This window comes from Reichenbachiella sp., assembly GCF_039941815.1.
Taxonomy (GTDB): domain Bacteria; phylum Bacteroidota; class Bacteroidia; order Cytophagales; family Cyclobacteriaceae; genus Reichenbachiella.
Window position 1 is genome coordinate 288,358 of the sequence record NZ_JBDVDW010000061.1, and the last position, 57,671, is coordinate 346,028.

Here is a 57,671-nt window from a genome sequence, read left to right on the forward strand (position 1 = left end):
ACTTCCATCTTCCGCGACTGTCATTGCGATTAAGTATGGTGATTTCTCAAGAAAATCTTTCCTATCAATTTTACTTCCTTCAGGATATTCATAACTATAATCTTCTATACAATCAAATGAGCTATTTACCTTAAGCCATGTGGCATTGTAATGGAAAGGGTTGATTACTCCAGAAACGAGGCATAATCCTATAAGTGCGAATATTAGTACAACGCTACTCAGTATTGTGGTGATTTTTAATCTGGATTGCTTAAAAAAAGACATCAGCTTCAGTTAGTACCGAAATATAATGAACTTTTCATCAACAGTTATTGAACAATTTAGCGACTACACTATACCATAACACAATATTTCTTACGACCTATTAGCGACCTGGAAAACACGTATGCACTCTAAATGATTGATTAACTGATACTTAATACAACTAAAATTCTGACTTGTAATCAGTAGGTCGTTGGTTCGAATCCGACTGGGCTCTTATTAAGGCTTCTAAATGCGCTTCACTGCAATCATAAATTTGGCTGCTTGACCAGTCGGAATCGTCTCCGGTACATTATAAGCTATTACTAAACTCTCTTGGTCATTTTCAATCTCGATTTTGCTTCTTCTACTATCCAACTTCTCTACCTTTATAAAATCTAGTAGGGAAGCAATTCTTCCCTCTTTCAAAAGATTATAGGAACAGGGAAATGACACTTTTGGTGATTTAGAGATATTTTTTCTTGTACTTTTTAAATATCGAATCAATCCTAGATCACTATTTTGAATTTTTTATTGTACATAATAAAGAATCTTCAGTAAAAAAACAGTTATTGAGATGAACCCAAATGCACTCAAATGAAGCCAAATGGGCTGTTTTAGAGACCATTTATCCGATTCAGTCCTTAACTAAATTTTTAATAAATAAGATGACTTTATGTATTTTAGCTGATTGTAGATTTCAATCCGGAGAATAATTTAACTTGAGTATAATCGATACGTTTAGCCGAATTACGTCACATCCCTTTCCTTCAAAGATAGTAGTTCTGCTTTCTTTGATCATTGGTTTTATTTCACTTTTGCCCAGTTCGATGTTTGCACAATCTGAATTCTACCATGCAGACTCTGCTGATGTTCATTTATACCCAACAGGCCATTTAGATGAAACTAAGTGTCTTGCTCTTTATGATACTTCTGTGATTGAAATGCATACTTGGTATTATTATGAACCTTATTGCATCATTACAGATTCCATTTATTACATAGAGGATAAGTCATTTCATGAGCAAAGGGTATTCAAAATTTTAGCTGATAAAAAGATAATAGCCAGTTTAAGGTACTATGAAGACACTGTTTATGTTAAAGAATATTATACGAATCACACTCATGAGTATCAAGCAAATAAGCTTACAGAGTTTCAAACTAAACCATATAAATCTTCAGACATGACGAAATTTGGTTGGAGTACAAGAGAACGAAAAGATGGCACTACTTTAGACTCCATTTACATCGAAAACGACCAAATAGCCATTTACAAGCAATATTATGAAAATGGTCAACTGAAAAGACATGAATTCATCAAAAGTGGAATCGCCAAACGAATCGATTACAAAGAAAATGGAAAGGTAAACAAAAGCAAAAAACTGAAAAGACAGCGACATAGAAACTTAATCTATATTCCAGACTCACTGGATGTTCAAATTTATACGCCAGGGAAAGGGACTTTATTTGATTGTATAGCTCTTTTTGACACGACCCATATAAAATATCATACATGGAGATATAGTAGCCCTTATCGCATGATCTCAGATTCTTCTTATTTCACTGGCGATGATTTAGTACAAGTACAAAAGGTTTATAAATTCTTTCCTAAAAAAGAGATAGTTGCCGAACTAATTTATTCAAATGATACAGTTCGGGTTGAACTTTATGGGACGAATTCCCTAATTAAATATAGTGCCACCAAAGTGAATTTTACTGGAAACAATTGGTATGAAGTTAATAGTTATAATCGAGATGGATGGTCAGTGACGACCGAAAATGGATATATTTCGGATTCCACTTTTTATGAAAATGACAACAGAAAAATCAGCAAACAGTTCTATGCCAATGGTCAGCTAAAACTATATTATAATAATGGCAAAACCCTAGAATATAAAAAGAACGGAAAAGTCAGAAATAAAATATCATTTTCCCTGTTGGATGTTTTTGCTCAATGATTAACTCGGAATAGAAAAGTGAAATTTTAGGTAAAAAGATGAAACATGAAACAACAAAACATAAACTAACAGTAATCCTACCCTAGGTTGAGAAATTTTTCTTACGACGTTGATCATTGCATCTGCACTTACTTACTTAAAAGAAAACTCCTTTAATCTAATTAACATTTCATTGGCAGGAATAGGAGTTACTCTTTTTGTAAGTGCATTCAAACCAATAGAAATCAACCCATCTGAGGACGAAGTTTTCGAAATGAATGAGTTGTTGGGATTAATGGTTGTTCCTCGGGTATTATGGTTGAGTTCAGCAATTTCAGTTTTAGCCGTTTTGTTCTACTACATGGATTTGAGAAATGATGGATATCTAAGAATAGCTTCTATAGGAATTATGGCTATTGGGACCGCATTCGTTGTTCTGATCATTTCTCTCCTTTCAGCAACGAAACACATGAGGTCAACAATTCCGGTAGTAACCAGGGCTATCATCGTTTTATCGTTGATTTTGATTTTCAACTCATGTAGTGATTCTGCACAGGAAGAACCTCAAGGATCAAGAGAAAAAACCGGTCTTGTTGGTTTTTGGAAGAGCTATTCTCATATGAATACTAGTTGTCATAATCCATTTAGAAACAGGGATGAGCATGGCTCTATTGATACGTGGTTTGATTTTAAAGAATCTGGTGAGGTAGAATACGGCTGGCGTGATGATGTTTATCAATGGAATGACTGGTCGGTAGATGACCAATATTTAAAAATAACTCTTACAGGTCCAAATACAACCGATCAGGTTTATTCATATTGGTTTATTGAAGAAGATGGAGTTCAATATTTAACACTACAGCATGATATTAATGGTGGATGTCGAATGATAAATAAGTACAGCATCGAGGGATGGAAAAATTGGGAATTTTGATAGATGATAATTGTATTTTAAGCAAAATAAAAAAACCTCCACAAGGCCCCTGCTGTTGCTTTCAGTGGGCACTAGCAACTAACGCTACAGCGCTTATTCCAATACCTACCATTCCAGTAAACCTAGATTTATCACCTTGGTTTTTTCCGCTCTTTTGTGCCACGTATTTCATTTCCTTGCCATTGAAGTTTCGGATGGTTCTTATCAGGAAATTAATCAAACAACTAATGAGTACAAAATTTTGAAAGTTTGTTTCCTCAAAGGAGTCAAGAACTTTCATTGCACACCTTCCTTGCACCCTCTAGTGAATGAAATCTTTATTGAAATGGAATAGAGACTAGTTCCTGCTCCTCTTATTTCCCGATACAAAGTTTCGAAAAGATATTGGCTGGTAGGCTATTCAACCTTTGCTAATTACCGTATGTCTATCTGATTATCTCCATTAAAATCTTATCATTACAAGATGAAAAAATTCTTGATTTATCTCTCATTAAATTTTGGTTTACTCTCCTGTAAAACAGATAAAAGCAATGAAATAGCCACTGCCAAACTAGTGTATGATACACAAATTGAAGAAGTGAAAAGAAGTTATCAATATATGCGTAAATCGATATCTGACGCAGGTAACAGAGAGAAAGATCTAGATTTACTTTACAGGGTTGATAGTTTACAACTCCTGCGACGGTTATCAGGTCTAAAATATACCAATTTGGAATACACGCTTGATTTGAAGTACGAAAGAGTAATCAATTTTATTAGGGAACTAGAAGATCATGTTGAGGCACCATATAATAAAAAGTCAATTTCAGAACTGTTGGATAGGAGTGAATATTTTTTGGCTGATTACCAAAAAACCAATTCGAAATTACAATTGCTCAATTTCCTAATAAACATCTCTCAAGCAGAAATTGTGGTTTTAAACGAGTATGAAAGACGCATGCCGTACAGCTGTGGGATTTTTTTCAGTTTAAATTTTAATTTGCATACAAATTCAGATTCAGTTGAAATCAATTCTCCAATCAAAATGATGATCGCTTTGAAACCTGATGTAACTGAGTGTTTATGGGATATCAAAATTGATTCTTTGGTTCTCAGTAGAAACGATACCGTAATTTATGATTCCTTTAAATTTGAAAGTATCGGAGGCGTTGGATATTTTGAGTACTTAGCTAAAGATCCAGGCACCTACACGATAAGTGGAAATTACAAAATGACTTATAGGACGGAAGAACATACCTTTCAAGAAAAATTTACAAAAACATTCACTGTATACACTGTTCAATAAAAAGTCTACTTCCCGATACAAAAAGTATCTAACACTGAATTTCAGATAGTTACAAATTAAAGGTACAATTAAGGTACAGAATAAGCGATTTTCGAAAGCAAATAGTTAGGCAAAATGAACCTCTGAATTTCCTATTTTCTTTGCCCTAATTAGTCCAAATAAGTTCTCATCATGTACGAGATACCCATTGGCAAAAAAGGAATTATTTCGCTCAGAGGAGATTGTAAACATTTCCATAGAACATCTTACCATTTTTATTTCATCAATTTGCGAATATGTAAATGAGCCTTTTTCATTAATTCTCAAACATTTATCACCTTCCTTCAAATTTTTAACAGCTATGCCATAATTCCGATAACTGGATTCATTGTCAAAAGAACACCAACCTTTATCCAACACCCAAATCGGATGATCACGTGTTGAGACTAAACCACTCTCTCGAAATTTAATTTTCATGTATTCTTCATGAATATCCGAAACCTTGCAGATTACCCTAGACGATTCAACCTTATTGCATTTTTCGTTAAATGAAAAAACATTATCTTTTGGTCCAATATCGCAAATTGATTTAGTCCTATAATCATCCAAATAGATTTGTGTATTAGGTGAAAAGCAAATTATTTTATTCATATCTAATTATCGTTGGGTTTAATCAAGAATACAGCCCTTCCATCTTTCTTATCCAAAGTAGATTTGAGCACTTCAAAATTGTACGATTTGAGATGCTTCCCAAATTCAAAATAATCATACCTTTTCGCGATCATGAGAACATTATTAATTTTTTTTCCATTCTCATTATAGATTAAACGGTACAACAATACCTGGGTGCCATTTACTCTAGAATATTTTTCAATTGTACGTTCATCTATAATAGGTACCGCCTTTACAAATTTGGCAATATTTGACTTTATCTCTTTAAAATCATCAATACTCAAACTATCTTGTCTATCTGCCTCTGAACATAGAAATTTTCGCCTAATTGAATTAATAAGTAAATCACCGTATATACCATCTTCATAGTCAACAAATAGGTTTTCAGGAGACCTTCTCGGTTCAATGTTTTCGATGCTCTCATCGCCCTTAATAAGTACATCTAACAAGAATAAATCCTTTGAATCCGTCCATTCTACTACCTTATTTAAAAAGTGACTCTCAATCGCTTGTAAATTAGAAAAAGTCAACCCCATCATAACCAAAAAATTCGCCTGGCCAAATTTCTTGGTTTTGCTTTTTAAAATTTTACCTATATGAGGGTGGTTTACTTCAAAATCGTCAATTATAGAAAATGGAGTTCTAACATTTTGATTGGCAGTTACAGTATTGATTGCCAAATAAGCCATTGAAGGGTTAATGTCAACAGGTATAAACGCAATGTTAGAATTTTTCATACTCAACATTTCTACTAATTTTTCATCCGTTTTACCGATCCCTGGCCCGAATGAAATCAAATTATCATAATCCTTTAACGATAAATTCTTATTGGTCTTTTCAGCTTTACTTACAAATTTCTCTAAGGCAGCTCTCCTAATATGATGAAGGCTTGTATTTTCTATCCTCTTCCATATTAGAGCACTCTCTGTCCCCAAATACAATGACTTTGTTGCCCATTCTTGAAACCTTCTTTCTAATCTAAGATTAACCAACTCATGTCCCATATAATACGTCACTTTATCATAAGCTCTATCCTTATCCAGATCATTATTCAGAAAGCTTCTTATTCTTTCATTAAGCTTTGAATTGTAGATATTTTCATGATTGAATCCGCTGAGATCAGAAGGTATTATTAGTTCAAGAATTTCCTCAGCCTTAAGTGACCCTTTTACATTTTCGTTTACTATATCCGTTAATATCAAAGTCCCTTTGATTCCTTTAGTCGCAAAAAACATACCAGCTTCTAATATTACGCTGGACCTAGTGATAGCTCTTAGTTTACCCTCTTCTGAATAGAATTTATCATCTGCTCCAAAAATAAAAACTCCTGCATCATTAGTTTTAGTTGCCTCAATTAGTGAGGTGAGATTATAATCACTTGGTTTAAAAGTTTCGCCAGACCACCAAGGGTTTGGAATATGGCCTGCCTGCTCTATGATATAGAGCAACTTTCTAATTATTGGTTGATTCTCTGTTGATTCTATGTCAACACTTCCATCTACTTTTTTTCTTATGTATCTAGATGAGGTACCAATAAAAACTCTTTTTTGCTTACCCATGAGCGCGCATCATTTTCATAATAGCTCCGATCAACAAGATGATAATAAAGTTAATCAAAGGATAGCTAACAGATCTATAGGGTATTGTAATTGTGTTTATTGCTTCTATAGAAATTAAGAGTATGATCGATATTACTGATCCGAAAAAAATCATATTGTCTTGCAAACCAAATTTTCGACATAGAGCTATTGGGGCTAGAACAGCAGCATAAATCAATATTGCAGATAAAATAATTACTAATATTTCATTAAAATATAACGCTGTCGAAATTGCAATTGAGAATACAATAAAACTTGAAACAAGAATCAGTTTTCTTTCATCATCTTGATCTCCTCTTCTCAAAAGATCTCTAGCAACAGAAGTAATCGCGTTTAACGAAAAGGAATCCAATGAAGATAATATTATAGACATAGCGGCAATTACAGCCAGTATTCCAATTCCCGGACTCAGTAGCTGAAAGAAACTAATATAGGCGGTTTCAGGGTCAGACAATGTTACACCCAAAGAGTTTAGAGTAATTCCTAAATAAATGGCAGACACTACAATAACACAATAAAAAAGAGCTCCAAAAAACACTCCCTTCCTAGCTTCCTTATTTGATTTTCCTGACTTTACACGAACATTTATATCCTGAGAGAATGGAATAAAAATAACGGTATAACCCAATAGAACTATGACATCAAAGGGCATTGCCGAAAAACCTAATTTACCTGCATACTCAGACTCGGTTTTTAAAGAAACGAAAATAAAAGGTGTGATGAAAAATACAAACACGACGATAAGCTGTATCACATCTGTTTTATTAACAGCCTTAAAACCTCCTATTACAACATATCCAAAAGTAATAGCAGCCAATATCAGAGTAAATAATTCAGAAGCTATCCAAGTAAAATAAGGATGAAGCAGCTTTGATATTGCAACAAATTGTGCTGCCACAACCAAAATAAAAACAAGAGAAGAAATTGCTCCAATCAGGTATCGTAATCTTGGTTCCGTTCCACTCAACAGGTCTGATATGGTAATGCCGTTGTCCTTCCTATAAAACTTTAAACAGGCGAAAACAATGAAAGTGCCGAAAAGAAAGGATATAGGATCAACAAGAGCCTGCCAACCAAAACTATACCCTAAAGAGGCCATATTCAGCAATGCCGCTCCTCCTGCAAAACTCATACTCAGTCCCGCGGAAATAACGAACCAGTTAAGTTTGTTTCGGCTCATTGAATAAGCTTCCAATGATAAAACACTACCAGATTTCGAAAAATATCCTACAACTATGAAAAGTAGAAATACTGCAATTATTAAATTTTGATCTACCATTTCAAAGCATTTTTAAAATAGAAAACGCTACTATAATAGACATATAAACTATTATCAATGTTCCACTGAACAAGGTTTTAACGTACAGTCTAGGTTCCATACTTACCTCTAATGAGAATGAAGTATCATTTCGCTTTGAGGCTATATCATTGAACAAATTCCTGTATCTCCTTTCGGTATACAAATAATAAGAATCCAACCCCCACATTATCAAAATCAAAAGCGCCCCAAAAACGGTATACTCAATAGTTATGTCGCTTCTTTTTAAGGTGATGTATGCAGTAACAAGAGTGATGGTCAAACTTTTAATAACAAATGAATTCTGATTCATTCGAGAGACAATATTCTGAACAAATTCAAGATATTTAAGCTTGGTCATTGAATTTTCAATCTCATGATCGATCATTTGCTCAACTTCTTTTTTATTCATTGGATTTGCATTTAAATATCCTAAATATAAATAATTCACATGCTATTATTTCATGCACAACTCAATATCGTTAAGGACTATTCTTTAATATCAGAAACAGCTTACTCTCCTAAACATATTGTAACCCTTTGAATAAAATAATGCTTTCTATTCGAATATTCATATAACAGAAAAGAACAGAATAAAATATCCAGCCCCATTTGATCATTCGTTTGGTACTTAAATATCGTTTTTGAACCTCACCTCGGGAAAAGCCAATAAGACAAATCACTTTTACTTTTTTTCCATAGTCTCCTGGCTTCCGGTGCAAGTCGTTGATTTATTGTAAGATGTAAATCCGTTAACAACTCCTTAGTATCAAAAGCATAAGAGTGATTCATAATCCCAGATTTTATCACAGATGTATCAACAGTATCAATACCAGGTTCCACAAACAAATCCTTACCAGCATCTCCTAACCGAGGAAGGCTTCTGAAAAATTCAGATGAACTAAGCGCCTTATCTCTCTTAGAAGCATACAATGTTCTCCTTAAACCCATATTTTTAAAGTATGGTAATATATTTGATTTAAACACTCTTTGATCAATATCTGGAGCAGCTAGAATTACCTGTTTGATTCTCGAAGCATACTGACTGAAGCTTGAATCCTGACTCAAATCTTTTAGCCCATAAGACAATAATCTATTTCCCATACTATGCGCTATTATGTGTAGCTGTTCAATACCAACATCTACCACAAGATGCTTTAGAAAACACTCAAAAGGCTTGATTGACGCGTCAGCTAACTCAATGTCCTTAAAGTAACCAGATGTCTTTCCTAAAGATGGCCAACTGAAAAAACCAGTAAGTCCCTCAAATGGCACATCAAAAGCAATTTGAGCAGTTCTTCTTGCCACATCTGAAAATGTATTCTTGTAACCATGTATAAAAAGTAGTGCTGATTTATCTTTTTGATTTGCTAACTCGTAACGTCTTTGATCTATAAAGTCCTTCAGTAGCAGTTCCTCTACCTCACGAACCACCACATGCTTTTCCGCATTTTCAGCCAAACTAAATATACCAAGTTTCCAAGGGCGCTCAATCTTTCCTTGCTCATGATCAGCGGGAATGCTAACAGTACAATTTCCAAAATGTAAATTTTCTGATAACTGGGTACCATACTCTATATTTGAGTATTTTTCAATTTTTTCACGCGACGTTGCATAGAAAAGATCTATGCTAAAATATGAGTTATCCTTCGAATCACGCGACCTATTGAGATTCGGCAATAGACTATCCGTGCCAAAATTAAAAAAAGGAGGATTTGTTGCTGTATCACTACTAACGCTACGTTTAAACATCGTCTTGGTGTACTTACCTAGACCAATCTGTAAATTTTCAATAAACGTACGTTCATCAAACTCCAAAGGATCTACGAGACGAACTAATGGTTTGATTTGATCTGAGTTTTCAATACCCGAAAGATCCTCTGGCTCCATTCTGGACAGTAATTGGCCATACATTAATGGAGAACTTGTTGCATCAAAAATCATTGGGTTATCAAAATCCCATTCAATATCAAGTTTGGCATTATTAGGAGCAAACAAGTTATCAGAAGCTTCTTCTTCAAAATGGTTGAAAAGTGTATTATCTTTTACAACACCTTTAATGGCTCGGTGCTTATGTGGATAGAATCCTATAAATACATCTCCAGGAATAACTTGTTTCAAATTATAAATGCTAGATGCAGTTACCTCACTAGCTTCTTCTGACACTAAACCAATCATTAATAATCCTGACCGCAAATCCTCTGGAGTGAATCTTAGTTTAAAGAATATTTTACTCCAATCAAAAACTGTTGAACTATAATCTTCATCCCATTCATGGAACATTGAATTTTCCATTGATATTGCCCAATGAGCTTTTTTATCTGTTTGGAGTGCCTCTCGCATACTCAGTTTTTTTAATTGATTAGGATTGTTTCGGGTCTAATAGAGATTTCAAACTATACTTTACGTATATTCCAAAGGATAACCTCTCGTACCAGTCTTTGTTTTCTGGCATTTTTTTTAACTCATCTTTATTGTTATCAACATCTGGTAATTCAAAGTATAGACCTCCAATGAAATTCCCACCTTTTTTGTAGAATGAAGTGGCCAGCCCAAAATCAGTCACATTAGCAACCTTGCTACTTTTGTCATTGGCTTTAACTCTAAGATATACATCCAGTAAAATTATTGTTTTGTTTTTGAGTGAGATATATTTAACCACGTCAAAATCGAATCTATTAAGCATTAGGGTCAAGTAACCATCTGCTTCAAAAGCTGTCTTCTTATCCTTCTCAGTGTATGTGGTATCTGCAAATGATTCAGTTACAGAAATTTCAAATTCTCGCTTAGTTAATGAAGATTTGTTATTCGATTTTTCTCGAATATATCTCGCTCCAATTGCCCAATTTTTCCAAAACCTGTAATTCAATCCGAAACCAAAATTACCAGCTCGAAATTCTTCCTTAGAAAAACTATCATCAGGATTAGCCTGGTTCCAACCATTGAATAAATTAAACTTCTGCTGACTCATACCAGCTGTAGCATAGAAAGTGAATCTCCTATAATTGTTCAAATTCAAAGCATTGGCCTTTTCTATTTTCTTTTTCTTCCTTTTGGCTATTAGTTTAATATTTGCTTCATATAATTTCAAATTATCATCACTCTCTAGTACCAATAGCATCTGATCCAGAAGTAGTTTAAAATTTGGGTTCTCCTCCGACTTCGACATTTTGAGAATCGTTGATTTGAGTGTAGGTATCCCCTTTCTATTTTTTTCATCAAAATGTGACTTTAGTAATTCATTCAGGGAAGCCTTCTCGGTGTCTGTAGTAGCAAGTGAATCAACGACACTTACAAGCTCCTTTTGAAGTGTATTAGTCAAATACTTAAAAAGTTCTCTTTGGTCTCCATTGATTTTTTGCCCATCAGCCTTAAAAAGCGTTGTTAGCTCATCATCAAGTTTATCTGAATTTGAAAAATATCCACCGACCAAAAGATTGAAACCTGAAGATGGTTGAAATTCTCCACCTGAAAGTAAAGGTGTCAGTCCATCATCATTCTTGCCTGATATATTTCCTCCAAAAAGAACACCTTTTGGTTCTATGATAGACTTAGCATAGTTGTTCGTGCTAAAAGATAATTCAGAGTCGCTCACATCAAAGCCAATATTGGTATTATCAAATAATACAGTACTTTGACTTTCACTTGTTTTCAATATTTGTGCGAGTATCGATTCCGTGCAAAACAGAATAAATACTAAAAGGATCAGGTTTTTCATAATTATCAAATTGAATGACTAAAAATATGCTTACCATCCTTCGCCACAGGCTTGACTGGTTTTTTGTTAATCTTATCGTTATCTTGAAATATATCCATGGACAATTCTAGGGCAGTAGGAGCTTTCACCAGCGCAAACACCACAATACCATCCGCCACAAAAATGTCATCATTTTCGAACTGAATAACTCCTTGCTCAGGGATACTCTTCACAACATCTTCGTCATCAATATCTGCGGATATCAATACTACCTCCTGTCCGAAATCTGCAGGGTATGAAATTTTACATGTTACTTTTGCCATAAAAGTTAAGTTAAGTTTATAATATTTTTTATACTGGCTAGATGCTATCAGAGGCTGGTCATCTTTATATCAAATGCCTCTTCAATTATCGCAGATATATACATCTTCATTAATGCGATAAGAAACACCATTTGTAATCAGTACAACATGGTCATTTGTAATAACCTGTCTGCTTTTAACATAGTCAGAAAGTGTCCAAGCTGGTTTTCCTTTATTTGTCTGATATACTCCCTTAACTCCAGAACTAAGTAGGCGTTCGAGATTATCTGGGTGAGGATGACCATACCCATTTTTCCCAACAGAAGCAATTGCGACTTCCGCTTTGATTAAGTTCAAAAAACCTAATTCAGATGTATTATTTGCGGCATGATGGTTCACTTGAAATGCATCAATATTAATCGATTTATCAGTCAAATATTTACCAACATAGTACTCTAGTCTGGCATCTTCTGGGCCCTGAGCTGTTCCACGCTTTCCAATCAAATCCCCACCTAATAAATAATCGAATGCTCCAAATTCAATCAAGAAAGAGATGCTACGCTCATTCTCAGATTCAGCCTTATCAACCTTCCCTTTGCCTAGTACAAACCCATTTGCACTAAGGCAAGTCATTTTTGCACCTCCTCCTAAATCAATTACAAAATCCTGTATATCATCCAAACTATCGAGTGATACTCTTTTTGTAGCTTCAGTAAAGATTTTGTACTTTTTGAATGTTTTCGAGTTAGATGGCTTCTTATCTCCACGATCGATAATTTTTTTGATTTTAATATCATCACCCAGCCCCCATTCAGGAAAATCAAATTTTTCATTATTAGAATCTAGCCAATCTTTTTTCCCATTTCCATCGTCATCTCCAAGATTACCAGGGACATTATTTGGTCCAAGAGCGAAACTAGTTCTATGAGAATTATTGGTACCGAACACGATACCTCCTAAATAATCAGCGTCATAATGTGATATTATCAAATAGTCCAGTTCGCTGATACCCTTATTTGAAAGCACATCATATATGATTTTCCCTCCATCCTTAGGGCTTCCCTTTGTTAAGGTTTGTCCACAATCGTAAAGTACTGAGATTCTCTGCCCACTGCTGTCTGGACCTTGAATCAGAGTGGAAGACCCTTGACCAATATTTATGTGAGTGATTTCTAATTCTTGGGCTTCCGAGAAAAATGTGCCTGTTAAAAAAAATATAGAAAGGATTAGACAGCTATTAAATTTCATATAGGTAGGTTAATAGTATGGTCACTCAATATGCTGCAATTACAATATACATAATTAAGTTTATAAACGAAATTATTCCTGCATACAACAATTACAATAGATCTACTATAGGGATATACATTAATCTATCTTAAAATGTGAATGATTTTATGTCAGCTAGACTGGTTCTTGGTTGAAATAGATTGAATTATGAACTGATTATCAATTAGTTAAGTTTTACCCTTCCATCGGCCAATCCTTATACTGACCCTCGGCCTGCTCGATGACTTCTTTCAATAATTCGTCGAGAGTAGAGAATGGGACTTTTCCTTTTAGTTCTTTTTTGACAGCCAGGCGAATGGCTGCTTTGGCGTCTTCTTTTTTGGTCCAGTCGAGCTGGAGGTTCTTCTTGACAGAAGCCACCACTTTATGTACTAGGTCTTGGACTGGACCTTCTTGGTTTAAGATCTTTTCGTTGGCGGCCAATAGGTCGTAGAAGGCCAACTCGTCCTCATCTAGTCCAAGCTCTTTGGTTCGCTTGTCTTCGTTTTTCATCTCCTCGGCTATGTCGAGCATGTGCTTGATGGCGGCGATGGAGTCGAGGCTGTTTTTGTGATAGTTGCTGAGGACTTTTTCTAGTTCGTCTTTGAGCTTCTTGGCTTTCCTTGTGTTCTTGACACTGCGTACCTTGACCTCATCGTTGATAATGCGACGGAGGATTTCGATCTTGATGTTTTCCTGCCCTTTCTCTTTAACGATGGCTTGAAATTTATCATCGACAATAGAGATATCAATCTTGTCCAACCCGTACATGTCTGCGAGGTCTACAATCTTGTTGGACTGAAGCGACTGACTGATCAGGTCTTTAATGCGGTCGTTTTTCTTGCGCTGTGCACCGGGTGGGTACTTGATCTTTCGGATGCCGTTTCGGATTTTCTGTATCAATACTACATCCTCTTGTATCTCCCAAATCCGCTTGTCAGAGTTGGTCATGGCGACTAGTTCTGTGAGCTTCTTTTCTTCTACGAGGAACTCGTCGGTCTTTTGATCTGATGATAGCAGCTCATTGACTGTATTGACATACCAAATAGATAATTCGCCCTCACTCATGGCCTTGATCGCTTCTTGATCTAGCCCGCCGATCAACTGACATACTTCTTGGTGCTGCAACAAACACAAGTTGACGGCAGCTTCCATGTCCAAGGTCGGCTGACCCGCTCCGCCACTGCCTGTGTACTTCTTGGTGGCGGTGGCTAGGAAACCTGAGATGCCAATGAAATCTACCACCAAGCCACTGGGTTTGTCTTCAAAGACTCGATTCACTCGGGCGATGGCTTGCATGAGGTTGTGCCCCTTCATGACTTTGTCAACATACATGGTATGCACGCATGGTGCGTCAAAGCCTGTCAGCCACATATCACGGACGATGACAATCTTGAGCGGGTCGTCCACTTTTCTAAATCGCTTTTTGACCGCTTCCATGGCATCCTTGGTGCGGACGTGGGGATTCCAAGACTCAGGGTCTTTGCCGATGTTGCTAGTCATGATGACGGCTACTTCCGGGCATCCGACCAATGCCGTCAAGGCATCATACATCTTGACGCAGTTTTTGCGACTCATACAGACTACCATGGCCTTGCCATCCAAGGAAGCAGTACGCTTCGTGAAATGGGTTAAAATATCGTTTGCTACGGTCTTGACACGGTCTTCTGCTCCTGCCGCATCTTCTATGGCAGCCCATACGGCATGGGTGCTTTCGTCTTCGTCCTCGGTGATGGATTCTAATAGCTCATTGTAGCCCGTCTTGATATTGAGGGGCACCATCTTGGGTTCGTAGTAGATCGGAACGGTGGCGCCATCTTCTACCGCTTGTTTGATGTCGTAGGTATGGATGGTCTCACCAAAGACCAACTCCGTATCGGCACCTTTGCCATCTACGGGTGTACCTGTGAATCCTATGAAGGAAGCATTGGGCAATGCCTTTCGGATGTTTTGGGCAAAGCCACCATCCTTGAATCCATACTGGGTCCGGTGTGCTTCGTCGGCCATCACGATGAGGTTGTATCTGTCTGACAATACAGGATGGGTGATTTCCTTGCCTTCGTCCAGGTCCTTGAGTCGGAACTTCTCTATGGTGGTGAAGATTACGCCGCCACCATCAGTACTGAGCAAAGCTCTGAGTTCATCGGTGGTTTCAGCATGTTGTACATCTCCTACCAAGTCCTTACAAAGCACAAAGCTTTCGTACAGCTGCTGGTCGAGATCGGAGCGATCTACCTGGATCACAATCGTTGGATTCTTGAGCTCGGGTAAGCCACGCAATATGCCTGTCAGTATTGCCATAGAGATACTCTTGCCCGAACCTTGTGTGTGCCAGATCACCCCAAGACGACCGTCGCCTGCTGGTTTCATGTTGGTGAGGGCACTTTGGGCAGCACGGTTGATGCCCCAAAACTGATGGTACTTGGCGCCTTTCTTGATGATCTTGCCGTTGTGGTCTTCGTGGAAGATGAAGTTTTTGAGATAGTTGAGCAAAGTTGCTTTGGGGAAGAGTCCCTTGAGGATGGTTTCTAGCTGTAGCGACACTTGCTGCTGGGTATCCGATCCATCTATACTCTTCCATGGGGCGTACCATTCCATGGGGGCCTTGTACATGCCGTGGAGTGCCTCCATGCCATCGGAGATGATGGTGAGGGCATTGTAGTCGAAGAGCTGCGGAATGTCCTGGGTATAGTGTCCGATCTGTCGGTGGGCATTGTCCACCCCGACTTCTGCATCGAACATGTTCTTGAACTCAAAGACGATGACTGGCAGACCATTGATGAAAATAATCAGATCTGGTCTACGGTTGTTTTTGCCTTCGATACTGACTTCATCTGCACAGATAAAGCTATTCGCTTCTGGCTGGTCGTAATTGATCGGGTACAGGTGCTTGGCGAGTTCTCTGCCTTGGGCATCCTTCCATGAGATGGAGATGCCTTGAGTCATCTTGCGGTGAAAGTCTTGGTTTCGGTGATCCAGATCCATGCCCTCGTGCTGGGTGAAGATGGCCATGGCTTCATGGATGGCGGTGTCGGGCACGTCTGGATAGGTGCGCTGCAGGAAACCCTTTAACTCTTCGTCTAGCACGACCTTTTTCAGATCACGGGTGAGACTGTTTCCTTCCTGATGCGTGTAACCCAAGCCCTGCAGCCACTCGATGGCGGCATTTTGCACCATACTTTCCTTCATCTCTTTCATAGCACTTCGGATAGGGTTTGTTCGACATCCTTGACTCTAACTTCTCCGCTGATGAGCTTGGGGAGCAGGGTGTCTCGGAGGGCGGTGAGGGTTTGGTTTTCAATTTGATTTGAATAAATCAAATCCATTATTGGTCCAGCTTCATAATTAAAGGTTTCAATCATAGCAGTATCTGGAAATGGCACCTTCAACTCTTTTAAATTTGAAACAGTTACATGACCTAGACCAGTTGTCTGTTTATGGGTAGCTAACTTGATAAACGTTGGAAGTAAGTATTTAAGAGAGTTGAAAACAAAACATCGTTCTTCTGGATCTGGCCGTACAACAAAAATATGCTGATTCAAAAGTGCTCTTTTCTTATCCCATAAATGAATCCCTAATGATGTGTGAGGATTACCTGACCATGGAAATAGTATATCACCATTTTCAATTATATATTTTTCATCTAATTTTTTGTTAGAATGCATCGTTTGAGATGTGATTCCTTGTTTAATCTCAGCTATTTTAATTACTGGTAAACCTTGACCTTTATCCTCTACAAAATCTTTCCCCTTAAATGCTGCACCATTTATAAATGTCGCTAATGAGTACACACTTTTCACCTCCCACCCCTCAGGAATAGGTCCCAATTCAGAGTCGATGAACTTCCCGTCTTTGAAAGGTCCAAAATCTACAAACCAATGTTTGTAAAGGGTCATGGCCATTTCTTCGAGGGTCTTATTGGTTTGGAGGTTGAGCTCAATTTTGTCGTCTAGTGAGGAGAGGATGGATGCGATGGCGCGTTGTTCGGGGATGGATTCGGGGATGGTGATTTCGAAATCCTCCAACATGACTTTGGTGATGGCATTTCTGGTTGCACCAGCACTTGCCAAAGTCAATAATAGATCTTTGTACTTTGGTGTGAGTAAAACATACTTCAACAATTCCGGACAAAGCAACTCTTCATTTGCCCTTAAAATAGCAACATGCTGATTAACTCTAGCTGGGATATACTCATCAGGCACTTGACATACTCTAGCTACAGAATCTCCAGTAATATTGATTAAAACATCTCTCGATTCAATGATCACATTTTTCAAAGCATCGGCTTGTGTCTGATCTATAAAAGCAAGTCCATTAGTAGAAAATGAAAAGTCTAATACATTCTGACTTCTGATCAATGTAATACCTTCTTCTTTATAGGCTTCTTTTCCTCCTCTTGGCGTAGCTCCACTACCAATTTTGGAGCAGACATCTTTGAGCTTATATGTTTTCCAGTTTTTAGGCATTAGGATTTGATTTGATACCATTTAATTTCAACAGCATTTTCTTCATCGTGACGGAACAGCGTTATTCCTCTCTTGAAAACACCGTCAGCAGAATCATCTCTCTTAAGGTTAATTGAAATCTCCAAGGCTGTATTCTCAAAAAGATGAATTACGTCTTTCTTAAATCCGGCGTCTTTTTGACCGCTTCGATCTCGAATTACAATACAATTGAATTTGAGAACTTGAATGTGTAATTGGTTGAACTTCGATATAATATTGACCGAATCCTTTTCTATTTTATCGAATAGCCCTTGATGTTCTACCTTGATATATAACTCTTTTCTTGGATCACTATCAAAACGCCTGTCATCTTTAAACCGAAGATTTATGTGCTTAAAATCAAAGTATATTTGAGAATTATACTCGTGATATGAGAGCAATTCGTTAAAAACTTTAAATTCTTTCAACTCCTCACTATCAGGCAACTCATTTAAAAACTCTGTAAAGGCATTATAGTACTCAAATATTTTCAGAATTATAGAACTGATATTATAGACTTTATTGAATGCATCTTTATCAATAATATCAGCCAAAAATTGCTTGTAATCTGTTTCCTTAAGAAAGGTTTTCAATTTCAGATTGGTGGGTTCAACAACTCCAATATCATATACTTTGTGATAGAGTCTATAAACTTCCCAAGTAGAAGCGGACAGGCTATCAAGATAAGTGTTAAAATAATTTTGCATCACTGATTGATAATCCTTCAAGGAAACTCCCCAATGAACATTATCTTCGGAAGGGTTATCATTGATAACATGATAAATCAACTCCCTTTCAAAAGAGAATGGAGCAGTTGCTTTCTTTAGATAATTTGCAAAGATGAATTGTCCGATTTCAGCTTTATCTTCTACCAGATTCTCCTCCATGAACCTATTAAAATCAATAATGTTTCCGAGAGTATCTATGACCTTTTTATGAATATAGTAATCATCACTGCTTTTAGCTATGTGAATTAGCCCTTGTATAGCATTAAAAATTTTTATCTTAGAATCGAGAGGTTCGCTTGATATTCTGTTTATAACCAAATAGTGTTTCTCTTCTTTGATCCATTTGGAAATACTTTTGTCAAAGCGGGAAAAATCTGAATTAAAAGATTTAATAAACTCTACATTAGAAATGTCCCCAGATAATAGGTCCAAATAAAAATACTTATCAATATTTTTAGGATGACGAATGGAAAGATGATTTGGTTCAGAATTAACGATTGAATCAGGGAATAATGATTCTAATAATTCATCAATCTCAGTAATGTCAACTGTGCTAAACAGCTTAGACTCTTCTAAATAATTTGAAATTAGCTTTTTACCTTTCTCCTCTTGCCACTTAAGTTCATTCCCATGAAAATCTATGTACACTTGTTTGTTATGAGAGATGGTTTCGTAAACAGAAGCAAATTTACTTTTCAGTATCATCAGTTTTGTGAAGTCGTCAACATCTACTTCTCCTGACACCCTTTGATATTCAAAACAATAATTATTGGCTAGTCTGGTCACATCCCTCATCGTTTGAATTTGTGAATCAAATATTGTTGATGAGACATATTTTTCTGGGTTAATAATTGTTCCTTCTGCTGTTAGACTTGAATCCTCTATACGATTAGAAATTATATCAATAAACCTTTTTCTCAACAATTCTTTTTTGATTGGGGGCAATACAAATTCATATTGAAAATACTTTTGAATAAATTTATCATCACTGTATGAAGAATGATCTTCTAATGATTTGGTAATATAATTTTTATCAAATGCTACGAAATATACAGTATTAGAAAAGTCTCCCGTATTTCTTATTATCTTAAGGATTTCAATGATTTCAGTGTGTCTTAACCTATCCAGATCATCAATAAAAATTAGTACTTGCTTATCTAACTTTTTAAGTGCATCATTCACTTTTTTGTACTGAGCAAACACTGATTGCTCTTTTTCTGATGCGAGTAGAGTTAGTAGACCTTTAATGTTTTTTATAGAATTGGAACTAATGAGATTAATAAGGTAATCTCTGTATATAATAATATTGCTGGAAAGAGCTCCGCTATAAACACTTATTTCAATGCTTAGAATTGTAAAAAACTCCTTAATAATATCTTTTGCATCATGATTATAAAAAGCATTGAAGTTTATAATAAGAGCGTTTGGTTTTATGTACGATATTTCGTCCTGAATTAATGACATAAAAGAAGATTTTCCCGTACCCCATTTACCCAAAATCCCTATTGAAAATGATTTTTTGAATTTTTGATCAACAACCTTCTGTGCTAATTCAATAGCAAGAGGTTTTCGATTAAGAATATCGTTTCTATTTTTAGATATGGGAATATCTTCCAAAAACAAATTACCAATACCGGAGGAGGTATATTGAAACAAATGAAATGAAATCAATATCAAAATTGGATAAAAAGTTGGAAGAAGTAATAGGTCTAAATAGGCTAAAAAAGAGAGCATTTCTATTCTAAATGGCTCAAAATCCCATACATTATCACCTATTCTGTAGTATGAGTATGTCAAAACCAATCCAATACTCAAACAAACCTCTGTGAAAGAAGCCCTGTAAAACTTGCTTGCTTTTTTAGCCAAGAAGGTAATTATGATTAGCGTAAAAAGGAGAAATACAAAATCAAACCCAATATTGAATTTTATCTCTTTGTAAATACTGTCAACTAACAGGGCGTTCAACAGGCTTTCAAATTGTGATTTCAATCCTAAAACAAGCAATACAGAGATCGAAAAAATTACGAATTTTCGATGAATCAAAAAGTCAAACACGGAAGATAGTTTGATCGATTCTTTCCATTCAATTAGATCAGTCCATAATGATTTGTAGTTCTTTTTTATTACATCAAATTGTTCAGTCAGGTTAACCATATTTAGATTTTCGAAAGGTTAGATTTTATTTTTTTCTGCAACTCATAGCTTTTTTCGAATTGTTGAGAGAGTTTGGCCTTCAATCCTTCCATTTTCTCTTCGAAAGGAATGCCGTCGTCCGTTTCAGCTTCTGTACCCACGTAGATGCCTGGGGTGAGTTTGTAGTCTTGTTTTTGGACTTCAGAGAGGGTGGCGGAGTGGCAGTAGCCGGGGGTGTTGGTGTACTCACCCCCTTTGTCCCCCTCAAGGGGGATTTTTCTCCAAAGGTGGTAGGTGTCGCCGATTTTTTTGATGTCGTCGTCGGAGAAGACTCGGAGTTTACGGCTGGCCATGGTGCCCATTTTAGAGGCGTCGATGAAGAGGATTTCGTTTTTGCGCTCTCGATGGGTGCCGTCCTTACCATCTCGATTTTTACTCAGAATGAAAATACAAGCGGGGATACCCGTCGTGAGGAAAAGCTTGTCAGGTAGTCGTACAATCGCATCGATCATACCGTTGTCCACCATGTGCTGGCGCACGTTTTTCTCTCCTTTGGTGTTGGAGGTCATGGCGCCGTTGGCCATTACTATGCCTGCCGTCCCCGTATCACTGAGATGATGCCAGAAGGTTTGCATCCACATGTAGTTGGCACTGCCGTCTGTGGTAAATTCTTCTTTGGGTCCAAACAGACGAGGGTCTGCATCTGGCAAATCCTCGGGATGCCAATTACTGACATTGAAAGGAGGATTGGCGATAATGTAGTCTGCCTTCAGTTCCGGGAACTTATCATCCAGCAATGAGTTGCCTAGTTTGATGTCGAATGATAACTCACGAAGCATGAGATTCATCAGACACAGTCGTAAGGTCTGGGCGGTCATCTCTTGTCCATAGATGGAGATGTCGCTTTTGTTGCCGCCGTGTTCTTTCACAAATTTCAAACTCTGTACGAACATGCCACCACTACCACAAGCTGCATCGAAGATACGCCCTTTGTATGGTTCAAGAATTTCTACGAGTAATCGTACAATACTTCCAGGAGTAAAGAATTGTCCTGCACCTGATCCTTCGGCCATGGCGAAGCGCCCAATATAGTACTCATAAATTCGACCGAGAATGTCGCTTTCTGGGTTTTCTTTTTCGGAAAATTTTGGGTGTGAAAGCAAGTTAATGATCCCTCCTGTTTGTTTGGGCGACAATTCACTTCGCACAAAAATTCTTGGAAGGATATTATTCAACTGAGGATTGTAAGCGGTTAATAATTCTTGGATGACGTCAAAAGCATCATCTACAATGACTTTGATATCGTCTTGCTCTGCATTGTCTTTTAGGTGTTGCCAAGAGGCAGTCTTTGGGATTTTGAAGGTATTCCTTGAACGGTATTCGTCAGGGTCATCCAAGACGTAGCTGATTTCGTCTGCGTAGGTGCTATAGTATTCTGATTTGGGATCTTGAATGAGTCCTTCTAACTCTTCGTGCACCATTTCGTATCTCTCACTGATGTGCTTGAGAAACACTAGCGGAAGGATATAGTTCTTATAATTGTTTTCTGAAACCGCACCTCTAAGTTCGTTAGCTGCGTCCCACAATTCTTTTTCAAAATCTATATCTGCTTTCGCCATAATCTTGTGTTATAAAAATGCTAGAAATGTCTAATTGGGAGGGTCACATTTCGAGCTAATTTAATAAATCTCAAAATGCTGGTATGAAGTAAAACATTAATATAAAGACTAGCAACAATTGGCAATAAAATCAATTGAAGTAATCTATTGAGGATACCTAATGGCAAGAAAATTTAGAACTGTTTTTCTTTTTCGAATTCGGATAGAATAAAAGATGGTTTCACTTCTAGGCCATCAGCTATTTTGACAATACTGGTTAATGATGGTTGAACCAAAGCTCTTTCTAACCTACTAATGTAGGCCCTCTCTAAATCGCACAAGGTTGCCAGGGTTTGTTGGCTTATCCCCTTTTCCTTTCTAAGTCTAGCAAGGACATTGGCAAAACGTTGTTTGATCTCATTCTCCACATATCGAAAATAGATTTCATTTTATTAGAAAGTTGAGCACTGTAATGCTCATTTAGTAGTAATTTTAAGTATGAGCTATTTAATCGAAAAGTCGTTTATGTCAGTCATATTTCTAACCATTTCAATGGCTTCTTTTGGCCAAGAATATGAAAACTGTCAAATCGAAAAATTCAACTTCATACCCGAAACACTACTTTACCAGGAGGTAGATATTCTTAGTCTGGATTTAAGAAAAGGTGACGTTGTACAGCTAAAGTCAGATTTGATTCAGCAAAAAAGACTAACCGAGGGAACACCTCCTAAAAAGCAGGAACCCCATAGCTACAAGAAATGGACTGAATCAATGAAAGCAAATCTAAATCCTAGAAAGGCCACAAAATACATTGATCATCTCATTGGAATGAATTTGACTTTTCTAGAAGACAGTCACCAAAATCTAAGATTTACTGACGAAGAAGGCAATGATCAATTCGTGTATTCAGGATATATCCATGAGGCAAAAGAACCAATTGCGACAAACGTCAAGTTGCAAAATGAAAAGGTAAATTATAAGCTACCCGATTCCATTGTTGGTAAAAAAATTGTTGTAAACGTTGATTATGAATTTGACTTGTCAAAACCGATAAGCTATGGTGAGGCTAGCATGATTAAATATAATCCTGATAAGGATCAATTTCATTTACTGCTCAAAGAAGTAAATGAAGACGGCACAAAGGAAGAAGGGTTTACAGGATATCCCATAGCTCGTAAAGAGTTAATACTCTTTGACTATACCTGTGCAAATGAGGTTCATGAAAAAAAGATGCTTGAAACGCAAAAGGAGAAAAAGGCCTATGAAGAATACCTGCATGCAAATTTCACATCTAAAGAGGTGGAGTATATAAAAGAAGGAAACATATTCATTGGCATGTCTGAAAAAGCATTATTCCAATCAATTGGCCATCCAAGAAGCACAAATACAACAGCTGTTCCTAACGGTGTGCAAAAGCAGTATGTATATGGAAACGGCGTATTTGTATATTCAATTAATAAAATTGTTAGCGCTTGGCAAGACCTGGAGTCTTTGCGAGGATATTAACAAGCTAATTATTCACGAACCAAATTGTGAAATAAATAGACGCCTATTTCATTACTATATCTATGTCGGTAATCATCTGCAACAGTTCCATTGGTGGACTAAAATCTGTTAAGATTTCATTTCTCTCTTCACTATACCAATTGCATAGACAAGTTTCGAACTGCCAAGTTTTGTAGTCTGTTAGTTCATGAAGTTCTGGTTCGTAATCCTCGACTTTTGGCAGATCAAAACCAAAACGATCAAATACTCTATGACCTTTGAATGCATCAAAAATTATGTAGAGGGCATTAGCATATATTTTACGCAACCTTTTTGGTTTTTTGTTATTAGGATCTGGTTCTGTGAATATTTTTCCACTGTATTTTACTGTCTCAATTAATGCTTTTTCTAAATCCTTAATCTTATTAATATCTTGTGCACGTGGATCAATAAAGTCCTTTCTCCTTCTATCCATGAAGTATTTAACTTCATCCCAGGTCCATTTTTTAATCCATTCGTTTCTAAGTAAATCAGCGGTTTCTCTGTCAGGGACGATGATGTGTAGATGTGGATTGTAAGTTTTTTTGATTGGGTTGAAATTACTCTCTATAGACTTTATTCCTTTGAGTTTAATTCCTTTACCCCGTTTGAACCTTTGCCTTTGAGCATCTTTTATCTCATAAAAAGCTCTTAATACCCCATTTTCAATAAATGACTTTAGTTTGTGACCTGGTACGGATTTGACGGTTAAAGTAACAAAATGAGGTTCCGGCCATTGCTTAATAATTGGCATATATCTATTCAGTATTCCTGCTTTTCTTATTCTGTTACACAGAGTACAAAACCTATTTTTGCAGTAGTTCCCATATAGCCTTCCATTACTTGTGATTACATCGCTCTGACAATGAAAGGTATTCCAGAGTGGTTGGACGTTATGAAAATCACCTCGTTCTATGGCAACATCAATCATGCTGAGTACTAAACTTCTAGTAATAGTCTTACATTTTGCTCGACCATTCATAGCCTCAATGTTGGATAGATCAGAACCTTTACCAAAGACCTCAATAGTTTTGGGATTGCCCAAACCTGTCCGACTTTGTGCTAATGTATAGATTTTGTTGCCGTGGAAAACAGTGTTTTTCGGGATCGAAGTCATCTCATTACTTATTATGCAAGTATTGGTCGGCCTCTGTCGAAATTTGTTCTGTCGATTTTCTTTTCCCTTTTTTGAGGTAATCCATTATGTCCTTCTTTGAGAAATAGCATCTCTTGGATCGTTTCATCACAGGTAGTTCGCCCTTGGAAATAAGTCCATAAATGGTTGGTACTGAAAGCTGCAAGAAATCAGCTACTCCCTTCACTGTAAGAAGCTCATCTTCTATTTTCTGAACTGAAGTGTGTTTTTGAGAAAGAAGATTCTCAATATTGCTTAGCCTATTTTGGATCTCTTGTACCGCTATAGGTAATTTTTCAAATGTGATATGTTCCATCGCTTTTTATTGCAATGGTGTGGTGGGCATTTTTGGGCATCAATGGGGGCGTACTCCCTTTTTTAATCTTTGATAGTCTTTTTGTACTTTTTCTTTATGTAAGTATGCCTTATATCGGTCTTTACCTTCTGGTTTCTTTGAAAGAGAATTAATATATCCCCTAATGGCCCTACCATCTTTGTCAGATTGAAACCATTTGGATATTTCATTATTTCGTTTTCCCTTTAACTTGAAATATTCATTATCCAGATGTCTAATAAAGCCCAAAAAGTCAAACATTGCAATGACGTATGATAATTGATTTTCAACTATCATACCAATGAGCTTACTACAGTCTTCGGCAGATAACACTTTTACTTTAGCTAATTCAAAAAAGCCAAAATCAACTAGTTTAGCATTTATTTTTTCAGCATTAGATTTGAGTAGATCATGGTGAACATGTTCATTTTTACTAACATCATTATAAAGGATTTTATCAAATATTATCCTATGTCTATTCATTAGATTATCTGCACAAAAAACATGTGCGGTATAGTAACCATACTCATAAATTATTCTTTGACTTATGGTCTTCGGGACGCTACTTCTACCATAGTCCCAACCAGATTTATCATTTCGACCAACATGATAATATTGATTACATATTTCCAACACACATTCCGTAGCATTATTTCCATAAAGATTTGACTCAATACTCCCATAGCGCTTGTCAAAATCTACTTCACCCTCTTCAAAGCCTTTTATATATGCATTCAAATAAGCAGTACCATCCACATTTATCCAGCTTTTGTTCTTTGCGTTGTAAATGCCAATTTCCCTAGTTTCCAGAATCATAGCCAATTGAGGATTATGAATTGGAACTGATTTACCATTTTTTCTAACAATTAGACAAACACTATTTTCCTTTGCGTCGAGGCAATACGATTCGTAAACGGGTCCAGTAAATAAGGGATCATCTTTCAACCTTAATCGATAAACCTTATCTAATTTCCAGTTCATTTCACTCAAGCTTTTCAAAGAATCCTTCATAGGTCAAGTGTTATTCGTTTGGCGGCATCACGTTTTGCCTGATCTACAATTTTGGCATATATCGCAGTCGTTTTCAGATCCTTATGCCCGAGCATTTTTGATACGGTATATATATTAGTTCCTTTGGCCAATTGGAGTGTTGCGTAAGTATGACGAAAACAATGAAACGTAATTTTCTTTTTTATTCCTGCAGCTTTAATCCATTGGGCCAATAACTGGTTTTGATATGCCGAATAATTCAAACCGACTATGACGAAATCAGCAGGATCGCCGCTCTTTCCAAGTAGCTCAATTGCTTGGTCTGGAACAGGAAGAATATCTACTCTTTTAGTCTTCTTCCTCCTGTACTTCACAAAATACCCTTGCCCCTCTACAAATTCCAATGCACTCCAGGTAAGTTTTTGAATATCTGCAAATGCCAAACCGGTTAAAGCTGAAAAAAGAGCAGCTTGTTTCAGCAAAGGATTCTTACAATCTGTTTTCACCAATTGGTTCAGTTCTTCGAGCGTCAAATATTCCCTTTGAGTATCCTCCTCTTTTATTGATTCTATCTGGGCGTTAAGATCAAATTGTAAAATCCCTTCCTTATATGCTTGTTTAAGAGCAGATTTGATTTTGTTGAAATAGGACAAGGCTGAATTCTGTGCCAATGTGACTTTATCACTTTTCCTACTTTTAGTAGTAAGTAGATAATCCCTAAACTCTTCAACAACAGATTGATTCAGATCAGAAAAAAGGAGAACCGAGCCATTTAACTTTTCGTTTGTGAAAGAAACCAAATAATTAACTGATGACATCCAATTGTCATAATTTGAAGATTTGCGTTTCCTAGCCAATTTTTTGAAATATTCAACAAAATCCTGTTCCCCTTTCTCCTTAGCTTTTAGCCGTTCCTTTTCGTACTCGGTATATATTTCCGGTTTATTCAACTCATTTTTTCTCTTTTGCTTAATCTGCTCGGCTAATTGTTGGGTCTCTTTGTTGCTTTGCTTATCTAAGGGTGTCTTGGGTTTTTCTAGAATATATAGACCCAAAAATTCTCTCCTCGTTGGCTCTCCAGTTTTAGGATTGGGAATCGATGGATAGAAGTCTAAATAAAGGCTCTTTCTTGCTTTGGATATTTTCTTTTGTCTAAGTGTTACTTTGATGGCCATTGTATATACATTTCTTAGTCAAACATTTCTTCCAGATCAGATCGCTTAATCAATATTCTTCTTCCGATCTTGCCCGCTTTTAATTCATCCCTTTTTACAGCCCTCCAAATGGTCCATCGACTGATCGATAAGACTTGACATGCTTCTGAAATGGTCAAGAAGTCCTTTTCCTTTAACTCTCTAATCGGCTGAATTTTGAGAGTATGTGTTTCGGAATTAGAAGCCTGTAATTTCTCTGCTCGTTTCCGAACCTTATAAGCACGCTTAGCGCAATTATCCCCACAATATTTGGTCACTGTGGTCTTAGCTGTGAATTCTTCGCCGCAGTGTTGGCAGATCCTTTGCACTTTGATATTAGAACTCATTGTTGCTCTATGTTGCAAGACGTTGCTCCATGTTGCAGGACGTTGCATCATGTTGCAAAATATAAGGGGTCGTTGCCCAATTTATGTACCTCAACCTCCGAGGTACAACGAAGGTACAAAAAGGTACAAAATAAACCACTATCATTACTAAGTAAACAAATGAGTTAAGACATAAAAAAAGGCTCAATATAGAGCCTAATCATAGTTTTTCAATATTTATTATTGGTTTGATTTGCGTAGGTTACTTTCCGATACAAAACTTCGAAAATATGTTTGCTAGCAAGTCGTCCGTTGTGATCTCTCCAGTGATCTCACCTAAGAAGTGCAAGGCATGACGGATGTCTTGTGCCATGAAATCGTTAGTAATTTTGTTATCAATACCCTTTAAGACATCATGCAGGGAATTCTGCGTATTGACTAAGCTTTGGTAGTGACGAGCGTTGGTAACGACCACGTTGCCGGGTTGGAAATTATCCATTTGGCTCTTAGTCCAGATGAGCTTCTTTAATCGATCCACTCCATCTTTGGACTTGGCTGATATGGATACATAATGTTCATTCTCGCTTAGCGCTACTTCCTCCTTCTCTATCTTATCCAGTTTGTTGCCCACAAGTATATATGGTTTGCCCTTGTCCTGCAGCATTTGTTCGGTCTGATGAATGACTTCAGAAGACTCAGTCGATAGGTCAAAAAGATACATAATGAGTGAAGCCTCTTGCATCTTTTGCTCCGCTCGTTCTACGCCTATCGCTTCGATCTGATCTTTGGTTTCTCTAAGGCCTGCGGTATCAATAAACCGAAACTTTACTCCATTGATATTCAGTTCATCCTCGATGATGTCTCTTGTAGTCCCGGCGATATCAGAGACTATAGCTTTTTCTTCTTCCAGGAGTGCGTTGAGCAAGGTCGACTTCCCAGCGTTGGGTTTGCCGACGATCACTACAGGCACTCCATTTTTGATGACGTTTCCAAGCTGGAAGCTATCAATCAGCTGTACAAGCACCACGTCTATTTTTTCGATAAGTGCCTTGAGCTCTTCTCGGCTGGCAAACTCTACATCCTCTTCCGAGAAATCGAGCTCCAATTCGATCATAGAGGCGAAATGTACCAGTTTCTCCCGAAGGTTCTTGATTTCGTTTGAGATTCCGCCACGCATTTGATTCAGCGCTGTCGCATGGGCGGCCTCATTTTCGGAGGCAATTAAATCTGCTACTGCTTCGGCCTGCGCCAGGTCAAATCGACCATTGAGGTAAGCCCTTTGTGTGAATTCTCCAGGTTCTGCCAGCCTTGCACCAGAGCGGACCAGTAGCTGTATGATTCTATTCACGATGTAGGGCGAGCCGTGACAAGACAATTCCACGCTGTCCTCTTTGGTAAAAGAGTGAGGGTTTTTGAATACTGTAGCCAAAACTTCATCTACTAGATAGTCACCATCCATCAGGTTTCCAAAATGCACAGAATGCGAAGCTTGTGTCCGCAGATCTTTGCCGGCAAACAACTCAGCTGCCAGTGCAATACAATTTTCACCTGATAGTCTAACCACAGCTATGGCCCCTACTCCCGGTGCTGTAGCCAGAGCCACAATGGTATCATTCATCCTCATGACGCAAAGATAATATCTCCGACTAGATTGAACCTGAAATATGGCGCTTACAAACAACTATTTTTTTTGAACTTGATTCCAACCATTCCTTACACCTCTAGTGTCTTGAAAGTGAACTTTTGTCCCTACTAAATAAAATGTATTATGCGTAACCAATTGAGCACATACACAAGACTATTTACCATCCTGGCACTGCTGGTCGGTACTATCCTTGGTCAAAGCTGTGAACAGGAATCCGAATTTGAAAAGCAGCAGAAAGAAAGCGATAATCAGATTCAGAACTACTTGAAATTGAATAATATCAGCGCCCAACAAGCGGATAACGGCATCTACTATGAATTGCTCACAGAAAACGAAAAGGGCCGTATACCAAAGACCGGAGAGGTAATGGCAGTGAAATACGAAATCCGAACGTTGGATCAAAAGCTGCTCGAATCGCATACCAGCGATAGTACCTTGCTGAAATTTGGCTGGAATTATATCATCCCCGGAGGCTTCAACTATGGCCTGGATATTATGCGAAAAGGAGAAAAAATCAGGATATACGTTCCTTCTTATTTGGCCTACAATTCTTACAGTAGTGGAAGACTATTTCCTTCCTTTTCTAATTTTATCTTAGAGATTGAATTGGTAGAGATCTATACTGAAGATGAAGTATTTGAGCATCAAATCGATCAGATCGAAGCGTATATAGACACTCAGGAAATCAGCAACCTGACTCCTACCACTTCCGGACTCTACTTCAAACCACTCAATGCATCCGGGGGCGTACAAGCAAAAACTTATCATAGTGTTGAGTTTCATTTCAAAAGAAAGTATTTGGATGGAACACTCATCCAGCAGACCGAAGACGACAAACCACTTACCGCCAGACTGGACTCCAATCAGCTGGTTGACGGATTGCGAGAAGGTCTTTTGAAAATGAGTGTAGGTGGGAAAGCACTTCTTATTATGCCATCAGAAATAGCTTTCGGCCCCAGCGTGAAAGTAATACCCAGCGAAGTACGACATGATCTATGGGAGGATGGATTTATAGGCAGTTTGGTAGATGCTTACTCCATCGTCGTCTATGAAGTAGAGATAGTCGACCTCAAGTAGCCAGGAAAACAGGTGTTGAATAAATAGAGGCTGTCCCAAGCTTAGTTAACTCAGCTGAGCTAATTAAGCAATGAGACAGCCTCATGAAATAGAAATTATTTTCTTACTCGTTAGACTATTGCCGATGCTTTTCTAAACAGATCAATAAATTCCTGTTGACTGAAGCTTCCAAGGTCTCCTTCGCCATGTCTTCTGGCACTTACCCGGCCCTCTTCTTGTTCCTTTTCACCTACGATCAGCATAAAAGGAATTTTCTTTGTTTCAGCATCCCTGATCTTACGACCGATCTTTTCATCTCTATGATCTATAAATCCACGGATGTCATTTTCTTCCATCATAGAAAATACCTGCTGCGCATAGTCAGCATACTTCTCAGAAATCGGAAGTACAGCGATCTGATCTGGAGTCAGCCACAGTGGATAGTTTCCAGCACAGTGCTCAGTGAGTACAGCTACAAATCGCTCCAATGATCCAAATGGTGCGCGGTGCAACATCACCGGTCGATGACGAGCATTGTCGGCACCTATGTACTCTAGTTCAAATCTCTCAGGCAAAGTATAATCCACCTGTATTGTACCCAGCTGCCAACTTCTTCGCAAAGCGTCTTTGACCATGAAATCAAGCTTTGGTCCATAGAAAGCCGCTTCTCCATATTCGGTCACGGTATTCAATCCACGCTCTTCAGCTGCTTCTATAATCGCACGTTCTGCCTTTTCCCAGTTTTCGTCGGTACCGATATACTTAGACTTATTGTCAGGATCTCGAAGCGAGATTTGCGCGGTATAATCCTCAAAACCTAGCGCTTTGAAAGTATACAGCACCAACTCGATCACTTTGACAAACTCCTCTTTCACTTGATCTGGTGTACAGAAGATGTGTGCATCATCCTGAGTAAATCCTCTTACCCGTGTCAATCCATGCAGTTCTCCGCTTTGCTCATATCGATAGACTGTACCAAACTCAGCATAGCGAATCGGAAGATCTTTATATGAATGGGGTTTCGACTTATATATCTCACAATGGTGAGGACAGTTCATTGGCTTCAGGAAAAATTCCTCGCCTTCATGCGGCGTAGCAATCGGCTGAAACGAATCCTCGCCATATTTCTCATAATGACCTGAGGTAATGTACAATTCTTTGTTTCCAATATGTGGAGTGATCACCGGACTATAACCCGCCTTGACCTGAGCCTTTCGCATAAACTGCTCCAGACGTTCGCGTAGCATAGTACCCTTAGGCAACCACAAGGGAAGCCCCTGGCCTACCTTCTCTGAGAAGGTAAATAACTCCAGCTCTTTGCCCAGTTTTCTATGGTCTCTTTTTTTGGCCTCCTCGAGCAGTTCCATATGCTCTTTGAGATCCTTTTGCTTTGGGAAGGATACGGCGTACAAACGAGTCAGCTGTTTGTTGTTTTCATCACCTCTCCAATAGGCTCCAGCGACATTGAGTATTTTTACCGCCTTGATAAACCCTGTATGGGGTATATGTGGTCCTTTGCAAAGATCAGTGAAATTGCCCTGTTCGTAAAAGGTAATCGCACCATCGTCGAGCCCTTCGAGCAAATCCAATTTATACTCATCTCCCTTCTCAGTAAAATAGGCTACAGCATCCGCCCTTGAAATGTCTTTTCTGATATATTGATTTTTCTCTCGTGCTAGCTCCAGCATCTTGTTCTCAAGCGCTTCCAGGTTTTCAGAATCAAAAGTTTGCTCACCGAAATCGATATCATAGTAGAATCCGCTTTCGATTGGTGGCCCAATACCAAGTTTGATTCCTGGATATAGAGCCTCCAGGGCTTCTGCCATCAAATGTGCTGATGAGTGCCAAAAGGTAGACTTTCCGCCTTCATTTTGCCAGGTAAGCAGACTGACAGTAGCATCCTGCTCTATGGGTCTGGTAGCATCCCATATTTCTCCATTTACCTCTGCGGCTAAGACATTTCTGGCCAGGCCTTCACTGATACTTAAGGCAACATCCATTCCTGTTGCTCCTTTGTCCATAGATTTTACACTACCATCTGGAAGGGTAATGTTAATTTTAATGTCACTCATCAATCAATTCGTTTCTTTTTGGAGCTAAGAAATCAAAATTTGGAATAGCTTCTTTCTGCTCCTTTAATTTGCGCAAATATGCGATTTTTCCCTTTACTTTCCTTATTCCTTCGTGTGCTTCTTGATTCAATGAATCAATATCAAGCATTTGATTATAATAGATCAATGCACTCGTATAGTATCCTTTGTAATCAAACGAAATAGCCTTAGCTTCTAGTGCAAATAAGTTTGAACTGTCTTGTTCTAATAATAAGGTTGAGTAATGAACAATAGAGTCGTGTAAGTTCTGCTGCTTGAAGTGATCGATTAGCACTACTCCAGCAGCTGTATCACCCGAATCGAGCAACGATTTATATATAGCATTCGCCTGATCCATTTGGCCTTTTCTTCTGTACAGCGAGGCATCAAGTTTTTTCATTTCTTTTGGCCGATAATCGCTCGCAATGAGTAGGTCAATCAGGTTTCTCGATTTATCCAATTCATCATGACGAGCGTATAAATAAGCAAGATCCGCAGCGATATCGAGTCTGCTAGAATCTTGGATAAAAGCGTGAGATTTGTATTGTAAGGAGGAAATTGAATCCCCCATATTAAGATACACCTCCCCTTTGGATAGGTAAATATCTGGATCGTTTCCGTTGATTTTTACAGCCTTATTTAGATAATCTATAGCCAGGCCATACTGCCCCAATGCAGCAAATACCTCCGCTCGCTTTTTATAAAACTCAGTACTTCTTGCTCCTCTCTCCTCAGCTTTGGTATTGTAGACAAGCGCTTCCTCGACGTTGCCAATGGTTAGATAATAATCCGCTACCAGCTCATGAATCTCAGGGCTGTCATCAAATTCATTCACAAGACTGATCAGTTCTGCCTCTGTGGTATGAATCCAGCTGGACTCTTCATGCAAATTGAGATATTGGATCACGTCATTTACATCCATATCTCGGGCCCTCTTCACTTCAGGCAAAGTACCGGAATCAGACACCAAAGTAGTCAATGGCTTTTCTGTTAATGGATAGGCACCAAACCGTCCATTACAACTCTGAGTCCCTAATACTACTATAAGGAGTAGTAGAGAATAATTACAAAAACCTAAGCGTAATCTGGGGATCATACAATATTGGTTAAGTTCAATTATTGGGCCTGACAGAAATTCCATTCTAAGATATTCTTTGGTATTTGCAAAGACAACAAAAGAATATGGAGCAAAAAAACACAATTCGTACTGCAATTTGAGTTTTCTCAATTAAAAAAAAATATGATAGGTAATACTCTTAGCCAGTATGTCCAAAACACCTAAAAAAACCATAATTTAAAATCAAAATTTGCTTATCTCGGCAAATCTTGGTAAAATTCGCAATTGATTTTATATCAAATTACAGGTTGGCTAGTTATGAGAAGGGAATTGAATTTCAATTCATATTTTGCCTGTTACTAAAATGTAGCTGCATTTTAATTGACTCAGGTAAATTCCGATTATTTTCTTTGAATAATCCAATTTATGTTTGTAAATTATTGAATTACTAATTGATCAGGTATCTTTACTTTTTAGAATACTGTGATTGTTAAGCGATTGACAGGTTTTAAGATAGTTAGCTTAGACACAATTTGGATTAAATGGATTTATTAAAGAGATACAAAAACATCTATGATACTAACATCCTTCTGATGTACAAGGGTGAAGTCACTTTCGATTTGGTTACGTCGATCATTGAAACACTTGATGGAAGGATTTCTGAATTGGAATCTGATCGGATAATCAAAAAGAAATTTTACGGGGCGGCTACAGAGTGCATTCAAAATCTATACCATCATATGGATGAAGTAGCGGATGAGACCAATCAAATAGATACTTACGATTCCAAATCAGGTCTACTCCTGGTGACAGCAAGGAAGAAGTTTTACAATATCATGACTGGTAACTTCATTCCTAACACCAAAATCAATACAATCCAATCCAAACTGGACAATATCAATGCTCTGGACAAGGATGGATTAAAAAAACTATACAAGGAGATACTTTATAATGGTGAATTTTCTGATAAAGGCACTGCTGGACTCGGATTTGTAGAAATTGCCAGAAAAACTGGACAGAAGCTTTCATATGAATTTCATAAGGTGAATGATGAATATTCATATTTTACCTTTCAGATAAGAGTTTCCAGGGAAGTAGAAAAAAAACTAGCAGAAGCTTCATAAGCGAATAGTGAATGAGCAGATTGAGAGAATATATTATTAACAATTCATTACATACGTCAGACTCGGGGAAAGAGGTAAGTGCGGGAGAATGTAGTAACGATGAACTGAAATGAAAGAACTTTATCACGAAGAGCAAAAGATACTTTCGGAGTATGTAGGGAAGGTAAAAAAGAAGGATGTAAATCTGGAAGATGCAGTAGGTATAGCCATGCATTATAAGGATCTACTAGATCAGAGTAAAGTAATTACACGAATAAGTGACCGACTTCAGAAGAAACTAGACCACGCCAACCAAAAAATTAAATCGCAAAACAGCGAAATCCAGAAGAAAAATGGAGAACTAGAAGTCACCATTGACCAGCTCGACAAAATGACCATGGGCAAAAAAGCGACCAGATTGTTATTTGGTCTTTTTATAGTCCTTTTCGTTTCCGAGCAGTTGTTTTTAGAGCCCATCATTGATAGCTGGACACAAGGAAGCAACTACATTGGTATTGGTATACTACTAGTTATTGCCATTTCATTGAAATTTTTTGAATCCAAGTTGGAACAGTATTTCACAGGTCAGCGTAAGAAGAAAATTCTTAACTCCGACCGCACAAATAATGCTACGGCCAGCGAGGGAGAAAAAAGTCAACTTCCCTTTTTAAAAAGCAAGGGAGCTGCCTAATTTATTAACAAAAGCATATTGCTATGAAAAAGGATAATCTGATACGTTCGTATATTTTGACTTTGATACTTGCTATCATAGGTCTAATTATCGGTCAGTTTATAGTACAAAATGCCATTAGGGTCAACAAGGACGATGCAGTTCTGGTGAACCTTGCGCAGCGGCAGGCCACTTTAAGTGAAGAGATAGCCAAAAACATCGCTCAGATCAACACTGACAAAATCAAAAGTAGTGAAACAAATTACAATTTGGTTAAAAGGCGTTTGAAGCCAGCAGTAGAAGAATTCACCAAGATCCAACGAGCTCTGACCAAAGGTGATATCAACTATGGGCTAAACGGCACAGAAAATTCTGAGGAAACAAATGCGATGCTCAAAGATATGGATTTGGCCTTTAGGGAAATTCGAGACATTGGCAATGAGATTCTGAACTTACCTTTTGACACACCCGATGCAGAGCGGACACTGATCTTGTCGAGAGCACTGGATAACATAGACAGACAAAGAGGGTTTGCACAATCCGCAAGTGACCTTGCGGTGAAATATCAGATCGATGCAAAAGAAAATAAAAGTGGTTTTTCTCGATTTGAATATGTGATTACACTGGCCGTTATAGCAATTCTGCTAATCCAGGCCTCATTTATTTTCAGACCTGCTGTAAACCTTGCTTACAAAAACTTCCTGACAGCGAACGAGGCCTTTGTGAAGCTACAACGATCTGAAGAAGAGTTGAGAAGCAGTGCTGAAAAGCAGTTGGAAGTCAATGAGAAACTAATCCTCTCACAGCGAGCCCTCGAGCAACGAAACAAAAAATTGAAACTATCGGAGCAGGAAATTCTTAAGAGTTCGAGGAAACAAATCGAAGTCAACGAGAAGTTGATTCGAGTACAGGAAGAACTAAGAAAAGCTTACGACAGAGTAAAATACTCAGAAGAGCGTATGAGAAATATTGCTGAAGAGCAGCTCGAAGCTACAGAACGTCTGATGATTGCGGAAAACAAATTAAAATCCGCTCTGACCGTGGAGCAAGATAGTAAGGAGGAGTTGACACAGATACTTGAGAATCTAAAAAGTACACAGTCGCAACTGGTACAATCAGAGAAAATGGCATCACTTGGACAGTTGACGGCAGGTATCGCACATGAGATCAACAACCCTATAAACTTTGTTTACAATGGTATTGATACGTTAAAAGTCTCGTTAGACGATCTCATTTCTATTGTTGAAAAATATGACAATCTGGAAGATAGCGAGGACTACAAAGCAGCACTGGCAGAAATCCATGAAATGAAAGAAGAATATGCCTATGATGATCTACTCAGTGACCTCAAGGAACTCGTTTCGGATATTAAAAAGGGAGCGGTAAGAACCATTGAAATCGTAAAAGGACTGAGGGTATTCTCCAGACTTGATGAAGAGGAAATGAAACCTGCTAACGTCAATGAAGCCCTTGATGCTACACTCGTACTTCTACGAAACAAGACCAAGAACAAAATTAACATCAAGAAGTTCTACGACGATTCTATTACAGATATCAACTGCTACCCTGGTCAGTTGAATCAGGTATTTATGAATATTCTTAATAATGGTATTCAAGCCATTCCTGATGATAGAAAAGATGGCGAAGTTCAGTTATATACTGAGAATCAAGATCAGCATGTCATGATCAAACTAAAAGACAACGGTGCTGGAATGTCAGAACAAGTGAAACGTAGAATATTTGAACCGTTCTTTACTACCAAACCGGTGGGTATTGGAACAGGCCTCGGCATGTCTATTACTTTTGGTATTATTGAAAAGCACGGAGGTAGTATCTACTGTAATAGTGAAGAAGGAAAAGGAACTGAGTTTTCGATTTTGATTCCTAAGCATATGGATAAATCCACTGAAGAGGAAAAAGTGTCGGAATCCCAAAAAGCATAATTTTTTAGAATTTATATAACCCATGGAAGAAGTTCAAGCTCCAGTTGAGGACGTAGCTGTCAAAAACAAAAAAAAGTACACCATTCTCTATGTAGATGATGAGGAGAGTAATCTCCGTATCTTCAGAATGGCCTTCAAGAGAGAGTACAATGTACTGACTGCTCCGGGAGGTAATGAAGCGATAGAGATGCTGCGCGAACACGACATCCAATGCCTAATCACAGACCAGAAGATGCCTGAGATGACAGGTACCGAACTACTCGAAAGAGTACTTCCAGAATTTCCTGATGTGATTCGAATGATCTTAACCGGATTTGCCGATATAGAAGCTATCGTAAAGGCTGTAAACAAATGCGGGATCTATAAGTATATCACTAAGCCATGGGATAAAGGTGAAATGAAACTCACTATAGACAAGGCACTTGAAGCTTATGAGTTGAAAAGTGATAAGATGAAATTGATTCGCCAGTTGGAAAAAGCAAATAGTAGCCTGGAGGAGAAAGTAGAACTTCGCACGAAAGAATTGGCCGAGGTAAATAAACGTCTAATGGATAGCATCAAATATGCAATGACGATCCAAAACGCCATGCTCATGTCACCCGAGACCATCAAAGAAGCATTCACGGATTTTTTCTTGCTATTCAAACCACTAGACGTTGTAAGTGGCGATTTTTATTGGTTCGCTGATTTTGAATCTGAAGAAGTCAACTATAAATTCATCGCCTCTGTTGACTGTACAGGTCATGGGGTCGCTGGAGCTCTTATGAGTATGATTGGAGAATCTCTCCTTAATCAAATTGTTTATGAACATGAAATCACAGACGCCGGCGAGATCTTGGACAACCTCAATATTGGGATTCAAGACATTCTAAATCAGTCGGAAAACAATAATCACCATGGCATGGACGCAAGTATCATGATCATTGATGAAAACGCACAACAGGCATATTTTGCTGGCGCTCAACAAAACCTTCTCTACTCTGACAAGGGCAAGATCAAGACCGTAAAAGGAGACAGAATATCTCTTGGGGGATACTTAGATCAAGAAAGAAACTATACCACGCATAAAGTATCATATACTAAGGGTGAAACCTCTTTTTATATGTTCTCTGATGGTTTTCAAGACCAATTCGGTGGACCTGACAATAAGAAATTTACTGTGGCTCGACTAACGGAGAGCATCGAAAGTGGACTAGACAAACCGCTTGAAAAACAGCGTGAATTGTTGGATAAAGTTTTTACAGATTGGATGGGAGAAGAAAAACAGACAGATGACATCCTTGTAATGGGAATTAAGATTTAAATTGACAATATTTGCAAAATAAAGCGGCTCAGTATGAAGATTAAGGTTTTGACATTGAAGAATTGGTGCAACAAGAGCATAACGCCGTTGGCATGGCAAAGAATTATCATAAAGATCCTGCCCGAAATGAGGGATAGAGGATTTGAACTCAACCAGCTAGAAGACCCAACTCCAGAAATGGCATTTGGGGAAGAAGAATTCAAACTTTTTACAGGTTCTTTAGATACTGTATACAAAATCACTTTCCCAAAAGAGGTGCTTGAAAAAATACAGTAGAAACTACTTTATGCTGAGAGATACTCTCATACAACAATATCAAAAAGGCTTCAATTCGAAGCTTTTTTTATAATCCGGAAAATATTGAATACTTGAATTTAAGAACTACACTTTTACTCTTGTCATTCTGGCTCTTAACCAGTATTACCCTATCAAGTTGTGGTAGCAGTCGAAACGCTTATAAAATCACTGTGGTCAAACCGAAAAACAGAATTTTTGCTTACAACCCGAAACGAGACAAGAATCGCAAAAGGACGAAGAAAATAACCTATAAGCTCAATTGATTTCAAGCTGAAATTCAGGCTTACATGATGTCTTTGCTGTCCAACTCTAATAACAACTTATCAGAACTGTTAAGTCTGGCAATGATAGACTCCGTCTTAGGCAATTCGTATTCAAAATAGTACCGCATGGTGTGCAGCTTACCATTGTAGAATTCGTCTCCCCTATTTTCATTTATCGCAATTTGGCATGGTATGGCTTGCAACAACCACTGCCATCCAATAGCTACTACTCCAAACAACTCCAGATATAATGTGGCATCCATAAGAAAAACCTCCTTCTTCTCCTTCATTGCAATCGTAGAGAGTTTCATCGTAATGTTTTGAAGTCTAAATAGCGCATCGTTGAGCTTTTCTCCATACTTAGAAAGCTCAATAACTTCTAGCTTCACCTTCTTGATGGTCTTTGATACCTCCTCTGTAAATGCCCTGAATGCTATGCCACCCCCCATGATGATTTTTCTACCCAACAGATCAATACCATGTATACCAGTTGTTCCCTCATGAAGGGTGTGTATCCTCATCTCTCTAAAATACTGCTCTACCGGAAAATCCTTACAGTAGCCTGCGCCGCCCAGAATCTGAATGGCGGCTGAAGTAGACAGAATTCCCATTTCACTTGGAAAACTTTTAGCCACCGGCGTCAAAAGATCCAAAGTCAATCGATATATTTCTTTAATTTCCTCTTTGCCTCCCTTGGCCATATCCGCATAATGCGCACATTGCAGAAGCAAGGACAATGATCCCTCCACAATAGATTTCTGGAAGAATAACATTCTTCGCACGTCCGTATGTTCGATGATATTGATCTGTGGAGAGTTCGGGTCTTTCTCATCTGGCTTTCTTCCCTGTGGCCTTTCTTTGGCATAGTTGAGGGAAGCGTAATAAGCAGCCGAACCGATCGACGTAGCACTCAAACCCACACCAATTCTTGCTTCGTTCATCATCTGAAACATGTAAGACAATCCTTCATTAGGTTTACCAATCAAGTATCCAAAACATCTCTTTTTTTCGCCAAAACTCAAATGCACTATCGGAGCTGCCTTATAGCCCATTTTGTGATAGAGTCCCGTGGTGGTGACATCGTTGAGTACAACCTGATTGTCATCAGTAAACCTTTTCTGTGGAACCACAAACAGAGATAGACCTTTTGTGCCAGCTGGAGCACCTTCGATACGAGCTAGCATTAGGTGAACCACGTTACCGACAGCATCATGATCGCCAGCGGAAATAAATATTTTTTGCCCTCGTATGCTATAGACTGTGCCCTTGTCATCTAGAGGTTCTGCCGAAGTTTTCACATCAGACAGCGAACTACCGGCATCAGGCTCGGTCATGGCCATCGTGCCTTGCCATGCACCGTTATATAGCTTGGATACATAGGTGCTTTTGAGTTGCTCTGTACCGTACTCCTCAATCAGCCTGGCTGCGCCTGCTGAAAGAAATGGATAAACACTTGCGGAGTAATTAGCTGCTCCGAAAATGAATTGAGCACATGAGGAAACAATAAACGGCAGTTGTTGCCCGCCAGCCTCTTCTGCAGCATTGGCAGATATCCATCCCCCTTCGCCGAATTTTTTAAGAAGTTTTCTTATTTGAGGATGGACTTTAACCGTACCCCCTTCAAACTGAGGCTCCTTTCTATCCATTTCTTCATTAAAGGGTCTCATCTCTGTATCAGCTAGTTGGCCAGCTGCATCCAAAACCATCTTTACGCTATCCAAATCATGTTTTTTGTAGAGGTCAAGCTTTAGTAGCGCTTCAAGATCGAATACTTCTTTGATCAAAAAATCCAGGTTGCGGCGAGAGTAATATTCAGACATGTGCTTTAGGTAATTTTTATTCTAAACAATTCAGATTGAAGATAACTTAATGGCTTGTGATATTCAAATTATTGATAAAACAATCCCTCAGCATGGGTAATAAAAATCTGATATTGAACTGCTTATCTTCACCAATGCATTTGTGGATAATTGATCTGAAAATTCATATTATATTTATTTTAAAAATATTCTGAATTAGATGTTGCATAATAGTTTTATTGCCTCTACTTTTGCATCGCATTTGAGGGAAATAATCCTTGATTATGCAACCAGGAGCGGTAGTTCAGCTGGTTAGAATGCCTGCCTGTCACGCAGGAGGTCGCGGGTTCGAATCCCGTCCGTTCCGCTGGTAACTAAGCACTTACATTAACTTGTAAGTGCTTTTTTTTATCCATCTCTAGCTTAGGTATAATTTGTGTGTTCAGGCAAATTCGATTCTCATAACATAAAATCAATCGATATTTCGATCATTGAAGTCAATAAAGCGACCTGAGAAAAAATTAGATATAGAAAGCATAATAAATCTTTCATTGATAAAGTTTATTATCAAATCTGGAGGTTTGCTTATACAAACTACCTGAGGTATCTTCGCAAATTATTTTAACGATAATAACCAACACCAAAAAATCATAAAATGAAAGTAATTGTAATAGGAGCCGGTCCCGCAGGATTGAGCTGTGCTCATGAGTTGGCTAAAAAAGGTGTTGAGGTAGACGTTTATGAGGCCAGCGAATTTGTGGGCGGAATGTCTCGGAGTTTTGATCTTTGGGGCCAACGTGTGGATTTAGGTCCGCACAGATTCTTTTCCAAAGAAAAAAAGATCAATAAATTCTTTGCCGAAATCCTTCAGGGAGAATTTACAATGATTAATAGATTGACCCGGATCTATTACAAAAAAAGATTCTTTCAATACCCCTTAAAGTTTACCAACGTATTATTCAACCTCAATCCGTTTACTATTACCAGAATTCTCTGGGACTATCTGCTTCAGCGAATAAACCCAATCAAAGACCCAAGCACATTTGAGGCATGGGTAACCAATAGATTTGGTAAAAAGCTATACGAAATTTTCTTCAAGAGTTATTCTGAAAAACTATGGGGCATCCCTTGCTCAAAAATCGATGCCGACTGGGCGGCTCAGCGAATAAAAACGCTTTCTCTAATTGGTGCTGTAATCTCTGCAATCAGAGGAAATGTTGGCAATAAGCACAAATCGCTGGTTGATGAATTTGCTTACCCAAAACATGGTACTGGATTGTTATATGAAAAATGTGCTGAAGAAATAAAGAAGAATGGAGGAAACATCCATCTGAAAAGTCCAGTTAAAAGAGTGAAGGTTGACGACAGCAACCAAGCCACAGGCATAGAGTTGATGGACGGATCTAGTATCGATGCAGATCACATTATTTCAACAATGCCCTTCACCACACTGATCAAGGGTATTGATCACGTTCCCAATGAAATCAAAGAAGCTGCGGATCAGCTATACTTCCGAAATACCATCCTTGTATATTTAGAAGTGGATGGTACAGGTCTCTTCGAAGACAACTGGATCTATGTCCACTCTCCAGATGTCAAACATGGTAGAATCACAAACTTCAGAAACTGGTGCCCTACATTATATGGTGACAAAAAAACATCCATAATCTGTCTGGAGTTCTGGGCATTTGAGCAAGACGAAATCTGGTCGATGGAAGATGAAAAACTCTCCGATCTGGCTAAAGAAGAAATCGCCACACTGAAGCTGGTACCGGAATCTATGGATATTCTTAATTCTAAAGTGATCAGGATCCCTCGTTGCTACCCTGTATATGAAACTGGCTATCAAGAGCCTTTGAGAAAACTTGAAAATTTTGTAGATGGAATAGACAAACTCGTTCCGATAGGTAGATATGGGTCATTCAAGTACAACAATCAGGATCACTCAATATTGATGGGTTTACTTGCCGCCGAAAATGTCACTGGCGATGGCAACACCAACCTATGGGAGATCAACACAGATGACGAATATCAGGAAGAAGGAGACATCAAAGATGTATTGATTCAATAACACCAGATACGCCTATCATAAGTACGAGTTCAACACAATAATCGACATCATTTTTCGATTAGAATAAAAGTCCATGTTGGCGAATTACTTTGTATTCCCATTTAACTTTGCGCTTGCTAAAGGATAACAAATGAAAAATTTCAAACTACTCTTCGTTCTATTGCTGATGGCCTCACCTTCTATTGGACAGGTCTTGAATCCGGATGACTACTTAGAAGAGTATTACTTGATTTTACGACAAAAGAATAGCGAGACATTACCGTCACCTATCTCCTTTTTTCCATCACCCATTTACAATCTTCAAGCAGACTCAGCACTTGCATGGGACCTTTGGGATGGGGCCGTCAGGACTAATTATGGAAACGAAGAAGGACGGTTAAACTATACGATCCTTGATCCGCAAATATCCTATACCTACAATCCCGACTATCCAAAAGGCTACAATGACGGTCCTGTGTGGAAGGGAAAAGGTCACAACGCTAATATCACAGGAGGTATATATGCCAATTATGGGATGTTGCACTTGACCTTCGCTCCTGTGTTTACCTATGCTGAAAATAGAGACTTCTACATCCCACCAACCGAATTTGATAAAAGCGAGTATTCGTTTCCTTTTGAGTATCGAATCGACTGGGTAGTGCGCTATGGAGAAGATGCTTACTACAACTTTCATTTAGGTCAAAGTGAAATTAGAGCTATTCACAAGAACTTCACATTTGCATTATCTACTGCTAATTTTTCAGTTGGGCCTGCGCGCTACAATCCTATAGTTGTAAGCAAAAATGCTGGTGGTGTCCCTCGTATAGAATTAGGTACAAACAAGCCGGCCAAAACTAAAATAGGCGAAATCGAATATAGGATGGTATGGGGAGCTTTTGGAGAGTCAGACTATTTTGATGATGACAGTAGCAATGACACAAGGTATTTTACGGGGTTTACGCTGGGATATAGGCCGAATTTCATGAAGGGGCTAAACTTTGGCATCAACAGATATATGTATACCAAGTGGGGTTCGGGAGATCTTAAATTTGCTGATTTTTTCGCAGCCTTTACTAAAAACACACCATCCGTAGGGGTAAAAAACGACGACTACGATCAAATTCTATCAGTATCAGTAGACTGGCGTTTTCCGAGTGTTGGATTTCAGGTCTATGTTGAATACGCCAGAAACGATTTTCCTACCAGCTTCATGGAATTCATAGAGCAGCCTGATCGATCGCGAGCCAGAACTATCGGCTTCATCAAAGATGTGGATCTAAAAAATGGAGATCTACTCCAATTTATTTTTGAAAGTACAGTACTTGGAGCGAATCAAGTGCAACTCATAACCCCAGGTGGTAACCCAAATTATTATGTACATCGTCATGTGCCAAACGGCTATTCCAACCAGGGTCAAATCATTGGAGCCGGTATTGGCACAGGTTCACAAGCAGATATTTTCAAAATTCACTGGTACCGACCTTCAGGACGTTTTGGATTCAATTTTTCAAGAATTCGTTTCGATGACGACTATTTTGTTGAACGCTATGCAGGTGTTGGCCTCTTCGAACCCTACCCTACTGATTACGAAGTCAATATTGGTTTTGAATGGGTACACCGAGTGGGAAATTATATGTTCCAACCACAATTTTCCTACACTGACAAAAGAAATTTTCTCTACGAAGATGATTTTGAAAAGCGTGGTGTTCAGTTAGCATTGAGAATGACCTACCTGATTCGATAAATTATCTTACTCGCACGAGCAGATCTTCATACTGATCTGATTTCATGTAATTCGATTTGATCACAGGATGATCTAAGTTTTCAATAAAAAGGGTTGAAACAACTTTTGGCTTGAACTTTTGAATTGATTCATACAAGTCATAACTGTATGGTTTTAGTCTTTTGTAAGTACCTAACCCTCCTTTGCCTGGCTCTGTGCTGTACCAGAAGAAATCAATATCCCGGCGATACATATTGAAATAAATATCTCCATCATATACATAGTCATTAGGTTCTGTACGCTCCAGCACCCAATTCATTTTATCTAGTTGAGGACGGTTGGTGTATACAAATACCGTTCTCACGTAATATGCGAGTGGAACCAGAAAAATAAGCAAGACGAGCACCATGATCAATTTAGGTTGCATCACCCTGTATAATCCATACGCAGTGATCGCACACATAAATGGAGCAAATGGCATGAAGTATTGCCTATACGGTGCTTTCACAAGAAAGGTAGTTGCTAAAAGCACCAGAGTTAATATTACTATGTCCATTTTGCGATTCTTCACGCAGATCACGACACCGACAACAAAGAATATCCAAAGGAAGTGATTGTAATGAAAAGAGTTAAATATCGTTTTGAAAGCAGGAAAAGACCCTTCAAAATTCATGTTTAAAATCCAGTTCCAAAACAGATAATTTTCAAACTGATTATCAATCACCAAATACATGTAGTATGGGGTAATCGTAAGAACAAATACGACCCAGTAAGAAATCAATTCAATCCAGTTTAGCTTTTTTTCATAAAGCCAATAGAGTTGCATCAAGCCCACCCCGGCGATAATGAATAAAGTCTTTTGTAAGAATAAAAATGAAAGCCCCATTAACACTGGACTTAAATATAAGAGCCATCGATTAGGTTGCTTGAGATGTCTGAATATCAGGAGTATGGCAAACAGTGCTAGCATGACTTGTGGTACGTCTGGCCTCACTTCAAATGCCTTCTGACTAAACATGGTAAGGCAAGCCAAAAACAGGACGCTCAACCAGCTAATTTTTTGATCTTCGAATATGAGCTTAGCTAACTGAAAGGCACACCACAACATGGCCAGATAGCAAACAAACATCAACATGCGAAGTACGATCAACGTATTGGTATTCTCTCCGACCCAATCGATAATGGGTGCTATAGTGTAGTAGAATAAAGAGTGATGGTGCTGAAAAAAATCTACATATATTCTCTCACCAGTCAATATTTTCCATGAGGAGTGAATGGCCTCCAACTCATCATGATCAAAGTCTCGTTGAAGAGCCAGAGCAAACACCGAAAGCAAAATAACGCCAAGTAAAATCTTAAAATATACGATTTGATTGTTGGCTACCTTTTCTAACATGAGTGCTTTATTGGTTGTAAATCAAAGGCTAATATTAGTTTTTATGCCATTTATCCTTGAAGAATCTCAGCGCAATTGAATTATTTCGGTCCTCATCCCTCTCTTTACCATGATTGTTTATCGAGGCCAAACTGTTAGCCTTGAAAAAACCTTCTGTCCAAAAAGGAATATAGCAGAATCTATCGGACGGGAAAACATACTTCGGCACCTGCGCATGAGCGCTCACCCAGACATCATCCACAAATCGAACTGCTCTAGGTTCTTCCGGATAATCAGTCAGTTCTTCAAAGTTGAAAAATCTGGGTCTAATTAGAAATCCCGAATAGCCCTGAACTATATCTATTGAATAGTAATCACTGACTCTTGTTGTGGGTACTGGTACCGGAGCCTGCTTGGTGATATTTGTCCAAAGCGTGGTAGCGCGATCCACCAAATCGTTCGGCACCCTCCAGCCGCTGGCAGCAACTATCCAATCGGGCTTTTCATCTGATGCCTTATCGAATGCGGCAAGCATGGTGTTTGGATACATGTTGTCATCATCCACGACCAATATCTTCTGATCCTTATCTAATGAGGCAACCGCCGGAATAAATTTTGTACTTGGCCCCCAGTCTTTGTCCACACGTTTTACCTCCAGACATTTCAAACCCTGAATTTCTTCAGGTATGGTGTATGCAACTTTTTCTCGCATGGACATTTCCGGAACGTACAAATGGATCTTTTTGGGAGCCATGTTTTGCGAAAGCAGGCTTTTCACAGTCGGAACGATTTCAGTAATCCTACTCGGAATGGTAGAGAAGGAAACTATGATATCAGACTTATTAGGATTGTTAAAACAGTAGTCATCCCAATACTCAAGAGACTTTCTAGTAGTAAAGAAATAGTGCAAATAATCCCGAACGAATTTCTTACCTGAGAGGTAATTATAAACCTGGTTGAGTAGAAACAAGAAAACGGCCAGGCCTATTAATATATAATTGAGTACTGTCATGATTTAATGCGATTGACAAGGATATCAAGCTGTCTATGAATATTAAAATAGAGTACGGATAGCCAACTTAATGAATATGGAAATGTTGGTTTGAGCTTGTTTCTCACACTCAGATAATTCACAGGATGCTGTGAGCTGATGTTTACCTCATCTTTAGTCAGATAAATATTCTTTTCTTGTTGAAATTTGTAGAGTAAGATCGTGAGTACAGACTGATCATCTCTATGGTTCTCTCGATTGGCGCCTTCCGGCTTGATGCATTCATGAATGAGCGAATAACGCTCCCACTCTGAAACGAGCTCTCTTACCTCCTCATTATGATATCCAAATCCACACATACAGCCACAGATGTTTCTATTCAGATAGTGTGACTTGGGTACCTGCATATAGTCCATGGTCTCTTGGACAGTCCATTCTTTGAGCGTACCTGAGCCTCCGATAGGTGCATATATACCGTGCTCTGTCATTTGATCCCAAACATAATTTAGTGGCTTCAACAGAATGGTTGCGCTGTCTAGCCATAAAAGGTTTCCGTTTTTTTCCTCAAACACCTCCTTCACCATGATAGGCTTGAATGAGTAGGTCTTATATTCCAACTTTACAAATTCAGGATACTTGGAGAAATCAAAAGGTCTTACAGATAGGTTGGGCACTTTTGCAATCAAGTGTTGTAAGTGCTTTTTTTGATCGTTGTTGAACCCAAGATCATAGCAAATCAATTCGCTATTTTTATACTCCTTCTTAGATTTGAAAGTATGCACAAACTGGCAAAATGTTCTAAAATAGAACTCATCCGCTGCTGTTAAGATTGTGTTTGACATTGACACCTTTATACCAATTTACCTTCCATGAGTTTGATGACTCTATCTCCATGATCAAAATACTGCTCATCATGAGAGATTACGATTATCGTCTTCCCTGCTTTCTTGAGGTCTTGCAAGATAATCTCATAAAATATTTTCTTGAAATGAGGGTCTTGGTTTGCTGCCCATTCATCAAACAGATATACATCCTTGTCTTCAAGAATAGACACCATCAAGCCAAGCCTCTTCTTCTGCCCTTCTGACAGTCTACTGGTACTGAATCGCTTGTTTTTTATCTTCACCTTCTTAGTAAGCTCCAACGTCTTGATCAGGTTATTGCCATTTTTTTCAAGATAGTCGCTTTCAATGTGGAGCAGTTTATCAAATAGATAAGAATCCACAAATGTGGCGGAGAACTGATCTCTATAGTCATCTATGTGGTTTAAATCTACTAACTGACCGGCAAATTCTATACTTCCAGCTTTAGCAGGGTACAGACCGAGAATGATTTTCGCCAGCGTCGTCTTACCACTTCCGTTTCCTCCGAGCAAGAAAATCAGCTCCCCTTTATTGATCGTAAGATCAATGGGACCGAGCTCAAAATGTTCATCCTCATCGGGATTGTAATACTCGTGCTGCACACCTTTGAGCTCAATCAATTTATCACCAGCTTGAGTTTTATTTTCCAACTTAAGAAATTGCTTGTTCTTTGGCTGCTCTAGTACCAAACCCACCTCGTTGATTTTATCCAAGGCTACTTCTATCCTTTTTAGGTTTGCCATAAATCCGGTAGCAGAAGATAGAGGGGCGATGGTCATCATTACAAGAATCAGATACTGTCCAAACATATCTGGAGTTACGAATTGAGTATTGAATATCAATAGTATTAGCGTACCAAAACCAAATAATAGTACCAAATCAGTGGATTTGGATGCGATCGAAGTTGCCAGATTCTCTTTTACATTATAAGCATTTTGCTCCTTGCTGGTAGGCACGATCAATTCGTGTACATATACCTTTTTATAGTCATTGTTTAGTGTCAATTCTTTAATACCATAAATCAAGCCTTCGAAATGCTCATACACGTCGTTCCACAATTCTCTAGCATGTTCTGCATATTTTCTTACCAATGGCAGAGATATCTTAGTAATGATCAGCACGACTGCAAATAGTATCACCGTACTCAGCGTAAGGATGGGCGAAAACCACACCATATAGCCCATAATACCTATGACTGTAGCTAATCCGGTAGTGACACTAGGCATACGATCAATAGAAGTAGCAATGGTTTTGATATCTTCGGTAAGGATCGGAAGCAATTTGCCTTGATTTCTTTCTATTGCAGAAAAATTAGAAGACAAGATTTTTTCTGAAATATCAACCCTCAACTTGTGTATGATGGATTGAGTAAGTAGAGAAACGGTGTAAGTAGAGATCACAGCCAGCACTCCATATCCAATCCAAAAGATCAAAAATATGGTAATGAACTCCGACTGGTCAAAATCTGTCATTCCTATAGCCTGGTGCACCTGCTTAATCACCATCGTAGAACAAAACCCTGTAAGCACACTAGAAATACTAGCAATCGTAAAAAGTAACTTAGATGATTTTAGTAGGAGTCTTATTATCCTCATTTCAATTGTCTTATTTATTTGTTGATCTACCTTTCAAATGAAGATTTTTCGGGATAGTAATTTTTTAAAAATTCTTGTGCCAATTTCACGACCTTCTGATTGGGGTTGCCCTTTTGGTCATCGTTTAGACAATAAAAATTAGGGCGCACCCTATTTATTCTTTCAAAAGCTTTTTTCTGTCGATTAAAACTGTTGGTAATCTTATGAAAAATCTGCCATTTTTTTAACTCAAATATGGTGACCGGTCTACATGTTTGCCGCTGGTATTTGAGCATATAGTGCTTATACAGCTTATATGCCATGAAATCGTCGTCCTGTCGAAACCTATGTAGTCTCTTTTCATGCGTTTTATCCGGCCAGAGTTCGTACATAGCATTCCAGTACTCCTTTTTTATCAAAATAGGACAATGCTCTACTAGTCCGAGGCCAATGATGTCATTTTTAGATTCATATATTCTCCAGCTCGGATTCTCTCCTATCAAAGTGCCAAATACATTAATCTTACCGCTGTCAGAAATAAATTTGTCAAGTTCGGTATGGTTTCCAAACAAGAAATCATCATTCATATATAGGAAATGATCAGACAATCCAGGTATCTTATCTAAATAGCTTTCAATTACACTCGAACTATATGTCGGCAGATATGCTTCATCAAAAATATCTTCGTGGTGAACTACTTTTACTTTAGGGTGATCGGTATTAAGCCATTCTGGTACCTGAGGTTTTTGAGTAAGGATATAAATATTCCCTGCCCATGGCACATATTTCTCAATAGACCGAAGACTATATTTGAGCATTTCGTAAACATCTCTAAATCTCTCCGGATTGACATCTTCGAGGTTTTCCGCAAATTTTTGACATTTTTCAATGTAAACCGGGTCATCTCCGTTCACCCAGGTATAAACAATGTCAATTGACTGATCCGAATTGCTCAAATTTTGTTTGATTTGCACGATTAAAATTGAGCGCAAAACTATGAATCTTTCGTCCATCATACAAAAACTTCAACGCATTATAAATGTGTACTTCACCTCACTCCCTGGTAATTACACAAATAAGAAATTGGAGATCCTTGAAAAAATTTTCGAAGTCACGAATTCCTATATGCAAAAAACTGAAGCTGCCTATTGGATAGACTTCGGTACATTGCTCGGATATCACCGAGAAGGCGCCATACTACCTCATGATGTAGACGTTGATTTCGGAGCACACGAAAAAGAGTATGATAAGATATGGAAGATGAGAGATCAGCTTCCAAAGGGGTTCAAATTGTATGATACTACTGCCAGGCACCGTGGACCAAAGCTATACTTCAACTACAAGGGGTTCGATGCTGATGTGTACTTCTATGAAGACAAGGATGATACCTTGACCTCTTACGAGAATAGTAACTTTCCTAACGAACGCACACCGTATGCAAAAGAATTGGCTTTACCGCCTAAACCAGCTGAGTTCTTAGGTCAGTCTACCTACGTACCCGCAGAGCCCGTGAAATACCTGGAACACATCTACAATTACCTCGGTAGCAATGGCTACAGAGACAACCAGACTGGCTATTGGTATGAAAATGAGGATTAACTACTGAGCTTGGGTAAAATCAGATTAAGTGCACGGTTTAAATGATCCTCATCATCTATTTCACACCAAACCAGATCACTTTGTTTTTCTACATGAATAGATTCAGTGGGTGACAATACGTTGAATGCATATTCATATTTCATCTTCTTGATTGTGGGAAGAGATATCATTTTCTGGTAAAGCTCTTGACTGAGTTTACAAATGCCTACTAGCTCTGCATACGAATTGATTTTGTCATTCCCATCTTGTGAAAGATATCTAAAATCTCCTCCTTCAAATGCGTGTAGATAAACCTCATCTCCGGAGTCGGTAAAACCACTACCTAATATGACATTCTTCAGATCTGATTTCAATATGGTTTGAAGTGCAGATATATCATAAAGCAAGTCCGACTCCAGCAGCAAAAAGTCACCTTCGATATGCGGCGAAGCACATACCAGAGTATACATACTTTCGGTCGTAGAATATTCATCATTGTAATAAATAGTCAGGCCATATTTTTCCTGAATATCCTCGTACGCTGTGCCTTTATGGCCTACCCCCACTATTATGTTTTCGATTCCGTTCTCTTTAAGCAATCGAATAGAACGCTCAATCAAAGTCTCTCCTCCAATCTCCAAAAATCCCTTTGGCATTTCTTTAGTTCTATCACCTAGTCTAGTTCCCCTGCCAGCGGCCAATATCACCGCCGACTTAATATTTTGATTGCTCATTTTAGCTTTTAGTTTTACGAAATATTCAAGTGGCGAAGATAGATAAAAATTGGATTGGGGGTAAAAGCATTTTTATGAGTCATAGTAAATGATTGCAAAATATATATTTTACTTTTGCAGCCCGACCCAAAATTGAGTTTCAAATAATATAAGGACTAAAAATCAAGTTTAGCATGAAAAAAGTGTATGTAGGAATGGGTACAGATTTGGTACACCACGGCCACATCAATATCATCGAAAAAGCACGTGAATTAGGCGAGGTCACTATTGGATTATTATCTGAGGAGGCAGTCTCAAAATTTGCGCGTGTTCCTTTTCTGTCTTTCGATGAGAGGAAACAAATTTTGGAAAACATCAAAGGCGTTCACCAGGTCATTCAGCAAGAAGAACTTGATTACGAAAAAAACCTAAGATCACTCAAGCCCGATTATGTGGTACACGGTGACGACTGGAAAGTAGGTCCGCAAAAACACATCAGAGCCAAGGTAATTGAAGTCTTAGCAGAATGGGGTGGCGAATTGGTAGAACCTAAATATACTTCTGGTGTATCCTCTACTGGTTTAAGGAAGGCGATGCGAGAAATAGGCACTACGCCAGACATCAGAAGGAGAATGTTGAGAAGAATGCTTGACAACAATCACATCGTAAGAGTGATGGAAACACACAACGGCCTTTCAGGACTGATTGTAGAAGACACAAAAGTAGAGCTAGATGGCGAGGTAAGAGAATTTGATGCGATGTGGGTCAGTAGTTTGACTGACTCCACTGCAAAGGGCAAGCCTGACACTGAATATGTTGATAGAACTTCCAGGTTTTCGACCATCAACGATATTCTTGATGTGACCACCAAGCCAATGATACTGGATGGTGATACTGGAGGAGTAGCGGAGCATTTTGCCATGCTTGTAAGAAACATCGAAAGACTGGGGTTGTCAGCTGTAGTAATTGAGGACAAAGTTGGCCTCAAAAGAAATTCATTATTCGGAACTGAGGTAGAGCAAACGCTAGATACAATAGAAGGATTCTGTGCTAAAATTCAGGCGGGTAAAAAGGCTCAGGTTACAGATGATTTCATGATCTTCTCAAGATTGGAGAGTCTAATTGCGGATAAAGGTATGGAAGATGCCCTGACCAGAGCAAAGGCCTACATAGAAGCAGGTACTGATGGAATCATGATTCACTCCCGTCATAAAGATGGAAAAGAAATCATGGAATTTATGAAAGAGTATCAGAAGTTTGAATTCAAGGTCCCTGTCATATCTGTTCCTTCATCCTACAACCAATTTACGGAAGATGAACTGAGAGAAGCCGGTTTCAGCATTGTGATATATGCAAACCATCTACTGAGAAGCGCTTTTCCTGCGATGAAGCAAACAGCGGAGTCTATCTTGACTCACAAGCGATCAAAAGAGGCTGATGAATATTGCATGTCGATTAAAGAAATATTAACGATTCTACCTAATTAGCCCTACATGCTGAATACTGCTAACTTTTTTGATTATGTAACCGGCAAAGGAGTAGATTTTTCTACTGGAGTACCGGATTCACTTTTAAAGGACTTTTGTGCCTATGTCGCCGACAATAGCAACGATATTATCGCTGCCAACGAAGGTGCATGTATAGGTATTGCTGCGGGCTATCATCTAGCTACCGGTAAAATTCCATTGGTTTATATGCAAAACTCCGGATTTGGCAATACAATCAATCCATTGACCTCCCTGACAGATCCTGAGGTCTATTCTATTCCAATGCTACTTATGGTAGGATGGCGAGGTAGACCAGGTGTCAAGGACGAACCCCAACATGTAAAGATGGGGCGTATCAATGAAGCGATGATCCAGTCACTGGAAATACCCTACTGCGTGCTGTCTAAAGATATGAGCGAAGCGCAGAAGCAAATAGATACTGCTTTTGAATTTATGGAGAAAGAAAAAGCTCCGTACATTTTGCTTATCGAGAAAGAAACATTCGAGCCATACAAACTTCAAAGTGCGAAGCCTGACACCTATCCAATGTCCAGAGAAAGAGCCATAGAAGTTTTGCTTGAAGAGTTGGACGACAACGATGTGATGGTATCTACAACCGGTAAAACTTCCAGAGAAGTTTTCGAGGTGCGTGAGGCCAGAAATGAGCCCCATTTTAGAGATTTCCTTTGCGTAGGGAATATGGGACATACCTCGCAGATAGCTCTCGGTATTGCATTGGGTAAACCAGACAAAAGAGTGGTCTGTCTAGATGGAGATGGTTCATTTTTGATGCACATGGGTTCGGCAGCAATCGTTGGTGATCAGGCACCAAAAAACTTGAAATATATACTTGTGAACAATGGAGCACATGAATCTGTAGGTGGACAGCCTACGGTAGGATTTACTACAGACTTCAAAAAAATAGCTGAGGCGTGCAACTATAAGTCTACGTTTACGGCTTCTTCAGAGGAAGAGCTTCAGACGGTCATGCCAAAGTTTTTGTCAAGTGAAGGTCCTTCTATGTTGGAAATCAATGTTAAGAAAGGTTCAAGAAAAGAGCTCGGTAGACCGACCATAAAGCCGGTTGACAACAAGGTTGACTTCATGAAGAATCTGGGTAACTAATCAATACCCGCAAAATTATAAAGTACTTAAAGTCGTTCTGGAGTCATTCAGAATGACTTTGTTTTATACACACAATTCTTATTACGATGACAAGAAAAATCTTACTCAATCCAGGACCAGCTACTACAACACAGAATGTGAAAGACGCGCTGGTAGTCGATGATATCTGCCCTAGAGAGTCTGAATTTGGTGACTTGATGCATGAAATCTGCAACGGACTTCTTGAAATAGGCAAAGGCCAAAATGACTACAATGTTGCATTGTTTGGAGCTAGCGGCACCGGGGCTATGGAAGCCACGCTTACCTCAGCCATTGGAGCGAAAGGCAAAGTTTTGATCCTGACAAATGGCGCCTATGGCATCAGAATGACTCAGATCTGTGACAACTATGGTATCGATTATGACACCCTATTTGTGTATGGTGATTTCACCGAACCAGCGCAAGTCAAAAAAGCGTTAGCTACAGGTAAATACTCACATCTGGCATTTATTCACCACGAAACCTCGACCGGCATGTTAGACCCGGTAGAGGAGCTTGTCGATATCTGTAAAGCACTCAATGTAGTGTCAATCGTGGATGCGATGAGCACCTTTGGTGCTTTCCCATACAATTTATCTGAATTAGGCGTGGATTATATCTTTAGCTCGTCCAATAAGTGTATTCATGGCATGGCAGGACTATCTTTTGTCATCTTTCATAACGATCGCAAGGATGAACTCAAGGCCAATGGACGTAGCTACTACTTCGATGTCTATAAACAATGGGAAAACGTACAGAAAAAGAGTCAGCTGCGATTTACACCTCCAGTACAAATCTGCTATTCATTTATGGCCGCCATCAAAGAGACTCTAGCCGAAGGCGTGGAAGCACGTTGGGAGAGATATAAGGGGAATTGGCAAATATTGTACGACGGTCTTCTTGATTTAGGTTTCAAGCCCCTACTCCCGCTCGATCAGGAGTCAAAAATTCTTCTGGCGCTAAAGCTTGATGGCAAGGATGGTTTTGACTTTGATGATTTTCACGACTTCCTGTACGAAAGGGATATTACTATCTACCCAGGTGTGATGCCTGAAATGGCTACTTTCAGGGTTGCTATCATTGGCGACCTCTATCCAGAAGACATGCATCGGGTTATGGAAGAAATGACTGGATATTTTAATTAAATTTTTTAAACTTTTTTAGAGAAATACGTGTCTTTAAAATAAAGACAGTCGTATAAATACAACATTGTCAATCAGCTTAATATTGATAAACGCCTTTCAGAAGGCAAATTATACCGATGACACAAACGATTACTAGTAAATTAACTGATGTTCAAAAGAAATTTTGGACTCAAAACTCTTATCTGCATATCCCAGGCTTATTCAAAGATAGAGTTAATGAAATGTCGCAATGGATAGATGATATGTCCAAATGGGAACAAAGCATTAACAAATGGATGTGCTATTATGAAATGGATCGTCCTGAACAATTGTCAAGGATCGAGAATTTTATTCCTTATCATCCCGGAATGAAAGATATTTTCACTGGAGATACCATTATTAATTTGATTTCGGAATTGATGGGAGAACAAGCGGTGTTGTACAAGGAGAGAATCAATTTCAAATCTCCTGGAGGCGGTCCACATGCCGCACATCAGGACGGAGTCGCATACGAGCAAGGCAAAAATGCTGCCTTTGATCCTGACATCAACCCTTACCTTTCTATACTAATCAGCATTGACGAAGCTACTGAGCAGAATGGCTGCTTGCAGGTAGTACCCGAATGGCCAGTTGAAAATCTGGATATTCTACCTATGGAATCCCCATTTCCTGATCGCCCTGATTATATGAAAATAAAGCAGGACCTCGAAGATGAGTTGACGTGGAGAAAATTACCAACTCAACCTGGAGACGCACTAATATTTACTGAAAGACTACCACATAGATCAGAGCCGAATCTTTCAGATTTGACAAGAAGAATAATCTATGGTGTCTACAATCCCCTTTCTGCTGGGGATAAAAGAGAACAGTATTATTTGGATAAACGCAAAAACCCAAATGATCCTCGATATATGGTAGGCAATCCGCATGCTAAAGTCGAATAACAACGTTTTGAATTAGGATCAAAAAAAGCTCCCTTTTAGGAAAGAGAGCTTTTTTTATTGCTAACAGTACTTGCGTTAGGCCTTATTCTTGTCTTTAAACTTAATAATTGCATTTTTCGCTACATTTTTCATGATCTGAGTCGAAAACATAATGTTGAGTAAAAAGGCATTGATTCCTCTTAGAGGAAATGGAAGTTTGCGCTCAACATCCAACCATAGAATGACCCGAATTTGATCAGACTCATTTTTGGCATCATGGCTATAGTTATCATTAAAGAGTACGCCTTCTCCGTTCTTCCAATAATATTTGTCGCCTTCAGCTTCTAGATTTTCGTGTGGAATTTTGTCGTTGGCGATTCTTATCCAACATTCATCATTTTCATTATTGTTAGGAATGATAACGCCCAAATGATATCTCATGAATCCATTGTAATAACCTTCATGCGGGGTAATGTATTGATTGGGATCTAGAATACTGAAGAAGGCCGTTCTAAGTCTGGGTATCTGCTTGAGTATTTTCGTAGTTTCCGGGCAAAATTTACAATTCTCCTGTACAAAATCACCAGATTTCAAAACATATGACTTCCATTTTACAACATGGATTCCGCCTTTAGTATAGTCCCCAAGCAGGTTTTTGATATCCATGATATCGTCTTTAAAAGCGAGAATATCTTCACACTCTTTTCTAACTACCTCATAATTGTCTTCTAATATTTTCAATTTGGGGTAATCTTTCTGGTAATCCAAAATGAAGTTAGGCGTCTTCTTGATAAAGCCGGACTTTTCAAATTTCTTAAAAGCGTTGTTTGTAGCTCGATGGATTTTTTCACCTAATGTCATAAGACGTAATTCTCAAAAATAATGATCTCTAATAAGTGGGAGCAAGTTAATAAAAAATTGACCTTCTGAGGTTTGTTTTTTGATGGTGAAAATAAAAACATGAGAAAAAACATCTTCTTCCTTCCGACCCAATAATTTGATGTCAATATACGGCTGGTTGGTTCTTAACCATACAAAACTGAAATAAGTAATTTATTGTCATAACCTATTGATCAGATCCCTTTTTAAAACAAAAAAGGGTCTCTTCTGAGACCCTTTTTTTCTTGTGCAAAATCCACACTTGGTGATGTCATTTATTCCTTTAATACTGTGATTCCCCAAAGCTCCTGATTATTTGGAGGATCATCATTCCATCTTCTGTAAGAGTGAGATCCATCGGTCTCAA

The 57,671-nt window shown here is 38.4% G+C and carries 47 protein-coding genes and 1 tRNA gene (2 of these 48 only partly in view); 18 read left to right on the forward strand and 30 right to left on the reverse strand.

Annotation, left to right across the window (positions count from 1 at the left end; translation table 11 throughout):
• Positions 1 to 264, reverse strand: the beginning of a protein-coding gene (locus ABJF11_RS15280) for a hypothetical protein (protein ID WP_348120834.1). Its footprint begins 675 nt before the window's first position; the window shows 264 of its 939 coding nt (coding positions 1-264); it begins with the start codon at positions 262 to 264; the stop codon falls past the left edge of the window.
• Between the two features lie 698 nt (positions 265 to 962).
• Between ABJF11_RS15280 and ABJF11_RS15285 the strand changes: the two genes are divergently transcribed.
• The 3 genes from ABJF11_RS15285 (at position 963) to ABJF11_RS15295 (ending at position 4,396) form a co-directional block, all read left to right on the forward strand.
• Complete coding sequence (locus ABJF11_RS15285) at positions 963 to 2,198, forward strand: hypothetical protein (protein ID WP_348120836.1); 1,236 nt, start codon at positions 963 to 965, stop codon at positions 2,196 to 2,198.
• A 172-nt stretch (positions 2,199 to 2,370) separates the two neighbouring features.
• Complete coding sequence (locus tag ABJF11_RS15290; protein WP_348120838.1) at positions 2,371 to 3,111, forward strand: hypothetical protein; 741 nt, start codon at positions 2,371 to 2,373, stop codon at positions 3,109 to 3,111.
• 463 nt (positions 3,112 to 3,574) lie between these two features.
• Positions 3,575 to 4,396 carry a hypothetical protein gene (locus tag ABJF11_RS15295; RefSeq protein WP_348120840.1) on the forward strand — a complete coding sequence of 274 codons (822 nt, stop codon included), beginning with the start codon at positions 3,575 to 3,577 and terminating at the stop codon, positions 4,394 to 4,396.
• Between the two features lie 105 nt (positions 4,397 to 4,501).
• Here ABJF11_RS15295 and ABJF11_RS15300 read toward each other — a convergent pair whose 3' ends face one another.
• From ABJF11_RS15300 to ABJF11_RS15355, 12 genes are all read right to left on the reverse strand, one after another.
• Positions 4,502 to 5,026 (reverse strand): Hint domain-containing protein, encoded by a 525-nt coding sequence (locus ABJF11_RS15300; protein WP_348120842.1) that lies wholly within the window; start codon positions 5,024 to 5,026, stop codon positions 4,502 to 4,504.
• Between the two features lie 2 nt (positions 5,027 to 5,028).
• The gene (locus tag ABJF11_RS15305) at positions 5,029 to 6,606 is read right to left on the reverse strand and encodes a TIR domain-containing protein (RefSeq protein WP_348120843.1); all 1,578 of its coding nucleotides are present in this window, start codon (positions 6,604 to 6,606) and stop codon (positions 5,029 to 5,031) included.
• Complete coding sequence (locus tag ABJF11_RS15310) at positions 6,599 to 7,924, reverse strand: hypothetical protein (RefSeq protein ID WP_348120845.1); 1,326 nt, start codon at positions 7,922 to 7,924, stop codon at positions 6,599 to 6,601. The genes ABJF11_RS15305 and ABJF11_RS15310 overlap by 8 nt, the downstream gene beginning before the upstream one ends.
• Position 7,925: 1 nt before the next feature.
• On the reverse strand, positions 7,926 to 8,354 hold the full coding sequence (locus tag ABJF11_RS15315) for a hypothetical protein (protein WP_348120846.1): 429 nt from the start codon (positions 8,352 to 8,354) through the stop codon (positions 7,926 to 7,928).
• Between the two features lie 239 nt (positions 8,355 to 8,593).
• The gene (locus ABJF11_RS15320) at positions 8,594 to 10,285 is read right to left on the reverse strand and encodes an alpha/beta hydrolase (protein WP_348120848.1); all 1,692 of its coding nucleotides are present in this window, start codon (positions 10,283 to 10,285) and stop codon (positions 8,594 to 8,596) included.
• A gap of 19 nt (positions 10,286 to 10,304) precedes the next feature.
• On the reverse strand, positions 10,305 to 11,660 hold the full coding sequence (locus tag ABJF11_RS15325) for a hypothetical protein (RefSeq protein WP_348120849.1): 1,356 nt from the start codon (positions 11,658 to 11,660) through the stop codon (positions 10,305 to 10,307).
• A gap of 5 nt (positions 11,661 to 11,665) precedes the next feature.
• Entirely contained in the window at positions 11,666 to 11,962 is a 297-nt protein-coding gene (locus ABJF11_RS15330) for a hypothetical protein (protein WP_348120851.1), read from the reverse strand.
• A gap of 81 nt (positions 11,963 to 12,043) precedes the next feature.
• The gene (locus tag ABJF11_RS15335; RefSeq protein ID WP_348120852.1) at positions 12,044 to 13,189 is read right to left on the reverse strand and encodes a hypothetical protein; all 1,146 of its coding nucleotides are present in this window, start codon (positions 13,187 to 13,189) and stop codon (positions 12,044 to 12,046) included.
• 216 nt (positions 13,190 to 13,405) lie between these two features.
• Positions 13,406 to 16,408 (reverse strand): type I restriction endonuclease subunit R, encoded by a 3,003-nt coding sequence (locus ABJF11_RS15340; RefSeq protein WP_348120853.1) that lies wholly within the window; start codon positions 16,406 to 16,408, stop codon positions 13,406 to 13,408.
• Positions 16,405 to 17,676 (reverse strand): restriction endonuclease subunit S, encoded by a 1,272-nt coding sequence (locus tag ABJF11_RS15345; RefSeq protein WP_348120855.1) that lies wholly within the window; start codon positions 17,674 to 17,676, stop codon positions 16,405 to 16,407. The genes ABJF11_RS15340 and ABJF11_RS15345 overlap by 4 nt, the downstream gene beginning before the upstream one ends.
• Positions 17,676 to 20,576 carry a P-loop NTPase fold protein gene (locus ABJF11_RS15350; RefSeq protein ID WP_348120857.1) on the reverse strand — a complete coding sequence of 967 codons (2,901 nt, stop codon included), beginning with the start codon at positions 20,574 to 20,576 and terminating at the stop codon, positions 17,676 to 17,678. Before ABJF11_RS15350 ends, ABJF11_RS15345 begins: the two co-directional genes overlap by 1 nt.
• A gap of 2 nt (positions 20,577 to 20,578) precedes the next feature.
• Positions 20,579 to 22,174 carry a class I SAM-dependent DNA methyltransferase gene (locus ABJF11_RS15355; protein WP_348120859.1) on the reverse strand — a complete coding sequence of 532 codons (1,596 nt, stop codon included), beginning with the start codon at positions 22,172 to 22,174 and terminating at the stop codon, positions 20,579 to 20,581.
• 477 nt (positions 22,175 to 22,651) lie between these two features.
• On the opposite strand from ABJF11_RS15355, the gene ABJF11_RS15360 reads away from it, so the two are divergent.
• The gene (locus ABJF11_RS15360; protein WP_348120860.1) at positions 22,652 to 23,659 is read left to right on the forward strand and encodes a hypothetical protein; all 1,008 of its coding nucleotides are present in this window, start codon (positions 22,652 to 22,654) and stop codon (positions 23,657 to 23,659) included.
• Between the two features lie 43 nt (positions 23,660 to 23,702).
• On the opposite strand, the gene ABJF11_RS15365 is transcribed toward ABJF11_RS15360, so the two are convergent.
• From ABJF11_RS15365 to mnmE, 6 genes are all read right to left on the reverse strand, one after another.
• Complete coding sequence (locus ABJF11_RS15365) at positions 23,703 to 24,794, reverse strand: protein rep (RefSeq protein ID WP_348120861.1); 1,092 nt, start codon at positions 24,792 to 24,794, stop codon at positions 23,703 to 23,705.
• A 4-nt stretch (positions 24,795 to 24,798) separates the two neighbouring features.
• On the reverse strand, positions 24,799 to 25,128 hold the full coding sequence (locus ABJF11_RS15370; RefSeq protein ID WP_348120864.1) for a helix-turn-helix domain-containing protein: 330 nt from the start codon (positions 25,126 to 25,128) through the stop codon (positions 24,799 to 24,801).
• A gap of 39 nt (positions 25,129 to 25,167) precedes the next feature.
• Complete coding sequence (locus ABJF11_RS15375; protein WP_348120867.1) at positions 25,168 to 26,157, reverse strand: hypothetical protein; 990 nt, start codon at positions 26,155 to 26,157, stop codon at positions 25,168 to 25,170.
• Positions 26,154 to 27,311, reverse strand: a complete 1,158-nt coding sequence (locus tag ABJF11_RS15380; protein ID WP_348120869.1) for a site-specific integrase — start codon at positions 27,309 to 27,311, stop codon at positions 26,154 to 26,156. The genes ABJF11_RS15375 and ABJF11_RS15380 overlap by 4 nt, the downstream gene beginning before the upstream one ends.
• A gap of 14 nt (positions 27,312 to 27,325) precedes the next feature.
• Positions 27,326 to 27,676 (reverse strand): helix-turn-helix domain-containing protein, encoded by a 351-nt coding sequence (locus tag ABJF11_RS15385; protein ID WP_348120871.1) that lies wholly within the window; start codon positions 27,674 to 27,676, stop codon positions 27,326 to 27,328.
• 241 nt (positions 27,677 to 27,917) lie between these two features.
• On the reverse strand, positions 27,918 to 29,273 hold the full coding sequence (gene mnmE / locus ABJF11_RS15390; RefSeq protein WP_348120872.1) for a tRNA uridine-5-carboxymethylaminomethyl(34) synthesis GTPase MnmE: 1,356 nt from the start codon (positions 29,271 to 29,273) through the stop codon (positions 27,918 to 27,920).
• A 150-nt stretch (positions 29,274 to 29,423) separates the two neighbouring features.
• Here mnmE and ABJF11_RS15395 point away from each other — a divergent pair, with 150 nt between their 5' ends.
• Positions 29,424 to 30,377 carry an FKBP-type peptidyl-prolyl cis-trans isomerase gene (locus ABJF11_RS15395; protein ID WP_348120874.1) on the forward strand — a complete coding sequence of 318 codons (954 nt, stop codon included), beginning with the start codon at positions 29,424 to 29,426 and terminating at the stop codon, positions 30,375 to 30,377.
• 110 nt (positions 30,378 to 30,487) lie between these two features.
• Here ABJF11_RS15395 and thrS read toward each other — a convergent pair whose 3' ends face one another.
• Positions 30,488 to 32,428 (reverse strand): threonine--tRNA ligase, encoded by a 1,941-nt coding sequence (gene thrS, locus ABJF11_RS15400; protein WP_348120875.1) that lies wholly within the window; start codon positions 32,426 to 32,428, stop codon positions 30,488 to 30,490.
• The gene (locus ABJF11_RS15405; protein ID WP_348120876.1) at positions 32,421 to 33,542 is read right to left on the reverse strand and encodes a tetratricopeptide repeat protein; all 1,122 of its coding nucleotides are present in this window, start codon (positions 33,540 to 33,542) and stop codon (positions 32,421 to 32,423) included. The genes thrS and ABJF11_RS15405 overlap by 8 nt, the downstream gene beginning before the upstream one ends.
• A gap of 503 nt (positions 33,543 to 34,045) precedes the next feature.
• Here ABJF11_RS15405 and ABJF11_RS15410 point away from each other — a divergent pair.
• From ABJF11_RS15410 to ABJF11_RS15430, 5 genes are all read left to right on the forward strand, one after another.
• A complete protein-coding gene (locus tag ABJF11_RS15410) occupies positions 34,046 to 34,627 on the forward strand; it encodes a SiaB family protein kinase (protein WP_348120878.1) in 582 nt (193 codons plus the stop codon).
• Positions 34,628 to 34,736: 109 nt separating this feature from the next.
• Entirely contained in the window at positions 34,737 to 35,297 is a 561-nt protein-coding gene (locus ABJF11_RS15415; protein ID WP_348120879.1) for a hypothetical protein, read from the forward strand.
• A 23-nt stretch (positions 35,298 to 35,320) separates the two neighbouring features.
• Positions 35,321 to 37,219 (forward strand): ATP-binding protein, encoded by a 1,899-nt coding sequence (locus ABJF11_RS15420; RefSeq protein ID WP_348120881.1) that lies wholly within the window; start codon positions 35,321 to 35,323, stop codon positions 37,217 to 37,219.
• A gap of 22 nt (positions 37,220 to 37,241) precedes the next feature.
• Positions 37,242 to 38,522, forward strand: a complete 1,281-nt coding sequence (locus tag ABJF11_RS15425; protein ID WP_348120883.1) for a response regulator — start codon at positions 37,242 to 37,244, stop codon at positions 38,520 to 38,522.
• Between the two features lie 33 nt (positions 38,523 to 38,555).
• Positions 38,556 to 38,798 (forward strand): hypothetical protein, encoded by a 243-nt coding sequence (locus ABJF11_RS15430; RefSeq protein ID WP_348120884.1) that lies wholly within the window; start codon positions 38,556 to 38,558, stop codon positions 38,796 to 38,798.
• Positions 38,799 to 39,102: 304 nt separating this feature from the next.
• Here the strand turns inward: ABJF11_RS15430 and ABJF11_RS15435 are convergent, their stop codons facing one another.
• Positions 39,103 to 40,902: an acyl-CoA dehydrogenase gene (locus ABJF11_RS15435; RefSeq protein ID WP_348120885.1), complete on the reverse strand. Its 1,800-nt coding sequence runs from the start codon at positions 40,900 to 40,902 to the stop codon at positions 39,103 to 39,105.
• 272 nt (positions 40,903 to 41,174) lie between these two features.
• Between ABJF11_RS15435 and ABJF11_RS15440 the strand changes: the two genes are divergently transcribed.
• From ABJF11_RS15440 to ABJF11_RS15450, 3 genes are all read left to right on the forward strand, one after another.
• Positions 41,175 to 41,248, forward strand: a tRNA-Asp gene (locus ABJF11_RS15440).
• A gap of 288 nt (positions 41,249 to 41,536) precedes the next feature.
• Positions 41,537 to 42,952, forward strand: coding sequence for an FAD-dependent oxidoreductase (locus ABJF11_RS15445; RefSeq protein WP_348120887.1), 1,416 nt, complete (start codon positions 41,537 to 41,539; stop codon positions 42,950 to 42,952).
• 130 nt (positions 42,953 to 43,082) lie between these two features.
• Entirely contained in the window at positions 43,083 to 44,675 is a 1,593-nt protein-coding gene (locus ABJF11_RS15450; protein WP_348120889.1) for a capsule assembly Wzi family protein, read from the forward strand.
• 1 nt (position 44,676) lies between these two features.
• Here the strand turns inward: ABJF11_RS15450 and ABJF11_RS15455 are convergent, their stop codons facing one another.
• From ABJF11_RS15455 to ABJF11_RS15475, 5 genes are read right to left on the reverse strand one after another with little or no spacing between them, the layout of a single operon-like run.
• Positions 44,677 to 46,050 (reverse strand): glycosyltransferase family 39 protein, encoded by a 1,374-nt coding sequence (locus tag ABJF11_RS15455; protein ID WP_348120892.1) that lies wholly within the window; start codon positions 46,048 to 46,050, stop codon positions 44,677 to 44,679.
• A gap of 34 nt (positions 46,051 to 46,084) precedes the next feature.
• Positions 46,085 to 47,041 carry a hypothetical protein gene (locus tag ABJF11_RS15460; RefSeq protein ID WP_348120894.1) on the reverse strand — a complete coding sequence of 319 codons (957 nt, stop codon included), beginning with the start codon at positions 47,039 to 47,041 and terminating at the stop codon, positions 46,085 to 46,087.
• Positions 47,038 to 47,862, reverse strand: coding sequence for a DUF1647 domain-containing protein (locus ABJF11_RS15465; protein WP_348120896.1), 825 nt, complete (start codon positions 47,860 to 47,862; stop codon positions 47,038 to 47,040). The genes ABJF11_RS15460 and ABJF11_RS15465 overlap by 4 nt, the downstream gene beginning before the upstream one ends.
• Before the next feature lie 8 nt (positions 47,863 to 47,870).
• Entirely contained in the window at positions 47,871 to 49,478 is a 1,608-nt protein-coding gene (locus ABJF11_RS15470) for a cyclic peptide export ABC transporter (protein ID WP_348120899.1), read from the reverse strand.
• A 26-nt stretch (positions 49,479 to 49,504) separates the two neighbouring features.
• Positions 49,505 to 50,413 carry a Stealth CR1 domain-containing protein gene (locus tag ABJF11_RS15475; protein WP_348120901.1) on the reverse strand — a complete coding sequence of 303 codons (909 nt, stop codon included), beginning with the start codon at positions 50,411 to 50,413 and terminating at the stop codon, positions 49,505 to 49,507.
• A 40-nt stretch (positions 50,414 to 50,453) separates the two neighbouring features.
• Between ABJF11_RS15475 and ABJF11_RS15480 the strand changes: the two genes are divergently transcribed.
• A complete protein-coding gene (locus tag ABJF11_RS15480; protein WP_348120902.1) occupies positions 50,454 to 51,056 on the forward strand; it encodes a LicD family protein in 603 nt (200 codons plus the stop codon).
• On the opposite strand, the gene ABJF11_RS15485 is transcribed toward ABJF11_RS15480, so the two are convergent.
• Positions 51,053 to 51,769 (reverse strand): phosphocholine cytidylyltransferase family protein, encoded by a 717-nt coding sequence (locus tag ABJF11_RS15485; RefSeq protein WP_348120903.1) that lies wholly within the window; start codon positions 51,767 to 51,769, stop codon positions 51,053 to 51,055. The genes ABJF11_RS15480 and ABJF11_RS15485 overlap by 4 nt on opposite strands.
• Before the next feature lie 173 nt (positions 51,770 to 51,942).
• Here ABJF11_RS15485 and aepX point away from each other — a divergent pair, with 173 nt between their 5' ends.
• The 4 genes from aepX (at position 51,943) to ABJF11_RS15505 (ending at position 56,446) form a co-directional block, all read left to right on the forward strand.
• Positions 51,943 to 53,235: a phosphoenolpyruvate mutase gene (aepX, locus tag ABJF11_RS15490; protein ID WP_348120905.1), complete on the forward strand. Its 1,293-nt coding sequence runs from the start codon at positions 51,943 to 51,945 to the stop codon at positions 53,233 to 53,235.
• A 6-nt stretch (positions 53,236 to 53,241) separates the two neighbouring features.
• Positions 53,242 to 54,360 (forward strand): phosphonopyruvate decarboxylase, encoded by a 1,119-nt coding sequence (gene aepY, locus ABJF11_RS15495; protein ID WP_348120907.1) that lies wholly within the window; start codon positions 53,242 to 53,244, stop codon positions 54,358 to 54,360.
• Positions 54,361 to 54,446: 86 nt separating this feature from the next.
• Positions 54,447 to 55,523, forward strand: coding sequence for a 2-aminoethylphosphonate aminotransferase (locus ABJF11_RS15500; RefSeq protein WP_348120908.1), 1,077 nt, complete (start codon positions 54,447 to 54,449; stop codon positions 55,521 to 55,523).
• A 116-nt stretch (positions 55,524 to 55,639) separates the two neighbouring features.
• The gene (locus ABJF11_RS15505; RefSeq protein ID WP_348120910.1) at positions 55,640 to 56,446 is read left to right on the forward strand and encodes a phytanoyl-CoA dioxygenase family protein; all 807 of its coding nucleotides are present in this window, start codon (positions 55,640 to 55,642) and stop codon (positions 56,444 to 56,446) included.
• Positions 56,447 to 56,521: 75 nt separating this feature from the next.
• On the opposite strand, the gene ABJF11_RS15510 is transcribed toward ABJF11_RS15505, so the two are convergent.
• Together ABJF11_RS15510 and ABJF11_RS15515 are read right to left on the reverse strand one after the other, a co-directional pair.
• Complete coding sequence (locus ABJF11_RS15510) at positions 56,522 to 57,286, reverse strand: aspartyl/asparaginyl beta-hydroxylase domain-containing protein (protein WP_348120911.1); 765 nt, start codon at positions 57,284 to 57,286, stop codon at positions 56,522 to 56,524.
• A 293-nt stretch (positions 57,287 to 57,579) separates the two neighbouring features.
• Positions 57,580 to 57,671, reverse strand: the 3' end of a protein-coding gene (locus ABJF11_RS15515) for a hypothetical protein (RefSeq protein ID WP_348120912.1). It continues 1,636 nt past the right edge of the window; the window shows 92 of its 1,728 coding nt (coding positions 1,637-1,728); the start codon falls outside the window, past its right edge; its stop codon occupies positions 57,580 to 57,582.

Excerpts from the sequence above, each read along its gene's own strand:
- ABJF11_RS15450 (WP_348120889.1), top strand. The coding sequence starts at position 43,083 with ATGAAAAATTTCAAACTACTCTTCGTTCTATTGCTGATGGCCTCACCT.
- ABJF11_RS15320 (WP_348120848.1), bottom strand. The coding sequence starts at position 10,285 with ATGCGAGAGGCACTCCAAACAGATAAAAAAGCTCATTGGGCAATATCA.
- ABJF11_RS15375 (WP_348120867.1), bottom strand. The coding sequence starts at position 26,157 with ATGAAGGATTCTTTGAAAAGCTTGAGTGAAATGAACTGGAAATTAGAT.
- ABJF11_RS15385 (WP_348120871.1), bottom strand. The coding sequence starts at position 27,676 with ATGAGTTCTAATATCAAAGTGCAAAGGATCTGCCAACACTGCGGCGAA.
- ABJF11_RS15300 (WP_348120842.1), bottom strand. The coding sequence starts at position 5,026 with ATGAATAAAATAATTTGCTTTTCACCTAATACACAAATCTATTTGGAT.
- ABJF11_RS15330 (WP_348120851.1), bottom strand. The coding sequence starts at position 11,962 with ATGGCAAAAGTAACATGTAAAATTTCATACCCTGCAGATTTCGGACAG.
- aepY (WP_348120907.1), top strand. The coding sequence starts at position 53,242 with ATGCTGAATACTGCTAACTTTTTTGATTATGTAACCGGCAAAGGAGTA.
- ABJF11_RS15345 (WP_348120855.1), bottom strand. The coding sequence starts at position 17,676 with ATGCCTAAAAACTGGAAAACATATAAGCTCAAAGATGTCTGCTCCAAA.
- aepX (WP_348120905.1), top strand. The coding sequence starts at position 51,943 with ATGAAAAAAGTGTATGTAGGAATGGGTACAGATTTGGTACACCACGGC.
- ABJF11_RS15425 (WP_348120883.1), top strand. The coding sequence starts at position 37,242 with ATGGAAGAAGTTCAAGCTCCAGTTGAGGACGTAGCTGTCAAAAACAAA.
- ABJF11_RS15465 (WP_348120896.1), bottom strand. The coding sequence starts at position 47,862 with ATGTCAAACACAATCTTAACAGCAGCGGATGAGTTCTATTTTAGAACA.
- ABJF11_RS15430 (WP_348120884.1), top strand. The coding sequence starts at position 38,556 with ATGAAGATTAAGGTTTTGACATTGAAGAATTGGTGCAACAAGAGCATA.
- ABJF11_RS15315 (WP_348120846.1), bottom strand. The coding sequence starts at position 8,354 with ATGAATAAAAAAGAAGTTGAGCAAATGATCGATCATGAGATTGAAAAT.
- ABJF11_RS15470 (WP_348120899.1), bottom strand. The coding sequence starts at position 49,478 with ATGAGGATAATAAGACTCCTACTAAAATCATCTAAGTTACTTTTTACG.
- ABJF11_RS15485 (WP_348120903.1), bottom strand. The coding sequence starts at position 51,769 with ATGAGCAATCAAAATATTAAGTCGGCGGTGATATTGGCCGCTGGCAGG.
- ABJF11_RS15365 (WP_348120861.1), bottom strand. The coding sequence starts at position 24,794 with ATGACTTCGATCCCGAAAAACACTGTTTTCCACGGCAACAAAATCTAT.
- ABJF11_RS15340 (WP_348120853.1), bottom strand. The coding sequence starts at position 16,408 with ATGAAAGAGATGAAGGAAAGTATGGTGCAAAATGCCGCCATCGAGTGG.
- ABJF11_RS15410 (WP_348120878.1), top strand. The coding sequence starts at position 34,046 with ATGGATTTATTAAAGAGATACAAAAACATCTATGATACTAACATCCTT.
- ABJF11_RS15405 (WP_348120876.1), bottom strand. The coding sequence starts at position 33,542 with ATGATCCCCAGATTACGCTTAGGTTTTTGTAATTATTCTCTACTACTC.
- ABJF11_RS15325 (WP_348120849.1), bottom strand. The coding sequence starts at position 11,660 with ATGAAAAACCTGATCCTTTTAGTATTTATTCTGTTTTGCACGGAATCG.
- ABJF11_RS15415 (WP_348120879.1), top strand. The coding sequence starts at position 34,737 with ATGAAAGAACTTTATCACGAAGAGCAAAAGATACTTTCGGAGTATGTA.
- ABJF11_RS15395 (WP_348120874.1), top strand. The coding sequence starts at position 29,424 with ATGCGTAACCAATTGAGCACATACACAAGACTATTTACCATCCTGGCA.
- ABJF11_RS15310 (WP_348120845.1), bottom strand. The coding sequence starts at position 7,924 with ATGGTAGATCAAAATTTAATAATTGCAGTATTTCTACTTTTCATAGTT.
- ABJF11_RS15380 (WP_348120869.1), bottom strand. The coding sequence starts at position 27,311 with ATGGCCATCAAAGTAACACTTAGACAAAAGAAAATATCCAAAGCAAGA.
- ABJF11_RS15500 (WP_348120908.1), top strand. The coding sequence starts at position 54,447 with ATGACAAGAAAAATCTTACTCAATCCAGGACCAGCTACTACAACACAG.
- ABJF11_RS15335 (WP_348120852.1), bottom strand. The coding sequence starts at position 13,189 with ATGAAATTTAATAGCTGTCTAATCCTTTCTATATTTTTTTTAACAGGC.
- ABJF11_RS15445 (WP_348120887.1), top strand. The coding sequence starts at position 41,537 with ATGAAAGTAATTGTAATAGGAGCCGGTCCCGCAGGATTGAGCTGTGCT.
- ABJF11_RS15420 (WP_348120881.1), top strand. The coding sequence starts at position 35,321 with ATGAAAAAGGATAATCTGATACGTTCGTATATTTTGACTTTGATACTT.
- ABJF11_RS15510 (WP_348120911.1), bottom strand. The coding sequence starts at position 57,286 with ATGACATTAGGTGAAAAAATCCATCGAGCTACAAACAACGCTTTTAAG.
- ABJF11_RS15480 (WP_348120902.1), top strand. The coding sequence starts at position 50,454 with ATGAATCTTTCGTCCATCATACAAAAACTTCAACGCATTATAAATGTG.
- ABJF11_RS15505 (WP_348120910.1), top strand. The coding sequence starts at position 55,640 with ATGACACAAACGATTACTAGTAAATTAACTGATGTTCAAAAGAAATTT.
- ABJF11_RS15455 (WP_348120892.1), bottom strand. The coding sequence starts at position 46,050 with ATGTTAGAAAAGGTAGCCAACAATCAAATCGTATATTTTAAGATTTTA.
- ABJF11_RS15295 (WP_348120840.1), top strand. The coding sequence starts at position 3,575 with ATGAAAAAATTCTTGATTTATCTCTCATTAAATTTTGGTTTACTCTCC.
- ABJF11_RS15460 (WP_348120894.1), bottom strand. The coding sequence starts at position 47,041 with ATGACAGTACTCAATTATATATTAATAGGCCTGGCCGTTTTCTTGTTT.
- ABJF11_RS15350 (WP_348120857.1), bottom strand. The coding sequence starts at position 20,576 with ATGGTTAACCTGACTGAACAATTTGATGTAATAAAAAAGAACTACAAA.
- ABJF11_RS15435 (WP_348120885.1), bottom strand. The coding sequence starts at position 40,902 with ATGTCTGAATATTACTCTCGCCGCAACCTGGATTTTTTGATCAAAGAA.
- thrS (WP_348120875.1), bottom strand. The coding sequence starts at position 32,428 with ATGAGTGACATTAAAATTAACATTACCCTTCCAGATGGTAGTGTAAAA.
- ABJF11_RS15360 (WP_348120860.1), top strand. The coding sequence starts at position 22,652 with ATGAGCTATTTAATCGAAAAGTCGTTTATGTCAGTCATATTTCTAACC.
- mnmE (WP_348120872.1), bottom strand. The coding sequence starts at position 29,273 with ATGAATGATACCATTGTGGCTCTGGCTACAGCACCGGGAGTAGGGGCC.
- ABJF11_RS15370 (WP_348120864.1), bottom strand. The coding sequence starts at position 25,128 with ATGGAACATATCACATTTGAAAAATTACCTATAGCGGTACAAGAGATC.
- ABJF11_RS15355 (WP_348120859.1), bottom strand. The coding sequence starts at position 22,174 with ATGGCGAAAGCAGATATAGATTTTGAAAAAGAATTGTGGGACGCAGCT.
- ABJF11_RS15305 (WP_348120843.1), bottom strand. The coding sequence starts at position 6,606 with ATGGGTAAGCAAAAAAGAGTTTTTATTGGTACCTCATCTAGATACATA.